At 42.3% G+C, this 57,671-nt stretch carries 42 protein-coding genes, 2 pseudogenes and 1 riboswitch (2 of these 45 cut by a window edge); of the genes and pseudogenes, 19 read left to right on the top strand and 25 right to left on the bottom strand.

Translation table 11 applies throughout. The features are described from left to right. A protein-coding gene (locus tag H6G96_RS19545; protein WP_190912989.1) for a pre-peptidase C-terminal domain-containing protein crosses the window boundary here: on the top strand, nucleotides 1-449 show its 3' end. The gene continues 742 nt to the left of window position 1, outside the view; only the last 449 of its 1,191 coding nucleotides appear in the window; its start codon lies off the left edge, out of view; it ends in the stop codon at nucleotides 447-449. Between the two features lie 364 nt (nucleotides 450-813). Next, nucleotides 814-978: pseudogene (locus tag H6G96_RS19550) on the top strand (competence protein ComFB); the annotation flags it as partial. 78 nt (nucleotides 979-1,056) lie between these two features. On the opposite strand, the gene H6G96_RS19555 reads toward H6G96_RS19550, so the two are convergent. The 6 genes from H6G96_RS19555 to H6G96_RS19580 form a co-directional block, all read right to left on the bottom strand. Beyond that, on the bottom strand, nucleotides 1,057-3,111 hold the full coding sequence (locus tag H6G96_RS19555) for a serine/threonine-protein kinase (protein WP_190912990.1): 2,055 nt from the start codon (nucleotides 3,109-3,111) through the stop codon (nucleotides 1,057-1,059). A gap of 605 nt (nucleotides 3,112-3,716) precedes the next feature. After that, nucleotides 3,717-4,769: a serine/threonine-protein kinase gene (locus tag H6G96_RS19560; RefSeq protein ID WP_190912991.1), complete on the bottom strand. Its 1,053-nt coding sequence runs from the start codon at nucleotides 4,767-4,769 to the stop codon at nucleotides 3,717-3,719. Nucleotides 4,770-5,044: 275 nt separating this feature from the next. Next, entirely contained in the window at nucleotides 5,045-7,279 is a 2,235-nt protein-coding gene (locus tag H6G96_RS19565) for a glycoside hydrolase (RefSeq protein WP_190912992.1), read from the bottom strand. Between the two features lie 78 nt (nucleotides 7,280-7,357). Then, a complete protein-coding gene (locus H6G96_RS19570; protein WP_012408256.1) occupies nucleotides 7,358-7,588 on the bottom strand; it encodes a NifU family protein in 231 nt (76 codons plus the stop codon). Nucleotides 7,589-8,211: 623 nt separating this feature from the next. Further along, a complete protein-coding gene (locus H6G96_RS19575) occupies nucleotides 8,212-10,005 on the bottom strand; it encodes an ATP-binding protein (protein ID WP_190912993.1) in 1,794 nt (597 codons plus the stop codon). Nucleotides 10,006-10,178: 173 nt separating this feature from the next. Further along, the gene (locus H6G96_RS19580) at nucleotides 10,179-10,415 is read right to left on the bottom strand and encodes a hypothetical protein (protein WP_012408258.1); all 237 of its coding nucleotides are present in this window, start codon (nucleotides 10,413-10,415) and stop codon (nucleotides 10,179-10,181) included. A gap of 559 nt (nucleotides 10,416-10,974) precedes the next feature. Between H6G96_RS19580 and lepA the strand changes: the two genes are divergently transcribed. From lepA to H6G96_RS19600, 4 genes are all read left to right on the top strand, one after another. Further along, a complete protein-coding gene (gene lepA, locus H6G96_RS19585; RefSeq protein WP_190912994.1) occupies nucleotides 10,975-12,786 on the top strand; it encodes a translation elongation factor 4 in 1,812 nt (603 codons plus the stop codon). A 1,139-nt stretch (nucleotides 12,787-13,925) separates the two neighbouring features. Beyond that, entirely contained in the window at nucleotides 13,926-15,113 is a 1,188-nt protein-coding gene (locus tag H6G96_RS19590; protein ID WP_190912995.1) for a glycosyltransferase family 4 protein, read from the top strand. Between the two features lie 206 nt (nucleotides 15,114-15,319). Then, the gene (locus H6G96_RS19595) at nucleotides 15,320-17,167 is read left to right on the top strand and encodes an alpha-amylase family glycosyl hydrolase (protein ID WP_190912996.1); all 1,848 of its coding nucleotides are present in this window, start codon (nucleotides 15,320-15,322) and stop codon (nucleotides 17,165-17,167) included. A gap of 429 nt (nucleotides 17,168-17,596) precedes the next feature. Then, complete coding sequence (locus H6G96_RS19600; RefSeq protein WP_190912997.1) at nucleotides 17,597-18,646, top strand: Type 1 glutamine amidotransferase-like domain-containing protein; 1,050 nt, start codon at nucleotides 17,597-17,599, stop codon at nucleotides 18,644-18,646. A 277-nt stretch (nucleotides 18,647-18,923) separates the two neighbouring features. Here the strand turns inward: H6G96_RS19600 and H6G96_RS19605 are convergent, their stop codons facing one another. Continuing rightward, nucleotides 18,924-19,475, bottom strand: coding sequence for an SDR family NAD(P)-dependent oxidoreductase (locus H6G96_RS19605; RefSeq protein ID WP_347242251.1), 552 nt, complete (start codon nucleotides 19,473-19,475; stop codon nucleotides 18,924-18,926). 217 nt (nucleotides 19,476-19,692) lie between these two features. On the opposite strand from H6G96_RS19605, the gene H6G96_RS19610 reads away from it, so the two are divergent. Beyond that, nucleotides 19,693-20,649: an aldo/keto reductase gene (locus H6G96_RS19610; protein WP_190912998.1), complete on the top strand. Its 957-nt coding sequence runs from the start codon at nucleotides 19,693-19,695 to the stop codon at nucleotides 20,647-20,649. Here the strand turns inward: H6G96_RS19610 and H6G96_RS19615 are convergent. The 4 genes and pseudogenes from H6G96_RS19615 to H6G96_RS19630 form a co-directional block, all read right to left on the bottom strand. Then, nucleotides 20,597-21,805, bottom strand: a complete 1,209-nt coding sequence (locus H6G96_RS19615; protein ID WP_190912999.1) for an IscS subfamily cysteine desulfurase — start codon at nucleotides 21,803-21,805, stop codon at nucleotides 20,597-20,599. The two genes, H6G96_RS19610 and H6G96_RS19615, sit on opposite strands and share 53 nt — an antisense overlap. A gap of 2 nt (nucleotides 21,806-21,807) precedes the next feature. Further along, nucleotides 21,808-22,089: pseudogene (locus H6G96_RS19620) on the bottom strand (restriction endonuclease subunit R); the annotation flags it as partial. Nucleotides 22,090-22,239: 150 nt separating this feature from the next. Beyond that, nucleotides 22,240-22,440, bottom strand: a complete 201-nt coding sequence (locus H6G96_RS19625) for a hypothetical protein (RefSeq protein WP_190913000.1) — start codon at nucleotides 22,438-22,440, stop codon at nucleotides 22,240-22,242. 67 nt (nucleotides 22,441-22,507) lie between these two features. Beyond that, entirely contained in the window at nucleotides 22,508-22,987 is a 480-nt protein-coding gene (locus tag H6G96_RS19630) for a peroxiredoxin (protein ID WP_190913043.1), read from the bottom strand. Between the two features lie 100 nt (nucleotides 22,988-23,087). On the opposite strand from H6G96_RS19630, the gene H6G96_RS19635 reads away from it, so the two are divergent. The 5 genes from H6G96_RS19635 (at nucleotide 23,088) to H6G96_RS19655 (ending at nucleotide 27,653) form a co-directional block, all read left to right on the top strand. Then, entirely contained in the window at nucleotides 23,088-23,942 is an 855-nt protein-coding gene (locus tag H6G96_RS19635; protein ID WP_190913001.1) for an FAD-binding domain-containing protein, read from the top strand. 18 nt (nucleotides 23,943-23,960) lie between these two features. Then, nucleotides 23,961-24,419 (top strand): hypothetical protein, encoded by a 459-nt coding sequence (locus tag H6G96_RS19640; RefSeq protein ID WP_190913002.1) that lies wholly within the window; start codon nucleotides 23,961-23,963, stop codon nucleotides 24,417-24,419. A gap of 110 nt (nucleotides 24,420-24,529) precedes the next feature. Continuing rightward, nucleotides 24,530-24,662: riboswitch (cobalamin riboswitch) on the top strand. A gap of 49 nt (nucleotides 24,663-24,711) precedes the next feature. After that, nucleotides 24,712-26,271, top strand: a complete 1,560-nt coding sequence (gene cobG / locus H6G96_RS19645) for a precorrin-3B synthase (protein ID WP_190913003.1) — start codon at nucleotides 24,712-24,714, stop codon at nucleotides 26,269-26,271. A 48-nt stretch (nucleotides 26,272-26,319) separates the two neighbouring features. Continuing rightward, a complete protein-coding gene (locus tag H6G96_RS19650) occupies nucleotides 26,320-26,946 on the top strand; it encodes a precorrin-8X methylmutase (RefSeq protein WP_190913004.1) in 627 nt (208 codons plus the stop codon). Nucleotides 26,947-26,948: 2 nt separating this feature from the next. Beyond that, on the top strand, nucleotides 26,949-27,653 hold the full coding sequence (locus H6G96_RS19655; protein WP_190913005.1) for a precorrin-2 C(20)-methyltransferase: 705 nt from the start codon (nucleotides 26,949-26,951) through the stop codon (nucleotides 27,651-27,653). A gap of 125 nt (nucleotides 27,654-27,778) precedes the next feature. Here the strand turns inward: H6G96_RS19655 and H6G96_RS19660 are convergent, their stop codons facing one another. The 7 genes from H6G96_RS19660 to H6G96_RS19690 form a co-directional block, all read right to left on the bottom strand. Beyond that, the gene (locus H6G96_RS19660; protein ID WP_190913006.1) at nucleotides 27,779-28,465 is read right to left on the bottom strand and encodes a PHP domain-containing protein; all 687 of its coding nucleotides are present in this window, start codon (nucleotides 28,463-28,465) and stop codon (nucleotides 27,779-27,781) included. Nucleotides 28,466-28,934: 469 nt separating this feature from the next. Then, nucleotides 28,935-30,071: an AIR synthase related protein gene (locus H6G96_RS19665; RefSeq protein ID WP_190913007.1), complete on the bottom strand. Its 1,137-nt coding sequence runs from the start codon at nucleotides 30,069-30,071 to the stop codon at nucleotides 28,935-28,937. 118 nt (nucleotides 30,072-30,189) lie between these two features. Then, on the bottom strand, nucleotides 30,190-30,396 hold the full coding sequence (locus tag H6G96_RS19670; RefSeq protein WP_190730431.1) for a hypothetical protein: 207 nt from the start codon (nucleotides 30,394-30,396) through the stop codon (nucleotides 30,190-30,192). A 238-nt stretch (nucleotides 30,397-30,634) separates the two neighbouring features. Continuing rightward, on the bottom strand, nucleotides 30,635-32,728 hold the full coding sequence (locus tag H6G96_RS19675) for a cytochrome c peroxidase (RefSeq protein ID WP_190913008.1): 2,094 nt from the start codon (nucleotides 32,726-32,728) through the stop codon (nucleotides 30,635-30,637). Nucleotides 32,729-33,480: 752 nt separating this feature from the next. Then, nucleotides 33,481-34,083, bottom strand: coding sequence for a superoxide dismutase (locus H6G96_RS19680; RefSeq protein WP_190913009.1), 603 nt, complete (start codon nucleotides 34,081-34,083; stop codon nucleotides 33,481-33,483). A gap of 597 nt (nucleotides 34,084-34,680) precedes the next feature. Continuing rightward, nucleotides 34,681-36,288: a bifunctional pantoate--beta-alanine ligase/(d)CMP kinase gene (locus tag H6G96_RS19685; RefSeq protein WP_190913010.1), complete on the bottom strand. Its 1,608-nt coding sequence runs from the start codon at nucleotides 36,286-36,288 to the stop codon at nucleotides 34,681-34,683. 156 nt (nucleotides 36,289-36,444) lie between these two features. Next, the gene (locus H6G96_RS19690; RefSeq protein WP_190913011.1) at nucleotides 36,445-37,548 is read right to left on the bottom strand and encodes a septal ring lytic transglycosylase RlpA family protein; all 1,104 of its coding nucleotides are present in this window, start codon (nucleotides 37,546-37,548) and stop codon (nucleotides 36,445-36,447) included. A gap of 907 nt (nucleotides 37,549-38,455) precedes the next feature. On the opposite strand from H6G96_RS19690, the gene glsA reads away from it, so the two are divergent. Beyond that, the gene (gene glsA / locus H6G96_RS19695; protein WP_190913012.1) at nucleotides 38,456-39,439 is read left to right on the top strand and encodes a glutaminase A; all 984 of its coding nucleotides are present in this window, start codon (nucleotides 38,456-38,458) and stop codon (nucleotides 39,437-39,439) included. Between the two features lie 458 nt (nucleotides 39,440-39,897). Here the strand turns inward: glsA and H6G96_RS19700 are convergent, their stop codons facing one another. From H6G96_RS19700 to H6G96_RS19720, 5 genes are all read right to left on the bottom strand, one after another. Continuing rightward, nucleotides 39,898-40,134 (bottom strand): hypothetical protein, encoded by a 237-nt coding sequence (locus H6G96_RS19700; protein ID WP_190913013.1) that lies wholly within the window; start codon nucleotides 40,132-40,134, stop codon nucleotides 39,898-39,900. A gap of 663 nt (nucleotides 40,135-40,797) precedes the next feature. Continuing rightward, nucleotides 40,798-41,148, bottom strand: coding sequence for a hypothetical protein (locus H6G96_RS19705; protein ID WP_190913014.1), 351 nt, complete (start codon nucleotides 41,146-41,148; stop codon nucleotides 40,798-40,800). Between the two features lie 370 nt (nucleotides 41,149-41,518). Continuing rightward, nucleotides 41,519-42,028 carry a PIN domain-containing protein gene (locus tag H6G96_RS19710; protein ID WP_190913015.1) on the bottom strand — a complete coding sequence of 170 codons (510 nt, stop codon included), beginning with the start codon at nucleotides 42,026-42,028 and terminating at the stop codon, nucleotides 41,519-41,521. After that, a complete protein-coding gene (locus H6G96_RS19715) occupies nucleotides 42,025-42,321 on the bottom strand; it encodes a hypothetical protein (RefSeq protein ID WP_190913016.1) in 297 nt (98 codons plus the stop codon). Before H6G96_RS19715 ends, H6G96_RS19710 begins: the two co-directional genes overlap by 4 nt. Before the next feature lie 105 nt (nucleotides 42,322-42,426). After that, nucleotides 42,427-42,954 carry a DNA topology modulation protein gene (locus H6G96_RS19720; protein ID WP_190913017.1) on the bottom strand — a complete coding sequence of 176 codons (528 nt, stop codon included), beginning with the start codon at nucleotides 42,952-42,954 and terminating at the stop codon, nucleotides 42,427-42,429. Nucleotides 42,955-43,083: 129 nt separating this feature from the next. Here H6G96_RS19720 and gatB point away from each other — a divergent pair, with 129 nt between their 5' ends. The 6 genes from gatB (at nucleotide 43,084) to H6G96_RS19750 (ending at nucleotide 52,590) form a co-directional block, all read left to right on the top strand. Further along, a complete protein-coding gene (gatB, locus tag H6G96_RS19725; protein ID WP_190913018.1) occupies nucleotides 43,084-44,559 on the top strand; it encodes an Asp-tRNA(Asn)/Glu-tRNA(Gln) amidotransferase subunit GatB in 1,476 nt (491 codons plus the stop codon). 625 nt (nucleotides 44,560-45,184) lie between these two features. Next, nucleotides 45,185-46,426 carry a bifunctional ornithine acetyltransferase/N-acetylglutamate synthase gene (argJ, locus tag H6G96_RS19730; protein WP_190913019.1) on the top strand — a complete coding sequence of 414 codons (1,242 nt, stop codon included), beginning with the start codon at nucleotides 45,185-45,187 and terminating at the stop codon, nucleotides 46,424-46,426. A 561-nt stretch (nucleotides 46,427-46,987) separates the two neighbouring features. Beyond that, the gene (locus H6G96_RS19735; RefSeq protein WP_190913020.1) at nucleotides 46,988-48,370 is read left to right on the top strand and encodes a CmpA/NrtA family ABC transporter substrate-binding protein; all 1,383 of its coding nucleotides are present in this window, start codon (nucleotides 46,988-46,990) and stop codon (nucleotides 48,368-48,370) included. Between the two features lie 71 nt (nucleotides 48,371-48,441). Next, entirely contained in the window at nucleotides 48,442-49,281 is an 840-nt protein-coding gene (ntrB, locus tag H6G96_RS19740; RefSeq protein ID WP_190913021.1) for a nitrate ABC transporter permease, read from the top strand. Between the two features lie 202 nt (nucleotides 49,282-49,483). Beyond that, nucleotides 49,484-51,484: a nitrate ABC transporter ATP-binding protein gene (locus H6G96_RS19745; protein WP_190913022.1), complete on the top strand. Its 2,001-nt coding sequence runs from the start codon at nucleotides 49,484-49,486 to the stop codon at nucleotides 51,482-51,484. Between the two features lie 248 nt (nucleotides 51,485-51,732). Continuing rightward, complete coding sequence (locus H6G96_RS19750) at nucleotides 51,733-52,590, top strand: nitrate ABC transporter ATP-binding protein (RefSeq protein WP_190913023.1); 858 nt, start codon at nucleotides 51,733-51,735, stop codon at nucleotides 52,588-52,590. Between the two features lie 452 nt (nucleotides 52,591-53,042). Here H6G96_RS19750 and H6G96_RS19755 read toward each other — a convergent pair whose 3' ends face one another. Then, nucleotides 53,043-55,076 carry a calcium-binding protein gene (locus tag H6G96_RS19755; protein WP_190913024.1) on the bottom strand — a complete coding sequence of 678 codons (2,034 nt, stop codon included), beginning with the start codon at nucleotides 55,074-55,076 and terminating at the stop codon, nucleotides 53,043-53,045. A 1,141-nt stretch (nucleotides 55,077-56,217) separates the two neighbouring features. Then, nucleotides 56,218-57,671: the 3' portion of a calcium-binding protein gene (locus tag H6G96_RS19760; protein WP_190913025.1), read on the bottom strand. Its footprint extends 586 nt past the window's final position; 1,454 of the gene's 2,040 nt are visible here — the last part of the coding sequence; the start codon falls outside the window, past its right edge — the gene reads right to left on this strand; the stop codon is at nucleotides 56,218-56,220.

Genomic DNA, 57,671 nt, shown 5'->3' on the forward strand with positions numbered 1-57,671 from the left:
GCGATGATGCATTCATTTTTGCGCGGCTACCTGTAAAAGGCACTTACAAGATTGCAGTTACTAGCCAAGATCCCGGAGAGATAGGTCGCTATAGCTTGGCTCTGAGAAATGACAGAGCTAGTTATACCTTAGATGAAGCAGGTCAACTAACTGCTAAAAGCTCAACCCTGAAACAAAATGGCGGCGTTTACAATATTTCCAATTTTCAAGGTAGAAAAAATCAGCTTGTAAGTATTCGGGTAGATAGTGTTGATGAAGAGTTTTCTCCTTACGTAGCCTTGCTAAATTCTCAAGGAAAGACGATCGCTATAGATAAAGATAAGGACAAAGATGGTGTATACAGTGCTTTAATTGACCGAGCTAGGTTGCCCGAAGATGATACTTACTATATAGTTGTTACTTCCAACAATCCCCAAGAACGCGGTAAGTACAGATTGACTATCTTCTGATAATTCAAGTTACTTGAAACTACCGCTTTCTGTTGAATAAAAACGTATCCCTCTCCGACGGGTGAGAGGGACGAGGGCGAGCGTGTTATGGTAATAAGTAAAGACTAGCCTATTCTCAATAAAGTCTCTAAAATCTCACTAAGGCTTGTTTACTGCTTAAATGATCATGTGCATTAGCGTTCGCAGAGCATCTCGCATAGAAGGTATTACTCACAAGATTAAATAGCAACTTGGGTTAGTAGAGACGGAGTTATTGCTTTTGGCAAATAATTTGTATATTTTTTGCCAATCCAATAATTAGGCAAAATAAACTAGATTGATACTGTCCTTACCTTGCTTGGCTAGTCTAAAGATAATTAGCTTTATGAGTGTCGAAAAAATTGTAGAACAAGCTCTCCAGGATGGTTATCTAACATTAGCAATGGAAGCAGAAATCGGGTTAATATGTGATAATGCCTTGCAACTCTCTAACGAAGACTACATGGCGTTGGATCGGCTAATGCACGCACTGTTGACTGGTGAAGTCTTGCGTGAAGACAAAACTTCCTGAAGTTGACACCAATACATAGCTGTGCGACCCTACTACACAGTTAAGTATAATTCCTCCTTACTGAGACAACTGCCAAATCTTAATAGTATTGTCTTCACTACCACTGACAAGGGTCTTGTTATCAGGACTGAAGGCTACGGATGTCACAGTGTTGGTGTGCCCCGCCAATGTCAGAATTTCTTCTCCTGTGGCTGAATTCCACAGTTTGATGGTGCGATCGCGGCTACCAGTAGCAATCATTTTACCATCGACACTGAAAGCTACGGATGTGACTGTGTTAGTATGTCCCACTAGTGTGCGAATTTCTTTTCCCGTCGCTAGATTCCAAAGTTTGATGGTGCGTAGGCGTAACCCGTCGTAGACATCGCGGTTAGCACTGGCTAAAGTTTTACCATCTGGGCTTATAGCTACAGCTGTTACTGTTTGGTAATTTCCCTCCAGTGTGCGGATTGAGTACCCTTTTGTTAGATTCCAAATTTTGATAGTCTTGTCAAAACTGCCACTGGCAAGAATCACGCCATTAGGGCTAATAGCTAGCGATCGCACCCAAAATGTATGCCCTACTAGTGTCCGAATTTGCTCTCCTGTTGCTAAATCCCAGATTTTAATGGTGTTGTCATCACTACCACTAACCAAGGTCTGGCTATCAGCGCTGATGGCTAGGGCATGAACTGAGTCAGAATGCCCTGTAAGAGTGCGAATTTGTTTTCCTGTTGCCAGATTCCAAATTTTGATGGTGCTGTCATCATTACCACTAACCAGAGTTTTACCATCTGGGCTAATCATCACCGCATTCACCTGCTGAGAATAGGCGTTGAGTGAAGATTGTTTTCCGGTTGCGAGATTCCAGAGTTTTATTGTGCGATTGTCGCCAATGCTAGCAATTGTTTGGCCATCGGGGCTGATGGCAACGGATAAAACTGACTTTTCATGTCCTTGGAGAGTGTTAGCTAAGGAAACCTTACCCAAAGTAATCTTTAGCTGCTGGCCTAAAAACGCCTCATCTTTGCCAGAATTCTTGTGATGACTCAGCCTAGAGGATAAATTGGTTTGAATTCGGCGAAAATATTTATACCAAGATTCTTGAAATCCGAACAACAAAATAAAAGCACTTACCAAAATTAAAATTCTCAGTAAGTGATAACTTTTTGGTAAATCTGGCGCTTTAGTTGGTGGTATTTTTCCAGATGACTTACCTGCTGGTGGCAGTGCGAGGAGTTGTTTTGGAGTCAAGTCTGTGAGGACTTCATCGGCTGACTGGTAACGTTCATGGATGTCTTTTTTCAAAAGCTTGTCAATAACAAAATCCAACTCAGAATTTAATGGACTCCGCAAATATGCCCGCCAATTACTTACCCAGGTGTACCCAGATTCCATCCACAGTTCAAAGGGGGAATTTCCCGTGAGCAGATGAAAGCAGGTAGCCCCCAAACCGAACAAATCACTGGCGGGAAAAGCTTTACCATCTCTAATCTGTTCTAGGGGAGAATAACCATGTGAACCAATGGATGTGCCAGATTTCTGCTGAACTCTTACTGTAAATTGCTTTGAGGAACCAAAATCAATCAAGCTTAATCGCCCATCACTTTTATTGCGGATAATATTTTCTGGCTTAATATCTCGATGAATGACTTTGCGATCATGGATAAATTTGAGAATTGGCAGTAAGTCTAGCAAAATTGATTGAATTTCCCTAGCGTTATAAGCCTTGCGCTGTTGCAACTCCTTTAACAAATTCTCGCCATTGATAAACTGCTGCACTAAATATAGGCAGCCGTCTTGCTCAAAATAAGCTAGCAAAGTCGGAATTTGAGGATGTTCCCCAAGGTCTTGTAGTCGCTGCGCTTCTTCGGCAAACAACTCCATCGCCTTTTTTTGCGACCAAGTTCCTTGGAACTTTGGAGCTAGTTGCTTGATAACACAACGTTCATTGAGTTTATCGACATCTTCTGATAGATAGGTTCTGCCAAATCCCCCCTCATCTGAAAGGACTCGGATGACACGAAAGCGATTTCTTAAAAGTGACACCAAGGGGGTGCTACAACTTTGGCAAAACTTCTTTCCATTGGGATTCAGGGGATTTGAGCAATCGGGATTTAAGCAGCAGATCATGATCTGACAGGCGCGACTGCATGACAACTTAGGCTAAGTTTGCCCCGAACTTTCCCTTAAGAAAATTGACTCTCGCTTACCTTTGGTAGAAAACCCTGTTCTGGGGATTGGGGAATTACTTAATATAGTTAGCGTTTGTAAATAGTGTCAGTCTTCCTCATCTGTGGAAAACTACGAGAGCCATAGAATTAATTATTCTTTCGATTATATAATAATTTGAATAAAAATTTTTTCTGAACTATTAAACCTAGTAATTTTGCTTGTATATTGACACGCGATAATTTACTAAGTATTAAACTTAAACCCTCATTAATTAACCATTACTGAATATTAAATGTAGTTAAAATGCTTACTAAATTTGTTTTTGAGATTTTAAAATGCCCATGATTAATTGTTAATTTGATACTTTAGGCAATAAGAAATAAGTTGTTTAAAAAATGTTTCACTGTTATTTTAGGCACTTTAAAATCCCCCCAAACGTGCTTAAAAAGGGTGGAAACAGAATCAAAGTCCCTTTTTTAAAGGGGAATTTAGAGGAACTACAAGTTTTTGATACATCACTAACAACTTTTAAAACATCCTCTAACTTAGTTGTGCGAACTTGTTTACTTAAGTTTTGCTCTCCACTTGCGAATAGCACTAGCAGTTCTGGCAACAGGTGGGATGTATACATCAGAAGTTTCGTGATAATTTCCGTATTGTGCAATACTTTTATTGTTTAATTTTTGGGTAGTTAGACAGTTAGCCAAAGTAGGCAAATAGCTTTCATTACCTAAAACTTTCATTACTTCATCGGCAGTCTTAAACCGATCATCTAACGAAATCTTCACCATTTTTTCTAAAATATAGGCGAAGCGATCGCTAATATCTACCTCTTTTTGCCAACATATTTCACCAGTATTTGCGTCGTAGTCAAATTCTAAAGGACTTTTAGCAGTCAACATACAGATACAAGTTACACCCAATGCATAAATGTCACTAGCATAAACGGGACGTAGAGAAAACTGTTCTGGTGGTGCAAATCCCCTAGTCCCAATAAAATTGGTGTTTGCAGCTTGATTGATTGAGTTTTCACAAGCATCAACTAATTGCTCTTTCACTGCCCCAAAATCAATCAGCACTACCCGCCCATCATACTCACACCGCAATAAATTTTGGGGTTTAATATCCCGATGAATCACATGATGTTTATGAAGATACTGTAATACAGGTAATAATTCTTGCAAAAACTGTTTAACTGAGGCTTCACTTTTAGCCCCAGTTTGGCGCACTTCTCGTGCCAAAGTCAAACCCGGCACGTATTCTTGAATTAAAAAAAACTCTCCATTTGCCTGAAAGTAGTCCAATAGCATGGGAATTTGTGAATGACTACCAAGTTGGCCCAAGGTTTTTGCTTCTTTTTCAAAGCGTGTACATGCCCTCTGCCAACTTTGAGGATTAGTCACTTTCGGACAAAGCTGTTTAATGACACACAGGGGATTCCCAGGTAATATGGCATTTTTGGCTAAAAACGTGATCCCAAAACCACCTCTACCTAAAATTTGCAATATTTCATAACGACCACGAAATAGCTTCTTGGAACCACACATCTGACCAAGCTGAGTTTGCTGTAAAATGCTCTCTTGAGAATTCGTTATTTTCTGAGAAAAGCGATTCATTAGTATAGAGGATCTGTTTTGAAATGTCTCTAATCTTACGACAAATATTTGTTGGAAACAGTAAGATTACTGGATCTTTGCCAAATCCTCACTACTCTCCTATTGGAAATTTAAAAAGTAAAAATAAATTTTGTAGAATTTACGCATTGACAAGAGAAATTCAATATGCTTTAAAAAATCTTTACAACACATGAATTGGCTGTAGGGGCGTACAGCTAGCTGTACGCCCCTACTAGGTATTTTCTGAAATGGTATAACACCAAGCGTATTAAGTTCTAAGGCACTTCAATTGGAATCAAAGCATTTTCTGGCAAGTAGTTGCAAAAACGCCCTTCATCTGCAAGCACCAAAATCAAGCGCAGAGGATAATCTGGCGGAACTTGCAAATCTGCCCACGGTACTGCCAATTCTAAACAACTATTTAAAGCTACTTGAGCGCGACTGAAACGGGGATGCCATTGATAGTTGTCTCCAGCTTCTCGAAATTGAATCGATTGCGTCAGCAAGTTAACTTCCAAAAGATGGTGGAAATGGTAATTAAGTGGGGCTGCATCTGGTACATCTGCCAAGGGAATTGGGCTGTTAACCATTGTTTTTTCTGGATAGAACCACAGCAAATTCAACTCTGCTGGAAAATCCCGCCCTGGTGCAACGCCACCTTTAAAGTCCAGCCGCAAGTAGAAATTAAGGTGATCCACCCCATACCAAAGTCGCTGGATGATACTGCTGTTGTGCATCGTCCCTCGCGCCCCGCCGATTTCTATGCGTCCAGCTTTATCCCAATCTTGTTCATCACCCCTACCATCAATGACGGGATGAATAAACCCTTGGGGAATATGACTTCCCTGCGCTTCATGGATTTCTACTGGTTGCTTGAGGTAGGGCGGTATAGGTTCATTTAATGCCTTGTAAATGCCAAACAAGTGTTCTCGAAACAACTGATCAAAGATGGCATCCTGATTTGAGGAGTGTCCTGCACCAAACCACCAGAACCAGTCTGAACCCTCTGCGGCATACAACGCTTCCCATGCTTCTGGGTTGTTTTCTTCCGTCGCTTCAGGATGACTTGCAAGCATAACTCTAGCTTCTGTCAAGTAATCCCAAGCACGATTTTTAGCGGGATCGCCGATCCAAGTGGTGAAACTACCATCCACCCAAGAACCACTATGTAGTTGTCCTCCGGGAATGTTGGCTGTGGGGGGAAATTCTTCCAGAAATTCTGAAACTGTGACGAGTTTGAGGTGGGGTTCATCACTCAAGCTTTGATACAAAGCTTCTAAGAAGGGTTTGCCGTCTTCGGGATAAAATTCCCAGCAATTCTCTCCATCCAAAGCGATGGTAACTAGCCAAGGTTCTTCACTTTGACTTTCTCTTTGCATTTTAGCGATCGCTTGCAAATGTCCCACTAAATCTGCTGCTGCCTTTTTTGCTGGCATCGCACTGTAAGTAAAGCCAATCAAATCTGATAATCTATGGTCACGAAACACAATTGACAAATCACCCTCGGCGGTTTGCAGGCGATAGGGTCGGTACAACAATTCTGGTTGCTGCACATTCCCCGCCCCATCCCGATGAAAAAAGTGTTTCAGTGTCCATCCCAAGACGGCTTCATCTGAGCATATCCACTTAAAGCCTTGGTCAATAATGTGTGGTAGTATTGCCGGACTTACTGACTGTTCCGAAGGCCATAAACCACGAGGGATCTGTCCAAAGCGATCTTTATAAAAGTTCCAAGCTTTCTGCAAGTGGCGGGGAATATCTTCTGCCCACTGAAAACGCTGCTTAGGTAGTGTCATATTCGGCACAGCTACCCGACCAGAGTTAGTATCAGCTAACAAAGGTAAAATCGGGTGGGTGTAAGGGGTAGTGGTAACTTCTAGCTGCCCCGCCTCCTGCATTTTGCGATGTTGGGGAATAATGCGGCTGAGAATTTCTCGCTGTTTGGAATAAATGCGTTGGCGATCGCTTAAAGTAAAATTCCGACCCTGTTTTAACCAAGTAGCAATTTCCGGATCATCCCAAAACAGCGGATCGATCCAAGCCAAATTGTGCCAAGCTAGCAAATCACCATAGTCTGGCAATTCCCAATTTGCTAAACACCAAGCTTGCCCCTTCTCCTGTCTTTGCTGGTACAACTCGGCATAACGGGGATGGGGGTCAATCAAAGTGTGGTGATTGGCATCGAAAAAATGTTGGATAATAAATTCGCGCTGTTGCTGCGTGAGTTGTTCATCCGGTGTCAAACTGGCTGTGAGGTAAGGGTCAAAAGCAGTGCCAGCAATATAATCTTCGAGTTGCAATATTAGCGATGGTACTAAATTCACCGTTTGGTGTAACTTAGGATACCGCTCTAAGAGCAATATTAAATCCAAATAATCTTTAGTCCCATGCAAACGTACCCAAGGTAGCCTGTACTGCTGACTAGAAGATAGCGAAACGCCGCTGCCAGGAGACTTGTACAGCGGCTGATGTTGATGCCAAATAAAAGCGATGTAAAGAGGATGGGACATAGAAATGGTTAGGAGTTAAGAATGAGGAGTTAGGAGTTAATAGAAAACTCATAACTCCTAACTTCTAACTCCTAACTTTTACACCACTTGTTCAATTTCTGCAATTTCGGGAATCATTTCCTTTAAACGGCGCTCAATACCCATTCTCAGGGTCATTGCAGAACTGGGGCAAGAACCACACGCACCTTGCAGGCGGAGTTTTACAACAGGCCCATCGAGTTCTACCAGTTCCACATTGCCGCCATCAGACATGAGATAAGGGCGCATTTCATCTAAGACTGTTTCAACGTTGTCAATTGTGAGTTCCATAGTTTTAGACCTGCTAAGTTAATGATGGGCATGGGGCATTGGGCATGGGGCATTGGGCATGGGGCATGGGGCATTGAATAATAATGATCTCTGTGCCCTATGCGCGGTTACTCATTAACCATTATCCAAAATTTTGTTTTTCAGCTTTGTTAAATCGATCCTAAATCTAATTGCCGCTAGATTGTCAGGTGTCAGTTATTAACGACTTTTGACTAAACCAGTGCTGATTTTAGCAACTTGATATTAGATTAGCTGAACAATTTCTTGTGCAAGCCCTCCTACTCTACTTTAGCGGTTAAAGTCTTGAAGAAAACGTCAGGAGATGAGGACAAGGAAAGTTTTTTCCCAATATCCCATCCCATACTTCTCTACCAGAGGCTGCGCCCTAAGCGCAGCTATGCCGCAGCCTTTACGGCAACGTTTTATAGTGAGCTTGCCGAACTGCTCAGTACAAGTGCCCAATATGGTTAGTGAACTACTCCACCCTGCCTTCGGCTGAAAGTTGGGCTTCTCTACTCAAAGGCGAATGCCGCAGTTAAATAATTATTTCAAAAAAAATTAAAGTTTAAAACTCAAAACTTAGCAATGGTAATCATCCAAATAACTAATGACCAATGACCAACTCAGCACTGGTTCAACGCCTCGCTATCGCTAACAGCACTGTTTGTTGAGTCGCTATCACTAGATAAAACCATGACTGGTTGTTGATATAGTGGTACGGTGAATGTGACTGTTGAGCCAAGTCCTTCGCCCAGACTGTAAAAATGTACCTCGCCGCCCATTGCCTCCACTAGCTTCTGCGATATTGCCAGTCCTAAACCTGTACCGCCGTAATGGCGAGTGCGGGAGCCATCCACCTGAGAGAATAATTGAAACAGTTTATCTTGTTTGTCTAAGGAAACACCAATGCCAGTGTCGGCCACACGTACTCTCACCATACCAGGAAATTCCTGACCTTGAAAGTTCGGCTTCGCTTTTTTGAGTACTAAATCGGCGCTGACGGTAACACCGCCCTCATGGGTAAATTTGATGGCGTTACCTACCAAATTGAGCATAACTTGTAGCAACCGTTGGTAGTTGCTTTGGACAATGATTTCATCGGAGGTAGCAGGCATCTGCATCTGGAAGCTGAGGTTTCTCATTTCTGCTTGGGGACGCATGAAATTTTCTACATCAGTGAATAGCTCATCTAGCTTGACTGGAGCGTAAGTTAGCTCCATTTTGCCAGCTTCGATTTTAGCAATGTCCAAAATGTCGTTGATAATATTCAGCAAATGTATCGATAAGTGGTGAGCTTCTGCCAAAAATTGGTTTTGTTCTTCTGTATCATCTGCCATTCCTTCCAAAATCAGCTTCAAGAAGCCAATCATGCCGTTGAGGGGGGTACGAATTTCATGAGATACATTAGCCAGAAACTCGCTTTTGAGGCGGGAAGCTTCTTCGGCTTTTTGACGCGCCGCTTCTAATTCTTTATATAAAGTAGCATGAGCGATCGCAGTTCCCAATTGATCTGCTGCTTCTTTTGCTAGTTCTAATTCTGCTTCTGATAATGTGTAGCATTCATCTTGCCAACTCAAGGCAATCAATCCATTAGCCTGGTCTTGATAGCAAGTTGCAATCACCAAAGTTCTCTGCCGCCCAGACCCTGCGTATCCAGGCACTTCCATTACAACTGGTTCTAAGGCTGTCAAAGCCTGACTAAAGGCAGGCTCAGAAGTTATATCTATTTTTGAGCCAAGCATTGATTTGAGTTCTGGCTGGCAATACTCAGCCTTCACCTCCACTTTTGAGCTAGAGGGCTGATAAGGACAAATAATACAGCGCTCTAGCCGCAGTGCTTTCCCCAAACTATCAACTGTTTGCTGCCAAATAATATCTAAATCCAACGTCCGGCGGATATTTCTGGTAATGCGATTTACCAGTTTTTGGTGTTGCTGCGATCGTATTGCCAACTCTATTTGTGTGGGCGTTTTTGATGCCACGGGCACTTGTTTTTTGTTGAGTGTCGCTTGCACTAACCGTCCCATCACTAAAACTGTGGTGGCAGTTGTTCCCAAACTTGGCATAATCGGACTAATCACCAAGTCCAACTCAAATAATTCCTGGTGGTAACTAAACCAACACTGAAACCTTTCTGGCACCAAACTTTTCAAAATTCGGTGCAATCGTTCCAAATAAGTAACCTTATCCACCGGGACAAAGGCTTGAGTCTGGTTCAGTTCCTCAACTACTTTTTCAGTATTTAACCCCAACAGTTCGCTGTACTGCCAACAAAATGTCAGATAGCGCCCTGCCTCATCTTGCGTATACACCAACTCGGCTCCTAGAGTTGGTAATGAGCCATCAGTCTTACTAGTAATAGATTCCAGATTTTGGGAAAATACATTTGACAATTGGGAATTAGCAGTAATAGTCATTAATTGAGTTGGATAGACAAAGGGTATCCGACCGTAATTTTACTAAAGCTGCTCAAATTTTCGCATAAATTTTTACAGCTTTTTCGTGTTTTTATTGGGTATTTATTGGTGTTTTGAAATCCAGATTGACAAACTTTACTTTTTTAAATTGCATTGACAGTTGATTAATAGTGTTAATCATTCCATTCACCCCGAGGAGGAACAGGGGTACGCACAGGGGTACGCGTCAGTTCGTCATCTCTGAGGATTTCACCCCGCAACCACTGACGAATCGCCACCTCAATCACTTTACTTGGGTCATTGGTGAGATGCTGAATTTGCTCTAGTAGCTCGGAGTCCAGGCGGACAGCAATTTCTACCTTATCGGCTCGTGTGTTTTCCGCTTCGGTAGTTTTCTCTTGCATATTCATAGGTTTGATATACTCTGAATTGGTTTTGTCTAAAGCTTTGTAAAGTAGTTATATTCATAAATTTGGGCTAATTCACTGAAAAATCTTCAAGAGGACAATTACATAGTTCCCCGAAATAGCACCAAAGTAACAGCTTTAAGTTTCAAATCGCATTTTTCATATAACTGACTAGACAATGGCTTTAGAAATTTTGTCGACAAATTAGTGATTAGAGGTAATTACGGGTAGTAATTGCCCACCATCACTACATGATCCCTACATGTACTTATTTACATTTATTGTACGCTCCTAGCTGATGAATACTAGCAGCGACAAATAGACTTTCATAATATTCTTAAAAATCCACCTGTTTAGATCGAAGTTCAAGATGGGGTGAAGAGGGCAGGGGGCAGGAAGCAGGGGAAGAATAATAACTCCTAACTTTTAACTTCTAACTCTTAACTCCCCACTCCCTACTCGCCACTCCCCATTAAAAGCAGCGTCTTGGCTAAGAAAGCATTAAAATACATTAAGTAAATTGCTCTTTTAACTTTGGTTGCTGCTAAGGCAAAGATAGTATATGACTGACGTTCCCGCAGTTCGCATTCGCAATTTTTGTATTATTGCTCACATCGACCACGGGAAATCAACCCTCGCCGATCGCTTGCTACAAGCTACTGGCACTGTTGAAGACCGACAGATGAAGGAACAGTTCCTCGACAATATGGATTTGGAACGGGAGCGCGGCATTACAATTAAGCTGCAAGCTGCCCGGATGAACTACACAGCTAAGGATGGTCAGCAATATGTGTTGAACCTCATTGATACCCCTGGACACGTGGATTTCTCTTATGAAGTCTCCCGTTCTCTTGTTGCTTGTGAAGGAGCGCTATTGGTAGTAGATGCGTCCCAAGGTGTGGAGGCGCAAACTTTGGCGAATGTATATTTAGCCCTAGAGAATAATTTGGAAATTATCCCGGTTTTGAATAAAATCGATTTGCCTGGGGCAGAACCAGAACGGGTAATTGGCGAGATTGAAGAAATTATCGGTCTAGATTGCAGTGGTGCGATTTTGGCTTCTGCTAAAGAAGGAATTGGTATTGATGAGATTTTAGAAGCAGTGGTTGAGCGGATACCGCCACCGCCAAATACCATAAATGAACGCTTACGAGCGTTAATATTTGATAGCTATTACGACAGTTACCGGGGGGTAATTGTGTATTTCCGGGTGATGGATGGCACCGTGAAAAAAGGCGATCGCATCCATTTAATGGCATCTGGTAAAGAATTTGAAATTGATGAGTTAGGCGTTCTTTCTCCGACTCAAAAGCAAGTTGAAGAACTCCACGCTGGCGAAGTAGGCTATTTGGGAGCAGCAATTAAAGCTGTAGCTGATGCACGAGTAGGAGACACAATTACCCTAAGTAAGGCGAAAGCAGAGGCACCCTTACCAGGCTACGCAGAAGCGAACCCGATGGTTTTTTGCGGGATGTTCCCCATTGATGCTGACCAATTTGAAGATTTGCGCGAAGCCTTAGAAAAGCTCGAACTCAACGACGCAGCGCTGCACTACGAACCAGAAACTTCTAGCGCGATGGGGTTTGGTTTCCGTTGCGGGTTTTTGGGCTTGCTGCACATGGAAATTGTTCAAGAACGTTTAGAGCGAGAATATAACTTAGATTTAATCATTACAGCACCCTCGGTGGTTTATAAGGTGATTACCGTCAAGGGTGAGGAACTGTACATCGATAATCCTAGCCGCTTACCTTCTCCCAACGATCGCGAAAAAATTGAAGAACCCTACGTCCAAGTAGAGATGATTACGCCGGAAACTTATGTCGGCAGTTTGATGGAGTTGTCACAAAATCGCCGTGGCATCTTCAAAGATATGAAATATCTCGCCCAAGGACGAACCACACTTACTTACGAACTTCCCTTGGCGGAAGTTGTGACTGACTTTTTCGATCAGATGAAGTCGCGATCGCGCGGTTACGCTAGTATGGAATATCACCTCATCGGCTACCGTGAAAATCCTTTGGTGAAGCTGGATATTATGATTAACGGCGATCCTGTGGATTCCTTGGCGATGATTGTACATCGAGATAAAGCTTACAACGTTGGGCGGGCAATGGCGGAAAAACTCAAGGAACTAATTCCCCGCCATCAATTTAAAGTGCCAATTCAGGCATCTATTGGCAGTAAAGTTATCGCTAGCGAACACATCCCCGCCTTACGGAAAGATGTGCTAGCCAAGTGTTACGGCGGTGACATCAGCCGCAAGAAGAAACTTTTACAGAAGCAAGCAAAAGGTAAAAAGCGGATGAAATCTGTAGGTACAGTGGATGTACCCCAGGAAGCCTTTATGGCAGTACTGCGCTTGGATCAAAGCTAACGCTTTTTCATCACTTTCTCCAGAGAAAAAAAACAATAATCTTTGCTACACAAGGCTTTCATCTTGCTTTCATCTTAAAGAAATTCTTTTGGCCATAGTGTTAGCAAATAAATCCAATTCGCAATTCGCAATGGGCAACTCTTAGAGACGCTAAAAGCGAACGCCCCGCTACGCTAACGCAATTAAACTCAGCCCGACACTAGGGGTGGGGTTTTTACCTAGCTTAAGATACAAGAATTTTTTCTCTACGAGACGCTACCGCGAACGCGCCACTTGCGGGCGAGGTTTTGAACATGAAGCTTTTTTGATAAAGCTCCAAACCCAGTTTCTGTCTCTTGTTTAAAAGTTGGCTAAAATTTTTCTTTAACCAGAGTGATGCAAGAGCGTTGATACCCGGAACCCCACCCCGCAATCTCTTAGGGGGGTGGGGTTATTTTATTATGATTTAATTTCCGTTAATTTTAATGATAAAGTCTGTCAACAGCAGCCTCAAGTTGAGAAGTTTCAGCCTTGGGCATTCCCCATGCTCAATCTAGTGTGTGCGATCGCGTTATACCATTTCACGTTAATAATGATACAAATACGCTGGTAGGGGCATAGCATTGCTATGCCCCTACGAAAAATCTATATGTATCAGGATTTTTGTGAATTGGTATTACTGTCAGTCTAGGCGTTGTCAGCATTGTGCTAAATTCCGAAGTTTCGCCGAAGATTTGATTAATGGTGCAGACAAAGCACTTTATATGGCCAAACAGCAAGGGCACTTCAGGCACTTTTGATCCCCCCTACTGCCTTAAAAAGGGGGATTTAGGGGGATCTAAAATTTTTGATACCGACAAGAGAACTTTTCAAAAATCCTCTAATTACAAATTACACTTTGCTTCCTATCGCTAGTACAGCACGGTGGAAATGAACAGGCCATTAAAAATGGTCAAAAAAACCGAAAGTACAAGTCTTTTGACTTTTGACTTCCGTGTAGCAGTACTAGCCCCCAGTTCATAACCTTTGATAAGCTTTAACAAAATAACTGTTAAAAAATCTCAAAATTTTAGTAAACATACTTACTGCATTTGCCACCCTTGTATTTTTAGGTAAATGTAGTTTTTTAGATATTAGTAAAGTGTGGGAGAGTCTAGCAGATGAAGATACTGGTACTGAGTTGGGAGTTTCCACCAAGAATTGTTGGAGGAATTGCGCGGCATGTAGCGGAATTGTACCCGGAATTGGTCAAGCTAGGACATGAAGTCCACCTGATTACAGCAGAGTTTGGCCAAGCGTCAATGTATGAGGTGGTTGAGGGAGTAAAAGTACATCGGGTACCAGTGGGACATAGTAATGACTTCTTCCACTGGATAGTTAATCTCAACTTGAGTATGGGACATCACGGTGGTAAGTTGATTTTAGAGGAAGGGCCTTTTGATTTAATTCATGCCCATGATTGGTTAGTAGGAGATGCTGCGATCGCTCTCAAACATAATCTGAAAATACCATTAATTGCCACAATTCACGCTACAGAATACGGACGCTACAACGGTATTCACACAGAAGTCCAAGGCTATATTAATGGTAAAGAAAACTTGTTGGCTTTCAACGCTTGGCGGATTATCGTTTGTAGCGACTATATGCGCCAAGAAGTAGAACGAGTGCTACAAAGTCCTTGGGACAAAATCGATGTCATTTATAACGGTATCCGAGCCGAAAAGAAACAGCATCACATAGATTTTCATGCTCTGGATTTTCGCCGTCAATTTGCCACAGACGATGAGAAAATCGTTTATTACCTCGGTCGCATGACCTACGAAAAAGGTGTACCTATATTACTTAATGCCGCACCCAAGATTCTTTCCCAAATGGGAGGTAACGTTAAATTTGTGATCGTTGGTGGCGGCAATACTGACCATCTCAAGCGGCAAGCCTGGGATTTAGGAATTTGGCATCATTGCTATTTTACAGGTTTTCTCTCCGATGAATACTTAGATAAATTCCAAACTGTCGCTGATTGTGCCGTTTTTCCCAGCCTTTACGAACCATTTGGAATTGTGGCTTTAGAAAGCTTCGCTTCGCGTGTTCCTGTAGTGGTTTCCGATACTGGTGGTTTTCCAGAAGTGGTTCAACATACCAAAACAGGCATTGTGACTTGGGTGAACAATCCCGATTCTTTAGCTTGGGGAATTTTGGAGGTTTTGAAAAATCCAGGATATCGGCAATGGCTGGTGGATAACGCTTATGAGGATTTAGAGCGACGCTTTAGCTGGCCGAAATTAGCCAAGCAAACTGAAGAAGTATATCAGCGAGTTATACAAGAGCGATCGCAAATTGCCTGGTAAGACATATCCCCGACTCATTTAAAAAGTTGGGGAGATAAAATTTTATTTGAATTAGCATAAATCCTGAATTAACCTTTGATAAATCTATAGCGGGTACTGCTTCTATTTCTGGAGAAGTGCAAATTTAATCTGGTTTTGGATATCATTTTTTGAATTCCAGAATTAGTAACAGTAGTATAAAAGCAAATCCATTCAAGGATAACTATATGAAACTGCTTCCTTTAGATAAACTAGGAGCTAGAGAAACCAACGGTATTGTTGATTTTGGACTCTTTCTACCTTGGGTTTCTCATAATGATGGAAATCGGCTAAAGATTAAAATCATCCACGAAAAAGACCAATTTTTACAAGATATTCAGCCCCTAGAATTTGAACTAAAGTATTCCATTGACCCAGAATATGGTGATTATTGGTCAACTCAGGTAAATATCAAGACTGAACCAAAACCCACTGCTAAATCTGCATGGGGAGAACCAGGTAGATATGTTTATCGCTATTGTTTAACAAATCCCAATAAAGGAGAAATAGATTGGATTATTGACCCTTTTGCTAGAGAATTTGGTGTAGGTAAATTATCCGCCTTCACACTCGGCTATCAACAATATGAGTGGAGCCAGAAGGAAAAAACCTGGAAAACTCCAAACTTAAAAGATATTGTTCTGTACGAATTAATGATTGATGAATTCGGCGGTACTATTGACGGAACAATTGAAAAACTCGCCTATTTAGAAGATTTGGGAGTTAACTGTCTGGAAATTATGCCGCTTTCTAATGTGGCATTAACAGTAGATTGGGGATTTTTACCACTTGGCTACTTTGGTGTAGATGAGCGATTTGGTAAAAGGAAAGATTTACAAAAGTTGATTGATACGGCACATCAACACAATATTGCTGTAATTGTTGATGCCGTTTATGGTCACACTGGAGATGATTTTCCATACTCTTATGTTTACAAAAAGCTAGGGTATCGTGAAAATCCTTTTATGGGGACATTTGCTAAAGATTATTTTGGCGAAAGTACAGACTATAATCGCAAGTTTACTCAAGACTTTTTCTATACAGTTAATTATCACTGGTTAGATGTTTATCATGTTGATGGCTTTCGCTATGACTGTGTACCAAATTACTGGGATGGTGGTACAGGAGTAGGCTACGCCAACCTAATTTTTAACACTTACAAAACAGTCAAAGAAAAGAAAGATGCTGGCGAGTATTGGCAGAGATTCTTTAACAATGAAACAATCAATTTGATTCAGTGTGCTGAACAACTAGAAGGGCCAAAGGAGATTCTCGAACAAACTTATACTAACTCTACCTGGCAAAATGAGACTTTGGGTGCAGCTAAAAGTGTAGCTTCTGGAAATAAAGGTGATTTAGCTAACCTTGGCTTTAAACTTGGTCTAGATGGGTATCCCTCAGAAATTACAAACAATGGGGACAAAATCGCCAAGACGGCGCTGCAATATATAGAAAATCATGATCACTCGCGTTTTGTCTGTAATTTTGGTGCGATCGCTCGCGATAATGATTTATTACAAGAAGGTAATCGCAACTTGTGGTATAAGGTTCAACCTTACCTGATTGGGTTTTTCACTGGTAAAGGGATTCCGCTACTGTGGCAAGGTCAGGAATTGGGAGAAAATTATTTTCTTCCAGAACAAGGTTTTGGCAGAGTGATGTTGATTCGACCTGTACGATGGGATTATTTTTACGATCCTATTGGTAAGAGCGTACTTGCCTTAGTACGGAAGCTGATTAAACTGCGTCGTCAGCAATCGCAGTTTACGGAAGGCGAACATTTCTTTTACAACGATTATGACCGCTATCATTCTAAAAATGTGCTGCTATTCTCGCGCAAACATGGTAACAAGTTTAGCCTAGTAGCACTTAACTTTAGCGATCGCGATCAGAGTGTACCCTTCTGGTTCCCAATTGCTGGCAATTATCAGGAAGAACTAAATGGTGAAAACAATTTAATTGGCGTTCCCAGTTATTCAGAATATTGGCTAACTATTCCCAGCAACTACGGAAGGATTTGGACAACTAGCACCTAATCTATTTTGGATTTCATCTGGCCGAAATTATAGCGGTTATCGCTTCAAGCGATTGTAGGGGCACAGCATTGCTGTGCCCAAAGCGGGTGTATTGTGATGTATTGCTTCCATTGGAGAAGCTATAAAGGACACAACCAATATGGAGATTTTCCCACAGTAGCGCAGAGAATTAATGATTACTCTGCGCTATTTGACGCTAACAAACAGTACAAACCCTGTACGCTGGAAATTTTACCCTATCTAGTGCCAGAGTTAAGCTAGTACGCGTTTAAGTTGCATATTTTTTCGTTAAAGCTGTCATTTGTTATTGATTATTTACAAAGGACAACTGATAAATGACTAATGACAAAGGACGAATTTCACGAATAAATAAGCAATTAAAGTGTGTAACAGCCTAGCAATAATTGCAGTTTGCTCCAGAAGCTTAGTATGACAAAGGCATTCCCAAGCATAGCAAGGCGCTTGAAAAATACAGGAATCAAGTTGTTGAAGATGGGAACCTTCCTAATAACCCGTTTTATTGCCAGCTGGAAACGCTACTTCCTGGGTGACACAGATGATGTCCGCCCCTCCCCCTCTCCCTCTTTCGATGTCCGTCCCTCCTTAGCAGGCCCAGTCCTTAGCCTGGGTGGAGGTGGCCCCGATGTCGATGATGCTATCCAGTGGATGATCAACCAAGTTAGGGGAGGTAGTAACTCTAGCACTAAAGTTAATGTTGTAGTTCTCCGCACCAATGGTAATCACGATTACAATCGGCTAATTTATGCCATGAAGGGCGTAAACTCTGTGGAAACTCTTCTGATTAGCAATAGAAAAGACGCAAACAAAGCTGAGATTTATGAAAAAATCAGAAACGCTGATGTGATTTTCTTTGCTGGCGGCGACCAATGCCAATACATCCGCAACTGGAAAGATACCAAGCTTGAGGCTGCTGTTAAGTCAGTTTACCTTAAGGGAGGTGGTGTAGGTGGTACTAGTGCGGGTGCGATGATCCAAAGTGATTGTGTGTATGACGCTTGCGCTTCTTCCGAAAAAGGCATTGAAACTAGGGATGCACTCGAAGATCCATATCGAGACATTACTTTTACTTACAACTTTTTTAATTGGAGTAATTTAAAGGGAACCATCGTAGATACGCACTTCGACAGGCGGCAAAGAATGGGGCGAATTATGACTTTCATTGCCCGTCAAATTAAGGATGGTGTATCTAGCAGTGTTTTAGGCATAGCGGTTAGTGAAAGTACATCGGTTCTTGTCGATAAAAACGGTTTGGTAAAAGTTATGGGTAGGGGTGCGGCGTACTTTGTACTTGGCAATCATATGCCGGAAGTATGCGAACCCCGAACGCCTTTGACCTTTTCCAATTACAAAATTTGGAAAGTTCGCAGTGGCGACACCTTTAATTTGAGAAACAGGCCAACCTCTGGGTACTATCTCAGGAGTGTTAAAAGGGGACGGATTGATTCAAATCCATATTAAATGGGGAGTGGGGAGTGGGGATTTGTACTGAGTGTACCCCTGCGGGGAAGCAAGCTACGCGTAGCGTCTCGTAGAGAAGCCGAAGTAGTGGGGAGTGGTGAAAAGAGAACAAGCAGACAAGGGGGATGAACTGAGATAAAAGGTGGATTCATCCAGTTATCTAACTCCTGCTCAATGCCCCATACTCCCTTAGGGAACTCCAAAAAATAAATTATCCCAATTTCTGGACTCAACACTACTGTTTTTCCCCCCTGCCCCCTGCCCCCTTACTTCCTTCCTACCAGGGAACTACGCCATCCTCATCAAAAAAGCCTCCGCTAGAACCGTCATCAGGTAGAGTGGCAAGTTTCACTGCTGCGTAGGCGTAGCCCCCCGTAGGGATCGCTCCTTGCTCAACAGTGCGATATCCTTGGTATTGATTAATGTCTGTTGCTGTGAAACCTGGGTCAGCAGCATTGATTTTTATTGGGGTATCTTTAAGTTCAGCAGCCAACAGAACTGTGAGCGCATTTACTGCTGTCTTTGATGAGTTATATGCAAGAAGCTTAAAATCAGCGAAATCATAATTTGGGTCAGAGTTTAGAGTCAGAGAACCTAAACCACTTGATAAATTAACTATTCGCCCTGCTGTTGACTTCTTCAAAAGTGGCAACAGCGTTTTTGTAACTGCAAACACTCCAAATACATTTGTATCGTAAGTGTGTTGGAGTGTTTCAATATTAACTTGACTGGGTAGAAGGCGATCGCCACCACTGATTATCCCAGCATTGTTCACAAGGATGTCAAGTTTTCCGAATTCGCTCTCGATTTGTTTTGGGGCTTGAACCACTTGTCTTGTTAATTGAGATAGTAGCTGGATTTACGCCGTGCTGTACTAATGTATAAGTAGTGTGTATCAATACAACCGTTAGGATTTAGTAATCCTACATAAGTAGTGATTTGGTGTTGGGTTTTCTCCAGTAGTCATTCACACTTCAGATAGCGGTTGAGAAAATATTTGCAACCTAAACTAACAATTGACTCAAAAATTCTTGGAGATGATAGATATGCAAACCAAACAGCTCGGTAATTCGGAGCTTCACATTACCCCAATCGGCTTTGGAGCCTGGGCGATCGGTGGAGGTGGATGGGCTTTTGGTTGGGGAGCGCAGGATGATCAGGAATCAATGGAAGCGATCGCTCGCGCTCTTGACCTCGGCGTTAATTGGATTGACACCGCAGCTATCTATGGCCTGGGACATTCGGAGGAGGTTGTTGCTAAGGCACTCAAAGGTCGATCTAATCGCCCCTACATTTTCACTAAATGTTCGATGATTTGGGATGAAAAGGGCAAAATTGGTCGCAGTTTGAAGGCTGATTCGGTGCGGCGGGAAGTTGAAGCCAGTTTGCGCCGACTTGACATTGAAACCATTGATCTCTACCAGATCCACTGGCCTAACCCAGAATCAGAAATTGAAGAAGGCTGGACGACTCTCTCTAAGCTCAAGGATGAGGGTAAGGTTCGCTATATTGGGGTTTCAAATTTCAATGTAGAACAGTTGAAACGTATCCAAAATATTGCACCGGTTACCTCATTGCAACCACCTTATTCACTGGTTAAGCGCGATGTCGAAAACGAAATTCTGCCTTTTTGTCAGGAAAACAACATAGGTGTGATTGTTTATTCACCTATGCAATCTGGGCTGCTTACTGGAAAAATGACACCTGAGCGGGTTGCCAATTTACCAGATGATGATTGGCGCAAGAATAGCAGTGAATTTCAGGAGCCACGTTTATCTCGTAACCTGAAGTTAGTTGAGGTATTGCAGCAAATTGGTAAGCAACACGATCGCTCCGCCTGTGAAGTAGCGATCGCTTGGACTTTAAACAATCCGGCGGTGACGGCTGCGATCGTTGGCGCACGCAATCCCAAACAGGTAGAAGGAATCATCGGTGCTGGAGAATTTCGCCTCAATCAGCAGGAGCTAGATCAAATTGCTGCTTTTCTGGGTGAGAACCCATAAAAGAGGTCTTACGTAAGCTTTGAATAGTAGCGATCACATGTTTCGCCACAATATCAATTTCCTCTTGGGTATTAAACCGGCCAATCCCAAACCGCACTGAGGCATAAGCTAGCTGTTGGGGGTTTCCCAGTGCTGTCAGAACATGGGAGGGTGCAGTACTTGCCGATGAACAAGCAGAACCAGAAGAAATCGCCATTACTGGCTGCAATCCTAGCAAAAGTGCGGCTCCATCCACCCCCTCAACGCTGATATTCAAGTTTCCCGCCAATCGCTCTTGAGGGTGTCCATTGAGATGAATTCCTTCAAGTTGGGAAAGCTGTGACCACAAGCTTTGCCTTAACTGGGTGAGGCGTTGGTTTTCTGTTGCTTGTTCAGCCAAAGCGATTTCTACAGCTTTCCCAAAGCCGACGATTTGCGGTGTATACAATGTCCCAGACCGCATCCCCCGTTCATGTCCGCCGCCGTGCTGCTGGGGAGCTAGTTGCACTCTGGGGTTGCGCCTGCGGACGTACAGCGCCCCAATTCCCTTTGGGCCATATACTTTGTGTGCGGTTAGCGACATCAAGTCAATTTTCATCGCTTGCACATCTAGGGGAATTTTACCAATAGCTTGGGCTGCATCGGTGTGGAAAATGATGTTGTAAGCATGGCATAGTTCCCCAATTTCTGCTAAAGGCTGTAAAACGCCAATTTCGTTATTTGCAGCCATCACCGAAACCAAAATCGTCTCAGGACGGAAAGCTTTGTTTAACTCATTTAAATCAATCAGTCCATCTTTTTTAACTGGGAGAATAGTAATTTCAAAACCCAGAGTTTTTAAATAATTACAAGGGTCAATAACTGCACTATGTTCAGTGGCAACAGTAATAATATGCTGACCTTTTTTAAAATAAGCTTCAGCAACACCTTTAATAGCTAAATTATTCGCTTCTGTTGCACCACTGGTAAAAACAATTTCTTCGGGAGTGGCGTTAATTGCCCCTGCTAAAATCTCTCGCGTTTGCTTAACAGCAGCTTCTGCTTCCCAACCGTAAACATGACCGATACTTGCTGCGTTGCCAAAGTTTTCTGTGAAGTAGGGGAGCATTGCTGCTAATACTCGTTCATCTACGGCTGTAGTAGCGTGACAATCAAGGTATATAGGACGAATAGACATAATTATTTTAAAGTTTGACTCAAATTTTTTAATCCACTTAGAACTTGATACAATTCACTTTCTCGTTTTAAAAGTGTAAATTGGTCAGATATAGCATACTTTGGCTGATTCCCTTTGGCAAGTTTCAGGAAAATAAAATCACTACCATTTGTTACTAATCCAAAAGTAGGTTTGTCTTGATTAGGATTAGCCAACATATAAACAAGTGCTTGAGGTACGGCTTCTAAAAGAGAAAAGCTAGACCTTTTAGATTCACTTACTAACAACCAGAATTGTTCTTGAATTTGACTGCAAACTACATAACTGCCTGTAGCGATGATGTCTTGAACCGGAGTAAATTTATAATTGGGTGCATAGAGAATAACTGGCTTGTTCAAGGGATTAAAATCAGAGTTTGATATCAACTTTTGAACTTGCTTCAACTTTCGAGCAGTTTAGGTTGTTACTTCGATGATAGCGTTGCTGGTTTCCACATCGATTTCACCGACTTCGCCATTTAAACCTACTGTTTTATTAAAACTAACTAAATCAAACCCTGCCTGGATGATAGCATTAGCGACTTTGCCTTCCAGAACTTTTTGAGGATTGGCTGAGTTCAGTGCATCAGCGATCGCTTGCTCAAATAAGCTGCTCACATCCTGCTTTATTACTATAAATATGATTCACGTAGCATTGCTGTAACTATACCTGCATTCAGTCGCGTTATGTGGCTGCTAATTCCCGTAATTTAGTTAAAACTTCCAGAGCATGACCTTTGGTTTTCACATTTGGCCAAGTATAGACAATAATTTTATCAGGTGAAATTAGGAAAGTTGACCGAGCAACACCCATATATTCTTTGCCCATAAATTTTTTTAAGCGCCAAGCGCCGTAAGCTTCTATCAAAATATGTTCTGGGTCACTCAAGAGGGTGATTGACAAGTTATGTTTGCTGATAAATTTACAATGGGACTTACCCAAATCTGGACTAACGCCTAAGATTTTCGCTCCTAGTTCGCTGAAGTCTTGATACAACTCGGTGAAATCCTTCGCTTCGGTGGTACAACCGGGTGTGTCATCTTTTGGATAGAAGTAGAGGACAACCCACTGACTGCTGAGATCGTCGAGAGTGACTGAATTGCCATTTTGGTCAAGAGTAGAGAAATTTGGCGCTGGTTGTCCGACTTGGGGAATGTTACTCATGATGGGTGTGTGAGAGATTGCGATCGCTTTAGAATTGTACATATATTGAGCGATCGCCTGCGGCAGGCTATGCCTACCCACTTATTTATATTTGCTTACAATGTCTAAAGATATGCAACGCGAATTTACCAACCGCGATGAGTTGGTAGCCTACCTCCGCGAACAATTCCCAGATGCGGCGCAACGCGATCGCCACATCAGTGAAACGGTAGGGGGACGCAAAGCTGCACAGAAAGCATTGCAACAAATCGATGCAGTAAGCTACGCGCAAACACGTAATTTTTTCGCAGGTGCAGTCACGCGACTTTCGCCTTACATTCGTTATGGCGTTTTGAGTTTGCGAGAAATTCGAGATTATGTCCTTGAACGGGTACAGCAGCAAAATGATGCTACAAAATTAATTAACGAGTTAGGCTGGCGCGACTACTGGCAACGGTTGTATGTCAAGTTAGGAGATGAAATCTGGAAAGACCAGGAAGAGTACAAAACTGGTTACACTGTGGCTGAATATGCACCCGAATTGCCGCAAGATATCAGACAAGGAACCACAGGTAGGGTTTGCATCGACAGTTTTAGCCGTGACTTGAAAGAAACTGGCTATCTACATAACCACGCCCGAATGTGGCTAGCAGCTTACATTGTCCATTGGCTGCGTATTCGTTGGCAAGCAGGAGCAAAATGGTTTCTCGAACACCTTCTAGATGGAGATCCTGCTAGTAATAATATGTCATGGCAGTGGGTTGCCAGCACCTTTAGTCAAAAACCGTATTTTTTCAACCGTGAAAATTTAGAACGCTACACCAAAGGCATTTATTGCCAGAAATGTCCCCTTTACGGTCATTGTGATTTTGAAGGCAGCTATGAAGAATTAGAACAGCGACTTTTTCCCAAAGGGGAATTTAGCAAACAAGCCAATAGCCAAAGTTGGCAGCGTGCAAAGAAAGGTAAAAAGTAAGATAAAAGACCAAAAAAGATGAATAAACCAATTGTTTGGATACATGGAGATTGCCTTAGTCCATACAACCCTGTACTACAGAAATATGCCGATGCGCCAGCTATCTGGGTTTGGGATGAGGCTTTGATAGAGGAATGGCAACTGAGTCTCAAACGCATCGCTTTCATCTACGAATGTTTGCTGGAGTTACCTGTTGTTATCCGTCGTGGTAATGTGGCACAAGAAATTTTAGCTTTTACTCAAGAACATGATGCGAATTTAGTAGTGACAGCTAACAGTCCCAGTCCCCGATTTGATGATATCTGCAATCAAGTGGAGGGTTCGATAGCAGTGGAAGTACTAGAAGTAGAACCATTTTTTGACTATGATGGCTATATTGACCTCAAGCGGTTCTCGCGCTATTGGAAAGTGGCTCAAAATTATGTTTTTCGTTCAAATCTGTCCCTCTCCGACTCAGAAAAAGACAGTTTTGTGTAGCAAAACCAGGGAGAGGTTTTTTTTATTAAACTAATTAGGCGGTTACTACATGAGCCGTCGAACTCACATCTTTGGGCATGGATAAGTTGATTCAAAATATGAAGCGTTAAATCTTCTGACTACGTTCTCGTGCTAAATTACTAAAGCTTGGAGTTGGGAAACTCCGGTGAAATTCCGGGACTGTGCCGCAGCTGTGATGGGATCACCCAAGTCAGAATGCCAACTCTCAAGATGTCAGAGAAGACACACTCACCGTCTACTCCCTGCGTTGCACGGGGAAGGAGTTCCAAATTTGCTTTCTGAATTTGCCACTTGTCCTGGCTTGTTTTATGCTACACCCGCCGCCGATGGTATATTATCTCGCATTAGAATACCAGGTGGAATTATTAGTAGTCAGCAGTGCCGTGTGATCGCAGATATAGCAGAACAGCACGGTGGCGGCTATGTAGATGTGACTAATCGAGCTAATCTACAAGTCCGCGAAATCCGCACAGAGATTAATGCTGAGGTTCTGAAACACTTACAGGATATGGAACTAGGTTCTCGTAATCCTGTTGTAGACCACATCCGTAATATTATGAGCAGCCCAACTGCTGGTATCGACCCGCTAGAATTAATCGACACCCGCCCTTTTGTCCAAAGTTGGGATGATTATATTGCTGCACATCCGGCGCTTTCGGGACTGTCGGCGAAATTTAGCGTTTGCTTTGATGGTGGTGGGATAATTCGGGTGTGCGATCGCTTGAATGATATCCTATTTGCTGCTGTCTTAGTTAACAGTAATGTTTACTTCCGCCTCCATTTAAGTGTCGGCGCAAAGGGTCAACCGCCCAGCGATATGGGAATTTTGTTACCACCAGAAAAATGTTTGCCCGTTTTGACAGCTTTGGCAGAGGTCTATCTAGCTCATAGTAATACTACAAGTAAGCGTCGGCTACGTCTCTTAGAGTTATTGAATACTTTGGGTTGTGAAAATTATCTCCAGGAAGTTCAGCAGCGTCTACCTTTTTCTCTTTTATGCAGTGACCTAACCCCCCAACCCCGTTCCCTACAAGGGAAGGGGGAGGAATTCTCCCCTCTCCTACAAGGAGAGGGGTTGGGGGAGAGGTCAAATACTAAGTATCAGCATATTGGCCTCCATCCCCAACGTCAGCAAGGCTTGTTTTACATTGGTGTCGTCTTACCCCTTGGACGATTGGAGAGTAACCAAATGCGGGGTTTAGGAGATTTAGCAACGAAATACGGTAGTGGCACTCTTCGATTAACCCCCTGGCAAAATCTGCTCTTAACAGATATTCCTGAGCAATGGGTTGCTGATGTCCAAAGTGAAATTGCTTTCTTAGGATTAGATTCCTCAGCAACCAACATCAAAAGTGCATTAGTTGCCTGTTCTGGAAAAAAAGGTTGCGCCGCTTCTGCCACGGACACCAAGGATCATGCATTAGCATTAGCAGAGTATCTTGAAACTCACGTTACTCTGGATTGCCCTGTTAATATCCACTTCACTGGCTGCGAAAAATCCTGCGCCCAGCATAGCAAGAGTGATATTACTCTGCTTGGTGTCAGCATTGAGGGTGACAATGGAACTGTGGAAGGCTATCACATTTATGTTGGTGACAGCAAGGAGAAATTCGGACGTGAATTATATCAAAATGTAACTTTTGCCGAATTACCTGCATTAATAGAGCGGATGCTATATGTATATAAAATTCAACGTCTAAATTCTGATGAGTCTTTTGGGAAATTTGCTAATCGATATGCGATCGCCCAATTACACGAGTTGTTTAATATTATTCCTAAATCATTCGTGAACAACAAGATTCCCAACTTTTTAGAGAAGTCGGCAATCTGAGCCTTTCGATTTTCATCGGTCAATCCAAAATATAAAATCCCAAATCGAATGCCAGACTATATCCGAGATGCTAACGAAATTTACCGCAATTCTTTTGCAATCATCCGGTCAGAAGCGAATCTAGATGTACTACCGCCAGATGTAGCAAAAGTTGCTGTGCGTCTCATTCATGCCTGTGGAATGACGGATATTGTCACTGACTTGGGATATTCACCAACAGCAGTACAATCCGCAAGGGCAGCACTAGCAGCAGGAGCGCCAATTCTATGTGATTGCCGGATGGTTGCTGATGGTGTTACCAGGCGGCGGTTGTCTGTAAATAATCAAGTTATCTGTACCCTCAACGAGCCGGAAGTGCCAGAAATTGCCCAGCGTCTGGGTACTACAAGGTCGGCAGCAGCTTTAGAATTATGGCGATCGCACCTTGAAGGATCGGTGATCGCAATCGGTAATGCGCCCACAGCACTGTTTAGGCTGTTAGAAATGCTCGATGAAGGAGTGCCGAAACCTGCGATTATCTTAGGCTTTCCAGTGGGGTTTGTCGGTGCAGCCGAATCGAAAGCAGCACTAGTAGCAGACAGCAGGAATGTACCATTTTTAACATTACATGGTCGGCGCGGTGGGAGTGCGATCGCAGCCGCAGCAGTTAACGCCCTGGCAACGGAGGAAGAATGAATATGGAAACCAAAGGTCGTCTTTATGGAATTGGTGTCGGGCCAGGCGATCCCGAACTATTGACTCTGAAAGCACTGCGCCTATTACGTGCGGCTCCTGTGGTAGCCTATCAATCAGCCACAGATAAAGAAAGTATTGCTAGAGCGATCGTGGCGCAGTATCTTCCTGGTAATCAAATTGAGGTGCTATTTCACCTTCCCCGCGCTTTGGAGCCAGAAAAGGCAAAGTCTATTTATGACAAGGAAGTTGAACCAATCGCCGACCATTTAGGAGCAGGTCGAGATGTTGTAGTACTGTGTGAGGGAGATCCATTTTTCTATGGCTCGTTCATGTACCTGTTCACACGCTTATCTGATCAGTACGTAACAGAAGTTGTCCCTGGAGTTTCTTCACTGATGGCTTGTCCGGTAGCCTTAGGTGTACCTTTCACCTATTACACTGATATTCTCACAGTCTTACCTGCTCCATTGCCAGCAGAAGAACTAACTACACATCTATTGATGACTGATGCAGCAGCAATTATGAAGTTAGGTCGTCATTTTACCAAAGTACGAGATATTCTCCATAAATTAGGGCTAGCATCACGGGCAAGATATATTGAACGGGCATCAACGACACAGCAACGCATCCTACCCTTAGATGAAGTTGATCCAGCCGAAGTACCCTATTTCTCAATGATTGTGATCCCAACTAAGAATCGGCTTTGAAGCAATACACTTGGATTGAGATTTGATCCTCCCTAAGCCTGCTAAAAAAGGGAGAACTAAGCCCTTTTTTAAATTAGTTGGGGGGATCGAAAATCTCTGAACACACTTAACTGATCGATTCATCTTTACAAACGTTGTAGCAAGCTCAAACCGTGGGTATCAGTACCACAGGTATTGAAAAGAAAGTATTCATCAGCCAACTTTTGTACTTGTTCTGATTCCAATACGCTGGGTTTCCAAGGGTTAGGGTTATTGTAGGCATAGAAAGTTTCCACACCATCGATGCCCTTTTGGGACGCAGCTGGAATTAAGTCAAAAAGCGATCGCTTGTAACGAGCTGGATGAGCTAGAACTGCTAATCCCCCGGCTTCATGAATAGCAGCAATCACGTTACTTGCTTGATATTCTTGACCTGTAGTCGCCCTTCTTAGTAGATAAGGCTTCATACTAGGGTGTTCTGGTGTAAAAGCGTAAGCCAAAATGTGAACTTCTATATCCAAAAGGTTGGCGTTAATTTCTACACCACTCCACAGGTAAGGAGTGCTTGCACCAGGATTATTCCACTTCCAGTCTTCTAACCAAGCAAGTGATGTTTGATAGCCGATAATACTATGATGATCAGTAATGGCTAACCCTTTTAGACCAATAGCGATCGCTTGCTCCATCAATGCACTCGGCTGCAACCTGCCATCCGAGTAGACAGTGTGCATATGAAAGTTGAATAACCTTGGACAACTTTGTGCATCAATGTTTTGGAATACTTGCTTCAAAAGTTCTGTGGAAGCAGTAGTTCGGGCCAAATTTACAGCCATAACCCCCTCTGAACAAAAATATATCTTTTTAACACACTAAAATGGCACATCTACAGATGAGAAAGACTCAGCACTAAAAATTAGTATTAGCTGCTACTTTCTCAGCTTTCTCAGCAAATTTTTCAATATGTTAAGACTACGTTAGCAAATCTTAACCTCAGTAGTCATGCGTATTTTGGACTACATTAATTTTAAGTGGTAATAAATATCGCATATAAAGTTTTATAAATACACCTATACAATTTTTGCTAAATGACTTATTGGCAAGGGCTTGATAGAATAATTTTCTCTAATACCCCTGGAATAAAAGTATATTTTGTGTATAGAAAATAATCTATTTCAGTAATTTCACTAATTTTATCTAATTTAGTTCAGCGTAGCGGTAGCCCGCCGCAGGCATCGCATAAGTGAGTGTATACCCAGAAAACTAGCGATGTCTACGACGGGCTATGCCTACGCCTGGGCTGCATTATACTCCTCGCGCAATCCCAAAAGTATCTCCTTTCAAGGTCACCCCAAGCGGTTCTACCACAACCTCGCGGTTAAGGGATGCTTCGACCCTTCCGGCAATCACAGCCGTGAGCTTATGTTCTTTTGCGAGGATAACGATCCTCTCTGCATCCTGCTGCGACTCTGTATAGAATGCAAATCCTGCTCCGTAATTGAACACAGAAAGCATTGTCTCGACTCCGCCCTCAAGATGACCCTCGACAAAGGCAAAAATCTCCGGCACTGGAAGCATCGTTTCGATGACATACCGCAGGGGCTTCACCGACCGCATCAGCTTTTGCCATCCATGTCCAGTGATGTTCTCCATCGCAGTGGGACGAATTCCTTCACCAAGCACCGCCTGTACAAGCGGCGTGTAAAGATACGAGGCGGCATTCATTGCTTCCCAAAACTCCTGCCCACTTGGAAGTTTTGTTCTGTACCCGTCAGGCAGCGACTCGGCAAGCTTTCGCAGTGGGGTAAAGCCGTTCTCATGGGGCCCCGAACTTTCAACAAGAACAATAGTATTTCCGGCATCCAGACGCGAACTATCAACGGGAGCAACACCAACCGGCATGACCCCAAAAACCGAGCCTGCGATGTCAAGCCGGCCTGGAATCATCTTCGTTTTTAGTTGAGGAGTTTCCCCTGAGAGATACACACACCCAACTCGTTTGCACCCCTCAACTACTCCATCCAAAAACCCATCAAGGAAGGCAGGAGTGAAGATGGTTTCTGGAGTACTCGACGGTAGATATAAACCGAGAAGTATAGTCTGCATACCGGAAGTTGCGGCATCGTTCGTAAGACACGAAATAATCTTGATACCGATGTTCCACCAAAATCGTCGAAGTTCTTCTTCAGAAAGGTCATCAGGTCGAGTATCGTCTGCTGTGCCCAGTCCTTCGGGGACAAGTGTCATCGAAAGTTCTCTAGCCCCCGCCTCTAGAAAGGGAGCGAGGTTAAAGCTAAAAGCGTTAGCACTTGCTCCAAGACCCGATGCGGGCACGATGCCATAGGCGCTTGCAAAGCCAAGCGTGCGTTTTGCGGCATCAATGAAGCGTCGTTTTGCGGCATCGAGAGTATCGTAATCGACTTGATCGAGAGCTTGAGCCATCAGGTTGCGTTTTAAGTTAGAAGTTAGGATTAGAGACGCGATTATACTCTTACGAGAAGCCGCTCTTCGAGCGTCTACGCGTCTGTGCAAGAGTTAAAAGTTAGGAAAACTCATAACTTTAAAATACCTCATCTTCAATACCGCGCCACCATTCCCCCAAATTCATCATGTCTTGGTAAATGTCTTCTAATTCTTTGGTGTAGACATCGTTTGTAAGGGTAGCTCGACGCTCTTGCAATTTTTTGAGGCGCAGTTGTACCAATAGCCAAGGTTTAGTGATGCTATCAGTTGCTTCGATGTATTGCGCTAGTTCTTTGCTATCCATATAGTATTTTAATTTTCACTCTAGCAAATAATGGTAGTTGCTTTGATAATTTGGACCAGGGCATAAGCTGTATCCGAATCAAGATTATTGTCACTTAACAGCAAAATAAATTAAAGGTTTGTAGTCATGCCTGGAGCCACTTACTATAAACCTTTAATTTATTAACGCTTACTTAGTGGTCAAATAAGAGGGTGTTTGTTGTAAACACCCTCTTAAGGATAAAATTTACCTCTAGCCTTTAGGGAGTTGCAAGGAAGTTAGCAGGCGGAGTCCTGCTACCATTACGACCAACAGATGGGATCTCTATCAAGGCATCTGTGGCTTTACCAGTGCCATCGTTGGTGACGAAGGCTTCGTTTCCTGGATGTCCATTAGGAATAAACAACTGCGGATGGTCGAAGGGCGCTTTCTCATAACGAACTCGCTCGTCAGTAAGCGCCTTCATAAAGGCTACTAAGTCATCTTTATCCTGATCGCTCAGGTTAAGATTTTCAATATCCGCATCCAGATTTCCGATGTTCTGCTCGTGGAAGTCACCACCCCGATTGTAAAATTCAACCACTTCCTTGAGGGTCAATTTCCCTCCATTGTGGAAGTACGGTGCGGTGAGTTCCACATTGCGAAGTGTGGACGTTTTGAAGGCTCCGTCTGCGGCTATTCTCTGGTTGGGGCTGACCGTGATATTGGGATCTACACCGAGAAGCTGCCGGAATTTGCCTTGTTGAGCTACTCGCGACTCTGAGAGGGGATTACCAAAGGGGTCTTTACCACCCACGCCTAAGTCGTCTGTAGTGGGTCTGACCGCAATGTTGTAAAAGCCGTTGTCATAGACGGCTTCTTGTCCATCCCCTAGTATCATGTCTTCGAGTCGTTGATTCTGCACGTTTTTCACGGAAGCGTTGGTGAATTCTGCCCCACCGTGACAGTTGATGCATTTAGCCGCTCCCTCGAAAAGCTGTTTACCCCTCAATTGTTGAGAAGTTAAGGCGTTTTTGTTGCCATCAAAGTACTGGTCGATAGGCGCATTGTCAGATATTAGTGTGGACTCGTACAGTTGAATCGCTAGCCCGAAGAAAAGCGAAAAGTTGTACTCCATTAGCGTATATGTATTCTTGTTTGGATCGACAAGACTCCTCGCGCCCAAGAGGACGGGTTGTCGGCTACCATCATTTTTATCAACCTGAATTGACCATAAAGAATCCCACCACTGTGGCTGGAAGGCATCTTCAATCAGCTGCTTGTACTTTTTCTTCAGTCCTTTTCCATTAGGCGCTCTGTAAATACCTAAGGTACTGTCGTCAACTGCCACCTCCTGTTGTGCAAGTGGTTTCAAATTAGGGGAAAATAATTTTTTACCAAGATCCCTTGGAAGCTTTAGACCTCTCAGTAGGTTTCGTTTCCCAACCATCTTTATACCGACATCCTGAAATGTGCGACCGTCAGCAGACATTTCAAATGAGCTAAGAGGTGGCCCCACTGCCTGGGAAGCTAGAGATGAATTCTTGAGCTTCACACTGACTTGTTGTGGTGATGTTAGAGAAGTTACTGCTTTGTAAAGCTTGGCGTTGGGATCTCTTAATCCAAACGGATTCACCCCATTAAAGTAGTTCTGAGCTCGTCCATCCCAAAAGTTACGGAAATTGTACACCGCATTAATTGTGGTCGGTGTGTTGCGCGGCTCTACTCGGCGGGTTTCGATACCTCCCACGTTGAAGATTGGATCGTCGAGTTGAGTCACATTGTCTTGAGGATTACCAGGAGTGGTACTCAAGAATTTAGTATTGAAGACTCCTTGCGAAGAGGCGACATCGTTAACGTCAGAAATAACGGCGGAGTTACGGTTGTTTACATCTGCTAGTTTGTGGAATGGGAAATCTGCCGCCTTCAGGGTGTAGTTTGGCCCTCCGAGACTGAAAGTCTGATCAGGATTCGGATTGCCGCTGGCATCCACGCGCAAAATCCCTGGATTAAGCTGGTTTTTAATTCTGTTGTCTACTCCGGCATGGAAATGACAAGTAGCACACGATGTCTTGCCATCGCTGCCGACCTGCATATCCCAGAAAAGAGCCTTTCCCAAAGCGATCGCTTTGCTCTTATCCCTTACGTAGCCTGTATAGTCTGGCCCTGGAATCGGCACGGTCTTTAGCGAAGCCAGTGGCTGGGAGGGTGGCGTTATCTGTGCCGATACAGTATGTCCGGCTAGCACTGCGATCGCAACAAGTGCTGCGATCGCCACATTGCTTTTCATTCTCCTTGACAATCTTGATGCCAGATCAGTAAGTCTGACTACCACAGCAGCCACAAAAGTGACACCGAGTTGGATTTTACCCATGTTTTATATGAACGTTAATAATAATTGTCAAGAGTTGAAGCATTACTGCTCCACTCTCAAATCTGAAACTTTGTTGTCTTTAATGACACAGAGATGTTAGAATATCAGATTTTTTCTACTTAAGTAAGTAGGTAAGAATAAATCAATCTATATTACACAGGGAAAAATTATTAAATCAGCTTGTAGTAAGGCTAAAGCCTTTAATATGAAGATTTAATTGAAGCTTTAATTATTCACGCCCACTTACTTACTTGAGTATAATTTTTCTTAAAATATTTTTTTACCAATTAAGTTAATGTTGCTGCGGGCACACTTATAGTGCCCCACCATATCTGCCATAAGCTGATGCGTGCCTAAATTGTATAAACACTCTTTACGGTCGTTAACTGTTAACTGTTGACGGTTAACAGTTATCAGTTATTAGTCATCGGTCATCGGCTTCATATAAATGTTCAAGTTAAATGCGTAACAGCTTACTATATGTCCAGATAATCAAAAACAGCCACGAGACTACGTCGTGACTGCTGGTAATTATTGTTAAGGTCATCTCACCCCTAAAAGAGGATGGGATAATACGAAAGACTGTTGATTGTTGGCTGTTGACCGTCAACCATCAACGGTGTCGGGGCATCTATCATCCCATCTTTAAAATATTGGGTTTTCCCGATGACTTTTTATAAATTAACTGGTTGTCTTTGCTTTACATATCTGGTAAAGGCTACTGTTACAACCAATCCAACACTGGTAGGTGATTAAGCTTTGGCGAAGTTTTCAGCAGCAAAGTCCCAGTTAACCAAGTTTTCTAGGAAATTCTTGATGAACGCTGGACGGGCGTTTCTGTAATCAATGTAGTAGGCGTGTTCCCAAACATCCAAGGTTAAGAGTGCCTTCTTACCATGAGCTAGCGGATTTTCGGCATTAGGTGTCTTAATCACTTTCAGCGTACCACCATCATCAATCAACCAAGACCATCCGCTACCAAATTGAGTTGCGGCTGCGTTCGAGAACTCTTCTTTGAATTTGTCGAAGCTACCAAAATCTTTATCGATTTTGGCTGCGAGATCACCTGTAGGTGCGCCGCCACCTGATGGTTTCAAAGAATTCCAAAAAAAGGTGTGGTTCCAAACTTGGGCAGCGTTGTTAAAGATCCCCGCCTTAGAGGAATCTTGGAAGGAAGTTTTAATCACCTCTTCGAGAGACTTATCAGCAAGTTCTGTACCTTCAGTGAGCTTGTTGAGGTTGTCTACATAAGCTTTGTGATGCTTACCATAGTGATACTCGAAAGTTTCAGCTTTCATGCCATGTGGCTCTAAAGCATTAATGTCGAAGGGTAGTGGGGGCTGTACAAATGCCATTGTGTCAAATCCTCTCTTTACCGGTTTCCAGTCTTAAGCTATTGCAGAAGCTTAGGAAATTAACATCTTTTATTTTTGGGGTTTTATGTCTTTAATGATGAAACATAAAACTTAACATCGTCATTTTACTACCAAAGTGAAGATAAAAACAAAGTACTCGTTTAATAAGTAAAATAAGTCAATTCACTAGAAAATAATGACTATAAATAAAAATGGCTAATATTTCTTAGCTAAAAACTAATAAATAATTAACTAGGTAGGCATGAAAAGGTTTTCCACTTAGATCAACTATTGTCCTTCTGCCTCCAGCAGAAGCTGCCTTTTACTTAGCATTTAGCAATTAAAGCTTTCCCGCCTCTACCTATAGCAGTATTAATTGTAATATGAGGATAAGCCGCAAGCATGATGATTTAGTAATTAAATTAATCTATAATCTACAATACTAGACTTAAGTTTAAAATGAAGTTCAGCCAATAGCAAAATTATTTAATTTTGTGCTTTTGGGCTGTTTCTAGATGCAGTTTTAAGGATGGTAAATAAATAAATAACCTATCTACCACCCTTTTGAAATAAAAAACTAACAGCAAATAGTGGTGATTACCACTGAGGAAAACGTTGCTGGTAGTAATCTACAATTTGTGCTGTGACTTCAGAAATATTCAGACCATCGGTTTGAAGTTCAATCGCATCGGCTGCTTTTTGCAAAGGGGAAACTTTGCGTGTACTATCTTTCCAGTCACGCTCGGCAATATCCCGTTCCAGCTGCTCTAAAGTCACTTCGGGTTGCCCTTGTTTGCTAAAATCTTCTTGGCGGCGACGGGCACGTTCACCTACAGAAGCGGTTAAGAAGATTTTCACTTCAGCATCGGGGAATACATGAGTACCGATGTCTCGACCTTCAGCCACTAAACCACCTTTTTTACCCCAGTTTTGCTGTTGTTTAACCAGTGCTTGACGGACAGCGCTTTGGGCCGCGATCGCAGATACTTGAGATGTGACCTCAATGGTGCGAATTGCCTGGGTAACATCAGTACCGTCAATCCAAACGCGCACAGACGATTGTAAATCCTGGTCAGGAGTCAGTTCAATTTTACACTCGTTAGTTAATTGGGCGATCGCACACTCATCATCAATGGCAATCCCCTTTTGCAATACTAACCAAGTTACAGCACGGTACATTGCCCCTGTATCTAAATACACTAAATTTAGATTTGCTGCCACTTGACGTGCCACTGTGGATTTTCCAGCACCGGCTGGGCCATCAATGGCGATGATGGGTTGACGATCGCGCAATATGATATTGTCAATCAAACGTGTAGACCCAAGACGAGCTGCGATCGCCAACATTCCTTCCTCCTGAACTTTTTCTAAAGACATTAACGTAGTCGGTTCAACCAATTCAATATATTCCACTGAGACTGTATTGACTATTGCCACTTCTTGCTGTACCAGTGCTATCAACTTGTGACTATTGCGATCGCCTGCAATGAATGCAGCTTCAGCTCGTCGCAAGCCGCGATATAATACTGCTGCTTGCTCTTTTGCCATTGCAGTCAAATATTGATTACGAGAACTGAAGGCAAGACCCGACGCTTCCCGCACTGTTGGACAACCAACAATTTCTACTGGCAAATTTAAGTCAGCTACTAAGCGTTTAATAATTGCCAGTTGCTGACCATCCTTTTGACCAAAGTAGGCACGGTCAGGCTGTACCAAGTTGAAAAGTTTGGTCACAATCGTAGCGACACCCTGAAAATGACCTTGCCGAGAACGACCACACAAGCCTGTTATCATAGCAGATGGGGGGATAACTTGTGTAACCTTTGATTCTTGTATACTCTTCTGAGGAACTGCCATTTCTTCCGGAGTTGGCGCAAAAATTGCATCTACCCCAGCTTGTTCGCAAAGTTGTTGGTCTTGCTCTAAAGTACGAGGGTAGCGTTGATAATCCTCGTTGGGACCAAATTGCAAGGGATTGACGAAAATACTAACAATCACCGTAGAATTTTCTTGACGCGCCCGTTTAATTAAGCTTAAGTGACCTTGATGCAAATTTCCCATCGTTGGTACCAGACCGACTGCTGTCTGATACCAGCCTGTGATCTCATCTAGTCTTAGATCCTCAGTAGCCGCAATTAGCTTGTTTTCTGAGCAGCGTTTAGTTAAATAGCAGCGTAAAGCTGCAACTGTTGTCAGCAGGCGCACAAAAATACCCCTAGTTCTTATCGATCCCTCCCCCGTTAGTTTATATCTGAAAGAGAGGGAAGAGATGATTGAACTAGGGGAATTAAGTGATACGGAACTTGAATTGGGCATTGGGCATTGGTAAACTCTCTACTGCCTATGCCTATTGCCTAATGATTATTTCCCTAAGACTTCAACACGTACTGGTGCTACGCCACTACCCATCATTCCCAAAACCCGAGCCGCGCCAGTAGACACGTCAATGATTCGACCCCGAATGAATGGGCCTCGGTCATTAATTCGCAGTACTACAGAACGACCATTACGGGTGTTGGTTACACGGACTTTTGTACCAAAGGGTAAGCTGCGATGAGCGGCAGTCATGCCTTCTGGGTTGAATCTCTGACCGCTAGCAGTGCGATTACCAGCAAAGTCATAACCATAAAAAGAAGCTATACCTCTCAAGGTGGATTGCACTACTCCGACGGCAATCTGTTGAGGTTGCTTTGGCATTGCTATTGGCGATCGCACTGGCATATTCGCAATCTCTTTTAAGGGAGATGCATTGCCTAGTAGCCTCCGTAGGCGATTGGTTGCTTGCAATGCATCTTGCGCCAGATTGTTGGTACTATCTGCTAGTCGAGTACCTTCGTTAATTTCGACCAATTCTTCGCCATCAATTTTGATTACATAGCGATCGCCATTTTGTTGGACTGGGGCGCTTTTGTTTTGCGCTTGATTGTCAGTCGATTTTTCCCCTGCTTTCCAACTTACGGTAATCTTATTCCCGTCTACATTTTCTCGATTCAACTGGTTGATCTTAGCTGCTACTACACCAGCTACCTGAACCGGGTCATTGTCACCGGAGCTAATCTGGTTACTTACATCTGTTACGTTCCTAGTATTCAGTGCATTTGGTGAATTGCTAGCAATAAGGGCGTACGATTGCACGCCCCCAGTATTTCCAATTTCACCAACTTTTTTACTTTCAAGATTCGGATCTGATACAGAACTTAAAAAGGTGAGAACAGGTAGATTTCTGATAAAAAGGGTTGCCGCCTTACGTCCTTCAATATTGTGAGGATGAATTTGTGTAATCACAGCATCCAAGGTTTGTTTCCCTGCTCTGGATTGGTACTCTCCCACCTTCACCACATCAGGGGCAGGTGATTTCTGAGAAGCTAGTGCATTTCCTTTGGTGGTTTGAGTGCAACCGACTGAGGGTATGCCCAAAGCAGCCATAGACAGGGTAACAATAATCCACAAATGTCTTTGATTCATGCGTCCGTTTTTTAAAGCGACTGTAGAACTTAAGTTTTATAACTGGTGGGATTTTTCACTTTGTGAAAGTGATCTCCCTTTTGAAAAACTCGAACTCGTTCCGTTTTCACTTTGTTGTTTATAACTGCAACAGACTAACACGAACCTTTTGGCTTGGGGATCAGGGTTTTAGCGTAATTATCAGCAGCTTTCTCAAATTCCAATTCTAATTTTATGGGCGAAACCTTTCTCAAATAGGGACTTTGGCTATGTAACGCTTTTTCCGACAAGTCAAAAATTCCTTCAAACAACTTTATGCTTATTGCACGCCAAAATGACGATACCCTATTCACATCGGTTCTAAAGGTTCGCAACTACCCGTGTATTCTATATTACATCTATTCTGGTATTTCCTGTAAGGAGATAATATAACTTTAATTAAATGGCATCGGCATAAATGCTTAAAATCACTTATTTAATGGAATCTTTAGATTTCTCTATGAATAAGTCGTGATATGAGTTACATCTTAAATAATTATGTAAATTAGTTTGAGCTTAATATCTTTTTTAAAAGTTTTTTCTACTTAGATTAATCATGACTTTTATTCTCCATAACTAGACTTAAGCTGGTAATATATATAACTTCTTGCGCCAGTATTACTGAGTATAAAAAAAAGGAAGATACTCAACTTAGTATTTTTCAAGATTAATTACAAAAAAATTAATAAAACTTCGCGATCGCTTGTAACAAGAATTTTTTGTGTATTAAAAAATACAATAGACATTTTATGCCCTAAGTAGTGGTTCAAGTATGATTTTTTAGAGCAAGCTATCTTTTCCAAAATCTTTGCGGCTGTAGGGATGTACAGCTATACCAGCTATACCCCTACTATATATAGTAGATATTTTGGGAAATGCTATCAGCCTGATGACAAACCAAGCACATCAAGGAAATTTAGAAATAGATCCATCCCCATTATTAGCTGTTCTTAACGAGTTGCATTCTCAGTACAAGTTATTGCAAGAGGGTGCAGTAGCTAAATATATTCCGGAACTGGCAAAGGCAAATCCGGACTTGTTTAGCATTTGCATTGTGGCAGTAGATGGTCAGGTTTATAAAGTTGGGAACTACGATCACCTCTTTACTATTCAGTCAATTTCCAAAGTGTTTGCTTATGGACTAGCCTTAGAAGATCATGGGCTGGATTACATTTTGACTAGAGTTGGCGTGGAACCGACGGGAGATGCATTCAACGCGATTGTTTTGGATGAGCAATCGAAGCGACCTTATAACCCAATGGTAAATGCCGGAGCGATCGCCACCACTAGCTTAATTAAAGGTTCTGGCCCAACCGAACGCCTCAACCGAATGCTAGATATGTTCAAGCGATATATTGGCCGCGACGTATTCGTTGATATTTCAGTTTTTACCTCAGAACGCAGTACAGGACATCGCAACCGCGCAATGGCGCATCTGATGCTCAACTTTGGCATGATTGACCGGAATATTGAAGAGGCGTTGGATCTTTATTTCCAGCAGTGTGCTGTGATAGTTAATTGCCAAGACTTAGCAGTGATGGCGGCTACCCTTGCTAACAGAGGTATTAACCCCATCACCAAAGAACAGGCGGTAGATAAGCGTTACATCAAAGATATTCTAAGTGTTATGTACACCTGTGGGATGTACAACTTTGCAGGTGAGTGGGCTTATAAAATTGGGATTCCGGCGAAAAGCGGTGTTACTGGCGGGATTATCGCCGTTGTACCCAATAAAATGGGCATTGGAGTTTTTTCACCGTTGCTGGATGTGCGTGGTAATAGTGTACGAGGGGTAAAGGTGTGCGAAGAACTTTCCCAACGCTTAGGTTTACATCTATTTGATTGTTCAGGTCAAGAGGCGAAATGTGATTGAAAAAGCCGGGAGGCATCCTTCAATTGAACTATTTGAACGCATCTATTATTCGTAGATACTTAGTATAGGCAGCCTCGGCTTGAAAACGCACAACCAATGGTATTGTTGATGTAGAGCGAGGCTGGCAGTAAAAGCGAATGGTATGTTGAAGCGATCGCGACAGTCAAAGAGATCAATTTAAAAGCCAATTCCATCCATCTTTAGCTAGTTAGCTAGGTTTTCAATAGCATCTAAAATGTTTTTGAAACAAAGAGATTAAGAGCAAGGGTTAAAGGAATTGAATTTTCTTTGCCTTTAACCCATCCCTTTTCGCCACAAGAGCGCAAAAGTCTCTTTTGCAAGAGGATGCTAATGAACAGAGTGAAGACAAAGCACCCGGTATGCAAGCGCAATTGAGAACGAAAATCTCTTTCCCTGTTCTCTATTTTCAAGATAGGTTTATTACCTACACTTATACTTTAAATTACAACTTCTTGGCGTTGACAATCAAAAACAACCATGTAAGAAGCATTTGGTCTTTCCTGAGAGAGGTGCCGCATATAGCCTTCGGCATCAGAACGGCTGCGGAAGCGAGCAACAATCTCGCGTTGTGTATTAGGAAGTAGACGAGCGATCGCCCAAGAATTGAGGCGTTCTTTATAAGCAATAACCTGATTGTCTGATTTAGAAGCTTTGTAATCCGTATTTTCTGGCATAATTATGTTAACCGTATGAAGTTTAATGAAGGGCATTAATTAGTTTCTAGGTAGGAATGCACTAACGCTTTTTTTAATGCTGCTGCCACCTTGTTATTCGATTATTTATAAACTGTCAACACTTAAGGCTATATTTTAGACCAATTAAATTGGAATTTTTGGGTGCTAGAAATCTCAAAGCCTTAATTTGCAATTGTTTCCACGGCAAAAAATTCTCAAGCAAAAAGTTTAGCAAGTATTGGGTTTGCATGATTTGTATGCATACACATAAGTAAAATTTGTATCAGTATTAAAATAAAGGACAACGTTTTAAAAAATACCATTAAAAAAATAGGTTCAGAATGAACAATAAGCTACGCAAGATTAATAAACGCAGACACACTCTTAATTTTTCTACAGCGCACTCAGTAAAGCTATATTGTGGGTATTTACGTTTTTACAATAAGTTTAGAGGATGCAAAAGTTAAAGTTTTTTTAGATATTGAAAAATTAAGTTATGTTAATAGATATATTAGAAATTCAAACCAAGAGAGTAAAAAACTCATATCTCAAAGTTTTCAAAGCACTTGAAAATAAGAATAACAGAAAAAAGCGTTGATTATCACTGAAGGCGGAGCAGGAGTTGCTCCGTCCCTGAATTCTTTTTCAATTCTACCTATCTCTTCACCACTCCTTATCTAGTAGGGATTCAAATTCAGCTTGTAAGGCGGTTATATCCGCCAATCTTGCGACTAGTAAATTATCTTTACCAGCATCGCTTAATCGTACTTTCCAATAACCAATACTATCTGAGTTGTTTAACCAAAACTGAATCACGGTATCTACTACTTGATCGAGATTCCAATCCCACTTTACTGGAACTGATTCCACTGATTCTAGAAACGTATCTAGCGTACATGTATGCATTCCCAAGTATTCCACGCCTTGGTGAGGTGATTTTTGCCCATTTTGCTGTTGGTGATTAAAAAACTGCAAAAGTGGAGATACTCCTACAATATCAAAAGTGTATTTCATGCTAGCACTCCCAGTTTTAAATTACTTGCAGTAAAGCTTCAGTTTTTTCTAGTATAATGTCTAGCAATTAGCTAATGTATCTAGAAAAAGTATAGTTTTGATCTATATCATAGGCATTAAATCTCAGTCAACAATTAGCACTAACAAGCCTTGAGTGCTAATTTATTTTAATAGTTTGATTGATTATTAAAGATGTTTAGTTATTAATTAAAGGGTGTATATAGGGGTCTTAATTGTTAACTGTTGACGGTTATCAGTCATCAGTCATCGATCATCAGCCTTCATATAAATGTTCAAGTTAAATGCGTAACAGCTTAGTTATCAATAACTCAAGCGTATTGCTTTAGATGTAGGGTTAAATTTCATATTTTTACTTCCAGTTAAAGATACGAATATTGTTAAAGTTAATCACATCAACTTCTACACTCTGAAGATAACTTGCTAGCTTGAAGCCATCAGTTAGTACAAGATACTTCCCTTTAGATAAAGTCAGTATTCCGCTATCAGTCAGTCCGAACTTGACAAATTTTTCAGTATTAACAGCATCTAAAATACTTACATATAATTCATCCAAAAGAGCAACATTTGTGACAAATTGAGCAAATATTGCAAAGCACTGAGAAAGTTCAGGTTCACCAAGTTGATTTGCAAGGCTATTAACTTCTGTCAGAATATTCGGAGTTGTTACAAGCTTTTGAAAGCTTGCAATAAATGCTAGCAGAAGCTCATAATCTTCTGGTATAAATTGCTGGGTTCGATTAAATTTAGTTATTCGTTCTTGATTGACGCTCCCAACCAAAAAGAGAAGCAGGATACTTGTATCAATTAAAACCCTTCTTTGGCAATAACGACGAACAAGGGAAGCAATCAAATCTTTCATACTTGTCTAATTTTCATTGCTTCTACTTTGCCAGTTTGAGAATTTACCTTAAAAAGTTTATATTCTCGTTCATATAGCACAGGGTTAGTAAGAGAGGTAGTAATAAAGTTTTCCAATTGACTTTTAGGAGCTTTTTTAGGAATATCAAACCCTAGAGTAATCAACCAGAAGCTTTTATCATCAGACAATTCAACTTCTTCAAGTCTCAAATCTCCTAATGACGAACCCATCATGTCTTGTATGGATTTTATGTATTCATAGGCAGCATTCACTGCTGTTTTGACATCAATCATAATTTTGGTTATTCTCTGAACTAATTTGCTAATTCCATACTTTATTATAGTAATTTAATTATATTGTTAGTACGGGTTTAGCACATAATTTACAATATATAAAAATCAATTTATTAAATCTGAATGGTGTGAATTTTTTTGTAAAAAGTCTCTAATTTCTGTCGGGTTGCGGAGAATAATAACTTGCAGGTTTGGTATTACTTGACTAAGTTTTTTGATAATTTCAGGACGACGATTAATTGGGTATGACCATACATATTTGAGGAATTCCCAATTTAATCTTTCAGGACAATCTGATGCCATATCAGGTCTGGATTGTCCAGCATACATGAAGCGACGCTTAATCACCCGCGACAAACATAAAATCCGGGGAAAATCCAAAAAAATTACCGTATCTGCAACCGATAAACGAATGTCGAGAGTATTGCTATAGTTACCATCCATAACCCAAGATTCTCGCAAGGTTAAGTCTTGGATAATACTTTGCCATTTAGCTTTTGGAGTCTCAACCCAACCAGGATTCCAGTACCAAGTATCTAAGTGGATGACTTCTAAGCCTAAGATGGTTCCCAGTTCGCGGGCTAGGGTAGATTTACCAGCACCCCCAGAACCAATCATCAAGATTTTCTTCATCTTAGGTTTGCACCTTCCTTTTCAAGTTTATGAGGGTAAGCATTACTCACCCAAATAACCGTCTTCAGGGCAACTCAATACGCCGCTACAATAGTACCCTAAGAAGGATTATGCCGAAATAGTGATATTATGACGACTGCTACAACTGTAAAAACTGAGTATGAAGCGATTATTGGTCTAGAAACCCATTGTCAGCTGAGTACTAACACCAAAATTTTCTCTAATAGCTCTACGGCATTTGGTGCTGACCCAAATACTAATATTGACCCGGTTTGTATGGGTTTACCTGGGGTCTTACCTGTACTCAATCAAAAAGTATTAGAATACGCCGTTAAGGCTGGTTTGGCACTGAATTGTCAAATTGCAAGATATAGCAAGTTCGACCGTAAACAGTATTTTTATCCTGACTTACCCAAAAATTACCAAATTTCTCAATATGATCTACCGATCGCAGAACATGGTTGGTTAGAAATTGAGTTGGTAGATGCTGAGGGAAATCCCACTCGCAAACGCATTGGTATTACGCGTCTGCACATGGAAGAAGATGCTGGAAAATTAGTACACGCAGGTAGCGATCGCCTTTCCGGTTCTTCTTATTCTTTGGTAGACTACAATCGCGCAGGTGTACCGTTAGTAGAAATTGTCTCGGAACCTGACTTGCGTTCTGGGCTAGAAGCTGCTGAATATGCCGAAGAATTGCGCCGGATTGTGCGGTATCTCGGCGTGAGTGACGGTAATATGCAAGAAGGATCTCTGCGCTGCGATGTCAACATTTCTGTGCGTCCAGTAGGACGAAAAGAATTTGGCACCAAGGTAGAAATTAAAAACATGAACTCGTTCAGCGCCATCCAACGGGCGATTGACTATGAAATTGAGCGTCAAATTGCAGCAATCGAAGCAGGCGATCGCATCATCCAAGAAACTCGGCTGTGGGAAGAAGGCGCTCAACGCACAAGTAGTATGCGAGTGAAAGAAGGTTCTAGCGATTACCGCTACTTCCCTGAACCAGATTTAGCACCAATTGAGGTGACAGATGCCGAATTAGAGAAGTGGCGTAACGAATTACCAGAATTACCAGCCCAAAAACGCCATCATTATGAAAGTGAGTTGGGGCTTTCAGCTTACGATGCGCGAGTGTTGACAGAAGATCGTCCAGTAGCCGAATATTTTGAAACTGCGATCGCATCTGGAGCAAATCCAAAAGCTGCCGCCAACTGGATTACTCAAGATATCGCAGCCCACCTCAATAAGCAAAAACTCAGTATTACTGAAATCGGTCTAACTCCCACCAATCTAGCTGATATCATCACTCGCATTGAAACGGGCAAAATTAGTAATGCTCAAGCTAAAGAAAAGTTGCCAGATTTGCTCAGTGGTATTTCTCCTGAAAAAGCTTTTGCTGGTCAAGAGTTAATCACCGATCCTAGTGTACTAGAACCCATCGTTGATGAAGTCATAGCCGCTAATCCCAAAGAACTAGAAAAGTATCGCAACGGTAACACCAACCTCAAAGGCTTCTTTGTCGGACAAGTTCTAAAAAAGACAGGCAAACGTGCCGATCCCAAGCTAACTAACGAATTGGTGGAGAAAAAACTGAACGCCTAGCAGGGGAAGCAGGGAGCAGGGAGCAGGGAGCAAGGGAGAAGATTTCTCCCCTCTGCCTCTTTTTCATGCCCAGTTCCCAATTCTAAACTAAGTATTTCCCCGGTAGTTCTTCATAAAATCTTCATAAAAAAGATGGTGACAACCCACATACCTAAAATGCTATGCTGTGGTATGTAGATGCACCCTGATGATCGGGAGAGCTGCCTAAGTAGCTCTCTTTTTATTTAGTTTATGTGGTATTTACAGAGAATCTTCATCATATTTTTAGAAATCATCTTCATAAATAAGTATTACCCCTGACCTCATCAATGATATGGTGTACTCAAAAGATGCACCGTATTGATTTGGAGAGCGGCCCAATTGGCTCTCCTTTTTTGCTTTTGTTTTTCGTCATAAGAAAGGTAAAAACAATTATGCTAATCGCCAACTGGTGCATTATTATTGCCATCAGCAAATAAACTCACACTAAAAGGGAGTGGGGAATGGGGAGTAGCGAGTAAAGGAAGCAGAGGAAGTAGGGGAAACGAATAACTCTTAACTTCTAACTCTTAACTCAGAACTTTTCCAAAGCACTTTTCCAAAGCACAAATTGACCTATCCAACTTGATAGTTGTAAGGAAGAATAATGGCAGATTGGCAAAAAATCACAGGTGGTATTACAGCACCAAGGGGGTATCAGGCGGCGGGAATTACCGCAGGGTTGAAACCTTCGGGGTTGCCAGATTTAGCTTTGATATTCTCAGAAACGGAAGCGATCGCAGCTGGTGTGTTCACTACCAGCCAAGTTAAAGCTGCCTGTGTAGAATATTGTCGCCAACGCTTGCAAGCCAAACACAGCGCTCGTGCTATTCTTTGCAACGCTGGACAAGCAAATGCCGCTACAGGTACTCAAGGCTACCTTGATACTTTAGAATCTGGTATGGCAGTAGGTCAAGCACTAAACATCCCATCTGAATCTGTGTTATTGGCTTCCACTGGTGTGATTGGTCAAAGAATTAAGATGGATGCTTTGCGAAGCGGGATTCCCAAGGTAGTAGCAGCACTATCAGAAACAGGCTCAGATGCTGCCGCCGGGGCGATTATTACTACAGACTTGGTAACCAAATCCATTGCTTTAGAGACAACTATAAGCGACCGCCCGGTACGAATTGGTGGTATTGCCAAAGGTTCCGGCATGATTCACCCCAATATGGCAACCATGTTGGCATTTGTTACTTGTGATGCTGTAGTTTCGCCAGCCCTTTGGCAGCAGATGTTAGCAAGGGCAGCAGATAGAAGCTTTAATTCCATTACCGTGGATGGCGATACCAGCACCAACGACAGCTTAATCGCCTTAGCAAATGGCCAATCTCGCACCCCAGCAATTATAGAATGGGGCGCAGAAGCAGAGAAATTAGAGGCGATGTTAACAGCAGTTTGCCAGCATTTAGCCAAAGCGATCGCTCGTGATGGCGAAGGTGCAACTTGTCTAATTGAAGTAGAAGTAACAGGAACCCACGATGAACTCTCAGCCCGACAAATAGCCAAAACCATCGCTGGTTCATCCTTAGTTAAATCTGCAATCTTTGGACGTGATCCCAATTGGGGACGCATCGCCGCCGCCGCCGGACGTGCAGGTGTTCCCTTTGAGCAAGAAAACCTGCAAATTAAGCTAGGTCATTTCTTAATGTTGGAAAATGGGCAACCTCTACAATTTGACCGCGTAGCAGCGAGTGCTTATTTGAAAAAAGCAGCGACAGGTGCTTATCTCCAAGAGGATACTGTATTAATTTCCGTTAACGTTGGCAATGGTCATGGTTCAGGTAAAGCTTGGGGTTGTGATTTGAGTTACGACTACGTGAGGATTAACGCCGAATACACTACTTAAATCTTCTTTACAAATATACCGTTTATATTCTCAGGTTGATACAAATGCGTTTTTAGGTTAGCACAGCTAGCTGTGCTAACCTAAATCATAGTGCCAATATAATAGTCTTCATAAATAAGAGTTTATATATTGAAAATACTACTAAAGTTAAGTTGTAGAATAAGCGGAAATAGCGAATCATAATATAAAAATAATAGTCTTCATAGACAAGAGTTTATATATTAAAAATTATTCATTTATATAGTTAAGGAAAATAGATAAATTTTTCCTTATACATCCAATTTAATATTTCTTTAATAAATCGATACTCCAAGTTGAACAATTTGGCTTCAAAGGCTGTAAACTGATTTCAACAAGGTGAATGACACCTCTAAAAACCACTAGAGCAGAGTCAAGAAATTAGCCGAGTTTTTTTTATACAAGTAGCCGCGTCATTAATGAAATGGCTGCGGTTGCTTTGCCAAATATAGCTTAATCATTACTAGCGCAAGAAACACAACGTTTTTCTTGTCTAAATTGTCATAGCTATAAAAAATAAAATTTACATTCAAAGGAGATATTATGACAGAATTTTTTAATCAAATTTCCCGTCGCAAATTCATCCTCACAGCCGGAGCATCTGCGAGTGCTGTATTCCTTAAAGGCTGTTTGGGTAATCCTCCTGAAAGCTTAACTGGTGGAAGCACTCAAGCACAACCAGCAGCTCAGACAGTCGCTAATATTAGTCCCGAACAAACCCCAGAAACTACTACAGTTAAATTAGGATATATTCCCATTGTAGAAGCGGCTCCACTAATTATTGCTAAAGAAAAAGGCTTTTTTGCAAAGTATGGCATGACTAATGTTGACCTTTCCAAGCAAGCTTCTTGGGGTTCAGCAAGGGACAACGTAGAAATTGGTTCTGCCGGTGGTGGTATAGATGGCGGTCAATGGCAGATGCCAATGCCACATTTAATCACAGAAGGTTTAATTACCAAAGGCAATCAAAAAATTCCCATGTATGTCTTATGTCAATTAAATACACATGGAAATGGAATTGCGATCGCCAGCAAGCACGAAGGCAAAGGTATTAGTTTACAACTAGCCGGCGCTAAGTCCCTATTCACGCAATTAAAATCTTCAACACCCTTCACTGCTGCATTTACCTTTCCCCACGTCAACCAAGATTTATGGATTCGCTACTGGTTAGCAGCAGGCGGGTTAGATCCCGATGCAGATGTCAAGCTGCTCACAGTACCTGCGGCGCAAACTGTAGCCAATATGAAAACAGGAACAATGGATGCCTTTAGTACAGGCGACCCCTGGCCTTATCGTCTGGTGCGAGACAAAATCGGCTACGTAGCAGCATTAACCGCAGAAATTTGGAAGAATCATCCTGAAGAATATCTCGCCATGAGAGGCGACTGGGTTGATAAAAATCCCAAGGCTACCAAAGCAATTTTAAAAGGAATTATGGAAGCCCAACAATGGTTAGATAATTTTGATAATCGCAAAGAAGCGGCTCAAATTCTGGCTGGACGGAATTATTTCAATCTTCCTTCACCAGAAATACTGGCAGATCCATACCAAGGCAAATATGACATGGGTGATGGTCGCCAAATTGATGATAAATCAATGGCTGCTTACTACTGGAAAGATGAAAAAGGTAGTGTTTCTTATCCATATAAGAGTCATGATTTATGGTTCATAGTTGAAAACGTTCGCTGGGGATTTTTACCAAAAGATTATCTAGACAATAATGCTGCTAAGGCGAAAGAACTGATTAACAAAGTCAATCGCGAAGATATTTGGAAAGAAGCTGCCAAAGAAGCTGGGATTGCCTCTGCTGATATTCCCACAAATACATCCCGTGGTGTAGAAGAGTTTTTTGATGGCATCAAATTTGACCCCGAAAAGCCAGAAGAATATTTGAAGAATCTCAAAATAAAGAAGGTCAGTGTTTAGTCATTGGTCATTGGTAACTGACAAAGGACAAAAGACAAATCAAAAATAAAATTTGCGGAGAACACAGCATCATGACACTCGCCCAAAAACGCCCTGCAAGCCCTAAATTGAATAATGGCTTTATATCCAGCCTGCAAAAGCAATTTCCTGATCTTATACCTCCAGCGATCGCGATCGCAATCTTCCTGATTATCTGGCAACTTTTCGCTTGGACTCCCGGCGCAACATTACCAGGGCCAATACAGGTTATTCAAGACACTTGGATTCTCATTTTCTGGCCATTTTATGACCGAGGTGGCATTGACAAAGGTCTGTTTTGGCAGATTCTCGCTAGTCTGCAACGGGTTGCTATCAGTTATACCCTAGCTGCGATCGTTGGTATTGGCTTGGGCATTTTGATTGGGGTTAATAAAACCATGTCCAAAGCTTTAGACCCCATTTTTCAACTACTGCGGACTGTACCACCTCTAGCTTGGGTTCCAATTTCTTTAGCAGCTTTACGACAAAACGAACCCGCCGCATTATTCGTAATTTTCATCACCGCTATTTGGCCCATCTTAATTAACACTGCTGTCGGCGTTACTCAAATTCCCCAAGATTACAACAACGTCGCCAAAGTTCTCCAACTTAGCCGCAAAGAATATTTCACTAATATTTTGATTCCTGCGGCATTACCCTACATCTTTACCGGTTTGAGAATTGCGATCGGTTTAGCTTGGTTAGCGATTATCGCCGCCGAAATTGTCATGTCCGGTATTGTCGGAATCGGCTTTTTTATCTGGGACGCTTATCAAAATAACAACGTCAGCGAAGTAATTTTGGCTTTAGTTTATATCGGTGTTGTTGGGTTACTCCTAGATAAAGCAATGGGTTGGCTGCAAAACAAGATTTTACCAGCAGAGCAAAAATAGTTAGGAGTTAGGAGTTAGGAGTTATGAATTAAAAAAGTTCTAACTCCCAACTTTCAACTCCTCACTCCTCACTCTTAACTTCCAAATTCTCACTCCTCACTCTTAACTTCCAACTTCTCACTCCTCACTCTTAACTTCCAACTTCTCACTCCTCACTCTTAACTTTCAACTCCTCACTCTTCACTCTTAACTTTTAACTCTTATGTTCGTAGCTGTTGATCAAATTGACAAAGTTTTTGAATTAACTGGCGGTGGCAAATATATCGCCCTTAAAGGAATCGACCTCCAAATAAAAAAAGGAGAATTCGTTTCTTTGATTGGTCACTCCGGTTGCGGCAAATCTACTCTATTAAATATGATTGCGGGTTTGGATTTGCCTACTGAAGGTCTTGTCACTCTCGAAGGACAAAAAATCACCAAACCCGGCCCAGACAGGATGGTGGTGTTCCAAAATTATTCGTTATTACCTTGGCGAACAGTTAGAGAAAATATTGCCCTCGCCGTCGACTCGGTAATGAAAGGTTTACCTGCAGATGAACGCAACGCCATTATCGAAAAACATATAAATATGGTGGGTTTGCGTCCCCATGCTGATAAACAACCAGGAATGTTATCAGGTGGACAAAAGCAGCGAGTTGCGATCGCCCGCGCCTTAGCGATTCGTCCCAAATTACTGCTGCTAGATGAACCCTTTGGCGCATTGGATGCACTCACACGCGGCAATTTGCAAGAACAACTCATGCAAATCTGCGAAGAAAATCAAGTTACCGCCGTCATGGTGACACATGATGTAGATGAAGCGGTACTGTTATCTGACAGAATCGTGATGCTAACCAACGGCCCCGAATCGAAAATCGGCGACATTTTAGAAGTGGATATTCCCAGACCCCGCAAGCGGATGGAAGTAGTAGAACATCCTAGCTACTACAGCTTGCGGAGTGAAATGATTTACTTCCTCAATCAGCAGAAACGCATCAAGAAAATTCGGGCGCGGAAAACTGCCGACGTTGCCCGTCATGGATTAGAAAAAGTTAACCTAGAAATTGGCTTTTTACCTCTAACAGCTTGCGCCCCCTTAGCAGTTGCTAAAGAAAAAGGCTTCTTTCTCAAACACGGTTTAGATGAAGTTAACCTCGTGCGAGAAAGTAGCTGGCGGGGTATAGAAGATGGCATAAGTGGTGGTTATTTAGACGCGGCGCAAATGCCTTCAGGGATGCCGATGTGGCTTACTTTGGGGGGACATAATAACCAACCTCTGCCCGTTGTTACTGCGCTTACTATGACTCGCAACGGTAACGCCATCACCTTGGCAAAACACTTTTATGATGAAGGTGTACAAACCTTATCAGATTTTAAAAGATACCTGCTTCGCACCCGTGAACAACGGCACACAATGGGAGTAGTACATGCCGCATCGATGCACAACTTGCTGTTGCGTTACTGGCTAGCGGCTGGTGGAATTGACCCCGATAGCGATGTGGACATAAAGACCATTCCCCCAGCGCAGATGGTAGCCGACCTAAAAACTGGAAGCATTGATGGTTACTGCGTCGGCGAACCTTGGAATTACCGCGCTGCTGTGGAAAATGTCGGCTTTACCATCGCTACCGATTTAGAAGTTTGGCTAGGACACCCCGGTAAAGTTCTTGGTGTGCGGGAAGATTGGGCAGAAAATTATCCAAATACGCATATCGCCTTGACTAAAGCTTTGTTAGAAGCTTGCGTATATTGTGCAAATCCCGAAAATACCCAAGAAATTCGGCAAATTTTAGCTGGGCGAGATTACGTTAGCACTGATTTAGAATACATTCAACTCGAAGATCCAGATAGTCTCACCTGTGACTTAGACCATCCGTTGCGAGACTATGCCCATCACCAGTTTTATTCTGAGTCTGCGATCAACCGCCCCAGTCGCACCGAACAAATTTGGATTATGAGTCAATTGGCGCGTTGGGGTGATACTCCCTTCCCCAGAAATTGGGTAGAAGTTGTTGAACGGGTTTGTCAAGTTCGTGTTTTCAGCACCGCAGCACGAGAATTAGGTTTGGATATTAGCTATATTCGCCAACCGATCCAACTGTTCGATGGTACTCCCTTTAACGCCGATGATCCGATCGCTTATCTCAACAACTTGAAAATTAAACGTGATTTTTCAGTCGCGGAAGTTGTTCTTGATGCACCGAGAAGGAGACTCGCGTCATAAAAAATTGGTAAGAGAAAGAGGGAGTAGGAGAAGTAGCACATCATGCGCGAACCTTTTATCTCCGTTAATAATCTGACTTTTTACATCATCTGAAAAAACCAGCAAAACACCTAACCCCCTACCTCCTTCCCTTGTAAGGAAGGGGGAAAATTCAAAGCCTCTCCCCCTTTTAGGGGAGAGGAATGGAAGTGAGGTCAGAATATTCAGTTACACACCCCGTACATTAAGGTTTCCAATCCCCAAATACCATGCAAAACCGCAACTCAGCAGCTACGAATACACTAGGAAAACCATTCGCCACTGCAACCACCAGCCGCAGACCTTTCCTAGAAATTAAAGACGTTACCAAAGTTTATCCCACAAAGAAAGGCCCCTTCACTGTCCTCGACGGCGTTAATCTCAACGTTGAACAGGGCGAGTTTATTTGCGTCATCGGTCACTCTGGCTGTGGCAAATCGACGCTACTAAATATGGTATCCGGTTTTAACTTTCCCACCTCCGGGCAAGTGTTACTTGAAGGAGAACCGATTACCAAGCCAGGCCCAGACAGAATGGTTGTCTTCCAAAACTATGCTTTGCTACCGTGGCGGACTGCTTTTGAAAATATCTACTTAGCTGTTAACGCCGTTTATCCCAACAAACCACAAGCTGAAAAAAGAGCAATTGTGCGTGATCATCTAGCAATGGTGGGACTGGCTGATGCGATGGAAAAGAAACCAATGCAAATGTCCGGCGGTATGAGACAACGGGTTTCTATCGCCCGTGCTTTGGCGATTCGTCCGAAAGTTTTAATTTTAGATGAACCTTTTGGGGCGCTGGATGCCATCACCAAAGAAGAATTGCAGGAAGAATTGCTGAAAATTTGGGGTGATAACCGTTGTACAGTGCTGATGATTACCCACGACATTGACGAGGCACTATTTTTAGCAGATAAATTAGTAATGATGACTAATGGTCCCCATGCGAAAATTGGTGAAGTCATGGAAATTCCCTTTTCTCGTCCACGCGATCGCGCCCGCATCATGGAAGATCCACAATACTACCAGCTACGTAACTATGCTTTAGACTTCCTCTTTAACCGCTTTGCCCATGATGATGTAGGTTAAGGTAACAAACAACAGTTAGAACTTTGGGGTTTAGCTTGAGATGATTGGCAAATCCCCAAAAGTCTATTTATTGGGATTGCGATCGCTCACAATTCATTTGACATTGCAATCATCGGGAGCAATCCGCTAATCTCGCAAATTAGTACTAGATGCACCAACAAATCAAATTGCCGATCAGGTGGTTAACCTATATCTGCAATTCAAAGCGCAGAATCAACTTTAAATTGCATTGCTCAATCGAGTGCGAGATGCTATTTTCAGCACCTCGCAATACTTGATTAAAGAAATGATATCATGTCCGCATAATTAGTTACGATTTTCACAGTCATTGCACCCCACCCCAAACCCCTCCCCGCTTGCGGGGAGGGGAGACAAAGCGCAGCTTTGGCGGGGTGGGGTTCTTCAGATTTAATAAGTAATCAAGCGGACATTATATGAAAAGCTAATCACGATTAAACAACCACAAAATTGTTGTTGGTTAGTGATAATCCAACAGATAATTGTGCAAATTTTACCTGAGTAAACTTAGCCGCACTACCATCTTGGTCAAAGAAAAGTCCACCTGTAGAATTGTCATAAATAAATCGTTGAGTACTAGTGGTTGCAGATGTTCCAAGGGTAAACTGACTTGTCACAAGTGAAGGTTTTGCTAACCCGCCACCAAAACCAGTAGCCGATACCTGAATCAACTCATTAGTGGTGTTAAAGTCATAAATGGTATCAATGCCTTCATTGAAACTATTGAAAGCAAAGGTATCAGTACCATCATTTCCATAGATGGTGTCATTACCAAAACCACCTGTGATGATATCATTACCCAAACCACCATATAGAGTGTTATTACCTAATGCGCTGAAAGCAGAGAGAGTATCGTTGCCATCGCCACCATCCAACAGATTCTTGCCTGTTGAATAATTAACAATCAAGTTATCGGCACCAGCGCCACCATTAAGGGTATTATTTCCTGATGTTTTGCGATAGACTCCTTTGCCGTACTCACCCTCTTGGTCGAACTCGTAGCCAGAGGCGGAAAGAGTATCGTTGCCATCGTCTCCATTGAGCAGATTAGCGCCTGATGAATAGTCAACATTCAAGTTATCACTACCAGCACCACCGTTCAGGATATTATTACCAGTGGTGTTATAAAACTTTCCTCCGTAGCCGTAACCGTAGCCAGAGGCAGACAGATAATCGTTGCCGTCGCCTCCATTGAGCAAATTAGCGCCTCGTGAATGGTTAACACTCAAGTAATCGTCACCAGCGTCACCGTTGAGGGTGTCATTGCCAGAGGTGTTATCAAACCTGTAGCCCTCGAAGTCAGAGGCACTAAGAGAATCATTGCCATAGCCACCAGAGAGCAGATTATTGCCTTTTGAAATGTTAGCACTCAAGGAATCGTCACCAATACCACCGTTGAGGGTGTTATTACCATCGGCAAGATTGACCGAGAGATAATCATTGTCATCGCCACCATCCAGGAAATTAGCGCCTATTGAATAGAAAGCACTCAAGGTATCATTACCAGCACCACCTTTGAGGGTATTATTACCAGACACCTCAGGGTCGTAGTAGCTACTAGAAGCCGAGAGATAATCGTTACCATTGCCACCATCCAGTAGGTTATTGCCTGCTGAACTGTCAGCACTCAAGCTATCGTTACCATCGCCACCGTTGAGGGTGTTATTACCAGACTTGATATCGTAGTCACCTAAAGCTGAGAGAGTATCATTACCATCGCCACCATCCAAAAGGTTATTACCTGTTGAAGAATCAACATCTAAGTAATCCCTATCAGTACCGCCAACCAAGGTGTTATTCCCCGCACTACCAACGAGAGTATCATTGCCCGTACCACCGCGCAGCAAATCGTTGCCACTTAAGCCGTCAATTTTGTCATTACCGCCTTGACCATTAATGACATCATCTGAATTATATAAACCCGTAATGTCGTTATCGAGGTCATTGATAAAGGTTACGGTGTTCTTGATGGCTAGGCTTGCTTCAGTGATATTGGCATCTAAAACATTAAAGCTGGGGGTGATGCTAGTTTGCCCATTAAACAGGATATTACCAAGAACTGGTGTTGTTCCAGAAGCTTTCAGGTTATCCAAGTTTTCTAAGTTGAAGTTTTGGAGAATGAATTTTGTACCAGTCACCCCTTCAAAGGTGACTTCAAGGTTTTTGCCATTTTGGTTCAGCAACAGATTTCTAGCAGTCAAGCCAGCACCTTGGAATTTTATGGTATCCACTTCGGCAATCACTGCTGCTGTCGGGTTTGTGCCTTTACCTACCCCACTGAAATCGGTGATGGTATCAGTGCCGTCGCCCAAGTTATAAACAAATGTATCTTGACCACCGCCACCGATCAGGGTATCATTACCCTTCTTAGCTGTGATGGTATCATTACCTGCTTGACCGTTAATCGTGTCGTTGTCGTTACTGCCCAACAGGGTGTCATTACTGATGGTTCCAATGATATTTGTCATAATTTTTACCTTAATTTAATCGATTGTTCGAGTAACTTTACTTCTAAACCCTGAGTTAGTGCTGTTTTGGCGCACAAAGAACTTACCGAGAGTTGAGACTTTCGGCGAGTTTTTTTATGTCACTTTTGAGGAACAGTAATTTCTATCAGAAATTCACGCTGTTGACCAGCTTGTAACACGCACTATACAAATTTATGAGTGTATGAATGAACTGAAATAAACCGTTGTTTTAAGCTCTTTATAACCATTTTTGATTGAATAGCGTAGGCATAGCCCACCACAGGCATCGCTCAAAAAGCTTGGTCAAATTAAACTTAAATTTCTGAAAATCACATTCCATACTTAAATTTTTCAATACGTAATTTCTACTATCTTGAAAATAGAGAAAAATTAACTATTGATAGGAAAAGGGATTTTCATACCCTCGTTGTGGGCTATTGCCCGTGGATGTCTAACTTAAAAATAAGAAACATCTAAATAACACTGTGATAACCATATATGAAGATTTACCGAGATGTCTATAGTTAAAACACATCTTTGCATACTCTTCACATTAGCCAATATTAATGTATATAAACATACCTATTTTTCCGTATACTGATCATTTTATAGTCAAGAATTTATTTGCAGAAAGCAACAGGCAAAAAGTTGTCTGAGCCAAGGCATTCCAAGGGATAAAACTTGTGAGATGCTTGAAGGAACAATAAAAAATACAGAATTAATAGTGGCGATGCCTACGGTGGTCACTTACTTGTACTGAGCGTAGCCGTAAAGCCTGTGGCATAGCTACGCTTCGGGTACAGCCTACGTCTACGTAGTTAGCAAGATAAAGAAAGTGTGTAGTGATGCTTTAAATCTAAGTAATAATTACTATGTATTGCCAAGATATAAAAATACAGACATGAATGAACCGACTTAGCCAGGAAAACTTACAACTCAACCGTACACATACTGAAAGTTAAGGAGTGTAGATACTTGTGAACACGTAAAGCGTAACTTGCTGTAGCTAGAAGGTAAGCCAATATATATTTTTTATTAACTCTTATTGCATTAATTGTATTAATAAATTGAACGCAAGATGCTATCTCAAGCATCTGCCATTCTCAATATTTCTCACTTAGCAAGGGAGCGTTAATCATGATTAAACAACCACAAAATTCTTTTCGTTTAGTGACAATCCAGGAGATAGTTGTGCAAATTGCACCTGAGTAAATGCATCGATACTACCATCTTGGTCAAAGTACAATGCACCTGTAATACCGTTGTAGATAAATTGCTCTTCGCTAGTAGTTGCAGATGTTCCGATGGTAAACTTACTAGTATGAAGTGAACCTATTGACAACCCGCTATCAAAGCCACCAGCCGATACCTGAATCAGTTCATTAGTGGCATTGAAGTCATCCAATCTATCAATGCCTTCGTTGAAACTATAGAAAGCAAAGGTATCAGTACCAGCTCCTCCATAGAGGCTATCATTACCATTGATGCCTGTAAGGATATCATTGCCATTGCTCCCCACAATCAAGTCATCGTAATATGTACCTGAGATATTTAATCGTTCGATATTTTTGTAGCTAACTTGATTTGTGCCAGCCGTAATTGAGCCAATGTTAGTAGTGGCATCGAAAGTTGAGGTGATTCCCTCGGTAAGATTATTATCAGTAAAAATGGGGTTATAGGACAACGAATCGTCACCTGTGCCCCCATCGATGTTATTGTTGCCACTAGCGCTCACATATATCGTATCTTTGCCATCACCCCCATCTAAAAGATTACCGCCTGTTGAAAAATACGTATTCAAATTATCGTCTCCAGCGCCACCATTAAGGGTATTATCACCAGAAGCGGGATTGTATGAGCCGCCAGTTGGGTAGCCACCGGCCGAAAGATAATCATTGCCATCGCCACCATTGATTAGGTTATTGCCTGTTGAACTGTCAGCATTCAAGATATCGTTACCAAGACCACCAATAAGAGTGTTGTTACCACCTCTAATGCTATAGTAGCCATAAACCGAAAGATAATCATTGTCATCGCCACCGTCCAGTAGGTTATTGCCTGTTGTGTTGTAAAGAGTCAAGTGATCGCTACCAGCGCCTCCATTGAGGGTATTATTGCCTGAGGTTCCGCCATCAGCTTCATCGGAGAAGGTTCTGAGAGAATCATTGCCATTGCCACCATTGAGGAGGTTATCGCCTTTTGACAAGAAAATGCTCAATATATCGTTACCAGCACCACCGTTGAGGGTGTTATTGCCTAAAGAGATATAGACACCGTCTATGTAGTAGTTCTCGCCAGAGGCGGAAAGATAGTCATTGCCATCGCCACCATTAAGAAGGTTATCGCCTGTTGAAGCCTTGACATCCAAGGTATCGTTACCAACGCCACCATTGAGTAAGTTATTCCCTGTTGAAAAGCCACCATCCAAGGTATCGTTACCAACGCCACCATTAAGTAAGTTATTCTCTGTTGAAAAGCCAGCATACAACTTATCGTTACCAGCGCCACCAATCAGAGTATTATTCCCCGCGCCACCACGTAGCAAATCGTTGCCACTTTTGCCGTCGATTTTGTCATTACCACCCTGACCATTGA

It is taken from the genome of Nostoc sp. FACHB-892 (genome assembly GCF_014698795.1).
Lineage (GTDB): Bacteria > Cyanobacteriota > Cyanobacteriia > Cyanobacteriales > Nostocaceae > Nostoc.

Coding starts and splice junctions, on each gene's coding strand:
- H6G96_RS19555 (WP_190912990.1), bottom strand. CDS start 3,111: ATGATCTGCTGCTTAAATCCCGATTGCTCAAATCCCCTGAATCCCAAT.
- H6G96_RS19560 (WP_190912991.1), bottom strand. CDS start 4,769: ATGAATCGCTTTTCTCAGAAAATAACGAATTCTCAAGAGAGCATTTTA.
- H6G96_RS19565 (WP_190912992.1), bottom strand. CDS start 7,279: ATGTCCCATCCTCTTTACATCGCTTTTATTTGGCATCAACATCAGCCG.
- H6G96_RS19570 (WP_012408256.1), bottom strand. CDS start 7,588: ATGGAACTCACAATTGACAACGTTGAAACAGTCTTAGATGAAATGCGC.
- H6G96_RS19575 (WP_190912993.1), bottom strand. CDS start 10,005: ATGACTATTACTGCTAATTCCCAATTGTCAAATGTATTTTCCCAAAAT.
- H6G96_RS19580 (WP_012408258.1), bottom strand. CDS start 10,415: ATGAATATGCAAGAGAAAACTACCGAAGCGGAAAACACACGAGCCGAT.
- lepA (WP_190912994.1), top strand. CDS start 10,975: ATGACTGACGTTCCCGCAGTTCGCATTCGCAATTTTTGTATTATTGCT.
- H6G96_RS19590 (WP_190912995.1), top strand. CDS start 13,926: ATGAAGATACTGGTACTGAGTTGGGAGTTTCCACCAAGAATTGTTGGA.
- H6G96_RS19595 (WP_190912996.1), top strand. CDS start 15,320: ATGAAACTGCTTCCTTTAGATAAACTAGGAGCTAGAGAAACCAACGGT.
- H6G96_RS19600 (WP_190912997.1), top strand. CDS start 17,597: ATGACAAAGGCATTCCCAAGCATAGCAAGGCGCTTGAAAAATACAGGA.
- H6G96_RS19610 (WP_190912998.1), top strand. CDS start 19,693: ATGCAAACCAAACAGCTCGGTAATTCGGAGCTTCACATTACCCCAATC.
- H6G96_RS19615 (WP_190912999.1), bottom strand. CDS start 21,805: ATGTCTATTCGTCCTATATACCTTGATTGTCACGCTACTACAGCCGTA.
- H6G96_RS19630 (WP_190913043.1), bottom strand. CDS start 22,987: ATGAGTAACATTCCCCAAGTCGGACAACCAGCGCCAAATTTCTCTACT.
- H6G96_RS19635 (WP_190913001.1), top strand. CDS start 23,088: ATGTCTAAAGATATGCAACGCGAATTTACCAACCGCGATGAGTTGGTA.
- H6G96_RS19640 (WP_190913002.1), top strand. CDS start 23,961: ATGAATAAACCAATTGTTTGGATACATGGAGATTGCCTTAGTCCATAC.
- H6G96_RS19650 (WP_190913004.1), top strand. CDS start 26,320: ATGCCAGACTATATCCGAGATGCTAACGAAATTTACCGCAATTCTTTT.
- H6G96_RS19655 (WP_190913005.1), top strand. CDS start 26,949: ATGGAAACCAAAGGTCGTCTTTATGGAATTGGTGTCGGGCCAGGCGAT.
- H6G96_RS19660 (WP_190913006.1), bottom strand. CDS start 28,465: ATGGCTGTAAATTTGGCCCGAACTACTGCTTCCACAGAACTTTTGAAG.
- H6G96_RS19665 (WP_190913007.1), bottom strand. CDS start 30,071: ATGGCTCAAGCTCTCGATCAAGTCGATTACGATACTCTCGATGCCGCA.
- H6G96_RS19670 (WP_190730431.1), bottom strand. CDS start 30,396: ATGGATAGCAAAGAACTAGCGCAATACATCGAAGCAACTGATAGCATC.
- H6G96_RS19675 (WP_190913008.1), bottom strand. CDS start 32,728: ATGGGTAAAATCCAACTCGGTGTCACTTTTGTGGCTGCTGTGGTAGTC.
- H6G96_RS19680 (WP_190913009.1), bottom strand. CDS start 34,083: ATGGCATTTGTACAGCCCCCACTACCCTTCGACATTAATGCTTTAGAG.
- H6G96_RS19690 (WP_190913011.1), bottom strand. CDS start 37,548: ATGAATCAAAGACATTTGTGGATTATTGTTACCCTGTCTATGGCTGCT.
- glsA (WP_190913012.1), top strand. CDS start 38,456: ATGACAAACCAAGCACATCAAGGAAATTTAGAAATAGATCCATCCCCA.
- H6G96_RS19700 (WP_190913013.1), bottom strand. CDS start 40,134: ATGCCAGAAAATACGGATTACAAAGCTTCTAAATCAGACAATCAGGTT.
- H6G96_RS19705 (WP_190913014.1), bottom strand. CDS start 41,148: ATGAAATACACTTTTGATATTGTAGGAGTATCTCCACTTTTGCAGTTT.
- H6G96_RS19710 (WP_190913015.1), bottom strand. CDS start 42,028: ATGAAAGATTTGATTGCTTCCCTTGTTCGTCGTTATTGCCAAAGAAGG.
- H6G96_RS19715 (WP_190913016.1), bottom strand. CDS start 42,321: ATGATTGATGTCAAAACAGCAGTGAATGCTGCCTATGAATACATAAAA.
- H6G96_RS19720 (WP_190913017.1), bottom strand. CDS start 42,954: ATGAAGAAAATCTTGATGATTGGTTCTGGGGGTGCTGGTAAATCTACC.
- gatB (WP_190913018.1), top strand. CDS start 43,084: ATGACGACTGCTACAACTGTAAAAACTGAGTATGAAGCGATTATTGGT.
- argJ (WP_190913019.1), top strand. CDS start 45,185: ATGGCAGATTGGCAAAAAATCACAGGTGGTATTACAGCACCAAGGGGG.
- H6G96_RS19735 (WP_190913020.1), top strand. CDS start 46,988: ATGACAGAATTTTTTAATCAAATTTCCCGTCGCAAATTCATCCTCACA.
- ntrB (WP_190913021.1), top strand. CDS start 48,442: ATGACACTCGCCCAAAAACGCCCTGCAAGCCCTAAATTGAATAATGGC.
- H6G96_RS19745 (WP_190913022.1), top strand. CDS start 49,484: ATGTTCGTAGCTGTTGATCAAATTGACAAAGTTTTTGAATTAACTGGC.
- H6G96_RS19750 (WP_190913023.1), top strand. CDS start 51,733: ATGCAAAACCGCAACTCAGCAGCTACGAATACACTAGGAAAACCATTC.
- H6G96_RS19755 (WP_190913024.1), bottom strand. CDS start 55,076: ATGACAAATATCATTGGAACCATCAGTAATGACACCCTGTTGGGCAGT.